At 72.3% G+C, this 57,230-nt stretch carries 52 protein-coding genes, 1 tRNA gene, 1 pseudogene and 1 riboswitch (2 of these 55 cut by a window edge); of the genes and pseudogenes, 23 read left to right on the plus strand and 31 right to left on the minus strand.

The genetic code is table 11. The features are described from left to right. Window positions 1-662 carry the 3' portion of an N-acetylneuraminate synthase family protein gene (locus tag WFH25_RS08480; protein ID WP_071295915.1) on the plus strand. Its footprint begins 211 nt before the window's first position, so the window shows 662 of its 873 coding nt (coding positions 212-873); its start codon lies off the left edge, out of view; the stop codon is at window positions 660-662. A 95-nt stretch (window positions 663-757) separates the two neighbouring features. After that, window positions 758-2,185 carry a DUF6716 putative glycosyltransferase gene (locus WFH25_RS08485; protein WP_336697401.1) on the plus strand — a complete coding sequence of 476 codons (1,428 nt, stop codon included), beginning with the start codon at window positions 758-760 and terminating at the stop codon, window positions 2,183-2,185. Here WFH25_RS08485 and WFH25_RS08490 read toward each other — a convergent pair. Both WFH25_RS08490 and WFH25_RS08495 read right to left on the minus strand, forming a co-directional pair. After that, a complete protein-coding gene (locus WFH25_RS08490; RefSeq protein ID WP_022907438.1) occupies window positions 2,129-2,389 on the minus strand; it encodes a thioredoxin family protein in 261 nt (86 codons plus the stop codon). The genes WFH25_RS08485 and WFH25_RS08490 overlap by 57 nt on opposite strands. A gap of 82 nt (window positions 2,390-2,471) precedes the next feature. Continuing rightward, window positions 2,472-2,762 carry a hypothetical protein gene (locus WFH25_RS08495; protein ID WP_071295918.1) on the minus strand — a complete coding sequence of 97 codons (291 nt, stop codon included), beginning with the start codon at window positions 2,760-2,762 and terminating at the stop codon, window positions 2,472-2,474. A 61-nt stretch (window positions 2,763-2,823) separates the two neighbouring features. On the opposite strand from WFH25_RS08495, the gene WFH25_RS08500 reads away from it, so the two are divergent. The 5 genes from WFH25_RS08500 to WFH25_RS08520 all read left to right on the plus strand — a co-directional run bounded on the left by WFH25_RS08500 (window position 2,824) and on the right by WFH25_RS08520 (window position 6,622). Next, entirely contained in the window at window positions 2,824-3,270 is a 447-nt protein-coding gene (locus tag WFH25_RS08500; protein WP_070416616.1) for a MarR family winged helix-turn-helix transcriptional regulator, read from the plus strand. Then, window positions 3,267-4,508 (plus strand): MFS transporter, encoded by a 1,242-nt coding sequence (locus WFH25_RS08505; RefSeq protein WP_336697402.1) that lies wholly within the window; start codon window positions 3,267-3,269, stop codon window positions 4,506-4,508. The genes WFH25_RS08500 and WFH25_RS08505 overlap by 4 nt, the downstream gene beginning before the upstream one ends. An 830-nt stretch (window positions 4,509-5,338) precedes the next feature. Further along, window positions 5,339-5,965 (plus strand): oligoribonuclease, encoded by a 627-nt coding sequence (orn, locus tag WFH25_RS08510; RefSeq protein ID WP_336697403.1) that lies wholly within the window; start codon window positions 5,339-5,341, stop codon window positions 5,963-5,965. A 111-nt stretch (window positions 5,966-6,076) separates the two neighbouring features. After that, a tRNA-His gene (locus tag WFH25_RS08515) sits at window positions 6,077-6,152 on the plus strand. 125 nt (window positions 6,153-6,277) lie between these two features. Next, window positions 6,278-6,622, plus strand: a complete 345-nt coding sequence (locus WFH25_RS08520) for a metallopeptidase family protein (RefSeq protein WP_070416619.1) — start codon at window positions 6,278-6,280, stop codon at window positions 6,620-6,622. Window positions 6,623-6,702: 80 nt separating this feature from the next. Here the strand turns inward: WFH25_RS08520 and WFH25_RS08525 are convergent, their stop codons facing one another. Together WFH25_RS08525 and WFH25_RS08530 are read right to left on the minus strand one after the other, a co-directional pair. Beyond that, window positions 6,703-7,983, minus strand: coding sequence for an acyl-CoA dehydrogenase family protein (locus tag WFH25_RS08525; protein ID WP_336697404.1), 1,281 nt, complete (start codon window positions 7,981-7,983; stop codon window positions 6,703-6,705). After that, window positions 7,980-9,407, minus strand: coding sequence for an LLM class flavin-dependent oxidoreductase (locus WFH25_RS08530; protein WP_336697405.1), 1,428 nt, complete (start codon window positions 9,405-9,407; stop codon window positions 7,980-7,982). The genes WFH25_RS08525 and WFH25_RS08530 overlap by 4 nt, the downstream gene beginning before the upstream one ends. A 101-nt stretch (window positions 9,408-9,508) precedes the next feature. Between WFH25_RS08530 and WFH25_RS08535 the strand changes: the two genes are divergently transcribed. Next, window positions 9,509-10,933 (plus strand): MFS transporter, encoded by a 1,425-nt coding sequence (locus WFH25_RS08535; RefSeq protein WP_336697406.1) that lies wholly within the window; start codon window positions 9,509-9,511, stop codon window positions 10,931-10,933. On the opposite strand, the gene WFH25_RS08540 is transcribed toward WFH25_RS08535, so the two are convergent. From WFH25_RS08540 to WFH25_RS08560, 6 genes and pseudogenes are all read right to left on the minus strand, one after another. Beyond that, window positions 10,881-11,456 carry an ATP-binding protein gene (locus WFH25_RS08540; RefSeq protein WP_336697407.1) on the minus strand — a complete coding sequence of 192 codons (576 nt, stop codon included), beginning with the start codon at window positions 11,454-11,456 and terminating at the stop codon, window positions 10,881-10,883. The two genes, WFH25_RS08535 and WFH25_RS08540, sit on opposite strands and share 53 nt — an antisense overlap. Beyond that, entirely contained in the window at window positions 11,449-12,270 is an 822-nt protein-coding gene (locus WFH25_RS08545) for an energy-coupling factor transporter transmembrane component T family protein (RefSeq protein WP_336697408.1), read from the minus strand. Before WFH25_RS08545 ends, WFH25_RS08540 begins: the two co-directional genes overlap by 8 nt. Continuing rightward, window positions 12,267-13,469, minus strand: coding sequence for an ATP-binding cassette domain-containing protein (locus tag WFH25_RS08550; protein ID WP_442892406.1), 1,203 nt, complete (start codon window positions 13,467-13,469; stop codon window positions 12,267-12,269). Before WFH25_RS08550 ends, WFH25_RS08545 begins: the two co-directional genes overlap by 4 nt. A gap of 21 nt (window positions 13,470-13,490) precedes the next feature. After that, a pseudogene (locus tag WFH25_RS19365) lies at window positions 13,491-13,874 on the minus strand (ABC transporter ATP-binding protein); the annotation flags it as partial. Between the two features lie 83 nt (window positions 13,875-13,957). Then, window positions 13,958-14,599, minus strand: a complete 642-nt coding sequence (locus WFH25_RS08555) for an ECF transporter S component (RefSeq protein ID WP_070416623.1) — start codon at window positions 14,597-14,599, stop codon at window positions 13,958-13,960. Then, a riboswitch (TPP riboswitch) is annotated at window positions 14,596-14,705 on the minus strand. (Overlaps the previous gene by 4 nt.) 101 nt (window positions 14,706-14,806) lie before the next feature. Then, entirely contained in the window at window positions 14,807-15,130 is a 324-nt protein-coding gene (locus WFH25_RS08560) for a hypothetical protein (protein ID WP_070416624.1), read from the minus strand. Between the two features lie 129 nt (window positions 15,131-15,259). On the opposite strand from WFH25_RS08560, the gene glgX reads away from it, so the two are divergent. From glgX to treZ, 3 genes are read left to right on the plus strand one after another with little or no spacing between them, the layout of a single operon-like run. Then, a complete protein-coding gene (gene glgX, locus WFH25_RS08565; RefSeq protein WP_336697410.1) occupies window positions 15,260-17,497 on the plus strand; it encodes a glycogen debranching protein GlgX in 2,238 nt (745 codons plus the stop codon). Continuing rightward, complete coding sequence (gene treY / locus WFH25_RS08570) at window positions 17,494-19,956, plus strand: malto-oligosyltrehalose synthase (protein ID WP_336697411.1); 2,463 nt, start codon at window positions 17,494-17,496, stop codon at window positions 19,954-19,956. The genes glgX and treY overlap by 4 nt, the downstream gene beginning before the upstream one ends. Beyond that, window positions 19,953-21,707 (plus strand): malto-oligosyltrehalose trehalohydrolase, encoded by a 1,755-nt coding sequence (treZ, locus tag WFH25_RS08575; RefSeq protein ID WP_336697412.1) that lies wholly within the window; start codon window positions 19,953-19,955, stop codon window positions 21,705-21,707. The genes treY and treZ overlap by 4 nt, the downstream gene beginning before the upstream one ends. A gap of 350 nt (window positions 21,708-22,057) precedes the next feature. Here treZ and WFH25_RS08580 read toward each other — a convergent pair whose 3' ends face one another. The 8 genes from WFH25_RS08580 to WFH25_RS08615 all read right to left on the minus strand — a co-directional run bounded on the left by WFH25_RS08580 (window position 22,058) and on the right by WFH25_RS08615 (window position 31,072). After that, window positions 22,058-22,852 carry a polyprenol monophosphomannose synthase gene (locus tag WFH25_RS08580; RefSeq protein ID WP_071295927.1) on the minus strand — a complete coding sequence of 265 codons (795 nt, stop codon included), beginning with the start codon at window positions 22,850-22,852 and terminating at the stop codon, window positions 22,058-22,060. A gap of 45 nt (window positions 22,853-22,897) precedes the next feature. After that, window positions 22,898-23,527 carry a class F sortase gene (locus WFH25_RS08585; protein WP_336697413.1) on the minus strand — a complete coding sequence of 210 codons (630 nt, stop codon included), beginning with the start codon at window positions 23,525-23,527 and terminating at the stop codon, window positions 22,898-22,900. A gap of 149 nt (window positions 23,528-23,676) precedes the next feature. Beyond that, window positions 23,677-24,828 carry a glycosyl hydrolase family 8 gene (locus tag WFH25_RS08590; protein WP_336697414.1) on the minus strand — a complete coding sequence of 384 codons (1,152 nt, stop codon included), beginning with the start codon at window positions 24,826-24,828 and terminating at the stop codon, window positions 23,677-23,679. Window positions 24,829-24,921: 93 nt separating this feature from the next. Next, window positions 24,922-25,743: a DUF4397 domain-containing protein gene (locus WFH25_RS08595; protein WP_083295008.1), complete on the minus strand. Its 822-nt coding sequence runs from the start codon at window positions 25,741-25,743 to the stop codon at window positions 24,922-24,924. A gap of 53 nt (window positions 25,744-25,796) precedes the next feature. After that, on the minus strand, window positions 25,797-27,791 hold the full coding sequence (locus WFH25_RS08600; RefSeq protein WP_336697415.1) for an ArnT family glycosyltransferase: 1,995 nt from the start codon (window positions 27,789-27,791) through the stop codon (window positions 25,797-25,799). Continuing rightward, on the minus strand, window positions 27,788-29,290 hold the full coding sequence (locus WFH25_RS08605; protein WP_336697416.1) for a glycosyltransferase family 2 protein: 1,503 nt from the start codon (window positions 29,288-29,290) through the stop codon (window positions 27,788-27,790). The genes WFH25_RS08600 and WFH25_RS08605 overlap by 4 nt, the downstream gene beginning before the upstream one ends. Next, window positions 29,287-29,784, minus strand: a complete 498-nt coding sequence (locus WFH25_RS08610) for a GtrA family protein (protein WP_071295941.1) — start codon at window positions 29,782-29,784, stop codon at window positions 29,287-29,289. The genes WFH25_RS08605 and WFH25_RS08610 overlap by 4 nt, the downstream gene beginning before the upstream one ends. A 283-nt stretch (window positions 29,785-30,067) precedes the next feature. Next, complete coding sequence (locus tag WFH25_RS08615) at window positions 30,068-31,072, minus strand: aldo/keto reductase family protein (protein WP_336697417.1); 1,005 nt, start codon at window positions 31,070-31,072, stop codon at window positions 30,068-30,070. A 105-nt stretch (window positions 31,073-31,177) separates the two neighbouring features. On the opposite strand from WFH25_RS08615, the gene WFH25_RS08620 reads away from it, so the two are divergent. From WFH25_RS08620 to WFH25_RS08635, 4 genes are all read left to right on the plus strand, one after another. Beyond that, window positions 31,178-32,071, plus strand: coding sequence for a hypothetical protein (locus WFH25_RS08620; protein ID WP_336697418.1), 894 nt, complete (start codon window positions 31,178-31,180; stop codon window positions 32,069-32,071). A gap of 129 nt (window positions 32,072-32,200) precedes the next feature. After that, window positions 32,201-32,761 (plus strand): YceI family protein, encoded by a 561-nt coding sequence (locus WFH25_RS08625; protein WP_336697419.1) that lies wholly within the window; start codon window positions 32,201-32,203, stop codon window positions 32,759-32,761. Between the two features lie 649 nt (window positions 32,762-33,410). Further along, window positions 33,411-33,977 (plus strand): TIGR03086 family metal-binding protein, encoded by a 567-nt coding sequence (locus WFH25_RS08630; protein WP_070416636.1) that lies wholly within the window; start codon window positions 33,411-33,413, stop codon window positions 33,975-33,977. Window positions 33,978-34,135: 158 nt separating this feature from the next. Further along, the gene (locus tag WFH25_RS08635) at window positions 34,136-35,062 is read left to right on the plus strand and encodes an aldo/keto reductase (protein ID WP_336697502.1); all 927 of its coding nucleotides are present in this window, start codon (window positions 34,136-34,138) and stop codon (window positions 35,060-35,062) included. A 57-nt stretch (window positions 35,063-35,119) separates the two neighbouring features. Here the strand turns inward: WFH25_RS08635 and WFH25_RS08640 are convergent, their stop codons facing one another. Then, entirely contained in the window at window positions 35,120-36,052 is a 933-nt protein-coding gene (locus WFH25_RS08640) for an oxygenase MpaB family protein (RefSeq protein ID WP_071295024.1), read from the minus strand. Between the two features lie 60 nt (window positions 36,053-36,112). Between WFH25_RS08640 and WFH25_RS08645 the strand changes: the two genes are divergently transcribed. Further along, window positions 36,113-37,798, plus strand: a complete 1,686-nt coding sequence (locus WFH25_RS08645; protein WP_336697420.1) for a long-chain-fatty-acid--CoA ligase — start codon at window positions 36,113-36,115, stop codon at window positions 37,796-37,798. A gap of 50 nt (window positions 37,799-37,848) precedes the next feature. On the opposite strand, the gene WFH25_RS08650 is transcribed toward WFH25_RS08645, so the two are convergent. The 5 genes from WFH25_RS08650 to WFH25_RS08670 form a co-directional block, all read right to left on the minus strand. Beyond that, a complete protein-coding gene (locus WFH25_RS08650) occupies window positions 37,849-38,925 on the minus strand; it encodes an EamA family transporter (protein ID WP_336697421.1) in 1,077 nt (358 codons plus the stop codon). After that, window positions 38,922-40,823: an amino acid transporter gene (locus WFH25_RS08655; RefSeq protein ID WP_374115171.1), complete on the minus strand. Its 1,902-nt coding sequence runs from the start codon at window positions 40,821-40,823 to the stop codon at window positions 38,922-38,924. Before WFH25_RS08655 ends, WFH25_RS08650 begins: the two co-directional genes overlap by 4 nt. A gap of 104 nt (window positions 40,824-40,927) precedes the next feature. Then, window positions 40,928-41,230, minus strand: a complete 303-nt coding sequence (locus WFH25_RS08660; RefSeq protein WP_336697422.1) for a hypothetical protein — start codon at window positions 41,228-41,230, stop codon at window positions 40,928-40,930. A gap of 11 nt (window positions 41,231-41,241) precedes the next feature. Next, complete coding sequence (locus WFH25_RS08665; protein WP_336697423.1) at window positions 41,242-42,417, minus strand: hypothetical protein; 1,176 nt, start codon at window positions 42,415-42,417, stop codon at window positions 41,242-41,244. Continuing rightward, window positions 42,315-42,629 (minus strand): PspC domain-containing protein, encoded by a 315-nt coding sequence (locus WFH25_RS08670; protein ID WP_336697424.1) that lies wholly within the window; start codon window positions 42,627-42,629, stop codon window positions 42,315-42,317. Before WFH25_RS08670 ends, WFH25_RS08665 begins: the two co-directional genes overlap by 103 nt. A gap of 114 nt (window positions 42,630-42,743) precedes the next feature. On the opposite strand from WFH25_RS08670, the gene WFH25_RS08675 reads away from it, so the two are divergent. After that, on the plus strand, window positions 42,744-43,973 hold the full coding sequence (locus tag WFH25_RS08675) for an ATP-binding protein (RefSeq protein ID WP_336697425.1): 1,230 nt from the start codon (window positions 42,744-42,746) through the stop codon (window positions 43,971-43,973). Beyond that, the gene (locus tag WFH25_RS08680; RefSeq protein WP_070416644.1) at window positions 43,970-44,653 is read left to right on the plus strand and encodes a LuxR C-terminal-related transcriptional regulator; all 684 of its coding nucleotides are present in this window, start codon (window positions 43,970-43,972) and stop codon (window positions 44,651-44,653) included. Before WFH25_RS08675 ends, WFH25_RS08680 begins: the two co-directional genes overlap by 4 nt. Window positions 44,654-44,656: 3 nt before the next feature. Here WFH25_RS08680 and WFH25_RS08685 read toward each other — a convergent pair whose 3' ends face one another. The 5 genes from WFH25_RS08685 to WFH25_RS08705 form a co-directional block, all read right to left on the minus strand. After that, window positions 44,657-45,511 (minus strand): ABC transporter permease, encoded by an 855-nt coding sequence (locus tag WFH25_RS08685; protein WP_070416645.1) that lies wholly within the window; start codon window positions 45,509-45,511, stop codon window positions 44,657-44,659. Next, window positions 45,508-46,509, minus strand: a complete 1,002-nt coding sequence (locus WFH25_RS08690; RefSeq protein ID WP_229086745.1) for an ATP-binding cassette domain-containing protein — start codon at window positions 46,507-46,509, stop codon at window positions 45,508-45,510. Before WFH25_RS08690 ends, WFH25_RS08685 begins: the two co-directional genes overlap by 4 nt. Before the next feature lie 56 nt (window positions 46,510-46,565). Next, a complete protein-coding gene (locus WFH25_RS08695) occupies window positions 46,566-47,378 on the minus strand; it encodes a hypothetical protein (protein WP_336697426.1) in 813 nt (270 codons plus the stop codon). A 216-nt stretch (window positions 47,379-47,594) separates the two neighbouring features. Next, window positions 47,595-49,187, minus strand: a complete 1,593-nt coding sequence (locus WFH25_RS08700; RefSeq protein ID WP_336697427.1) for an inositol monophosphatase family protein — start codon at window positions 49,185-49,187, stop codon at window positions 47,595-47,597. A 177-nt stretch (window positions 49,188-49,364) separates the two neighbouring features. Further along, window positions 49,365-50,315 carry a hypothetical protein gene (locus WFH25_RS08705; RefSeq protein ID WP_336697428.1) on the minus strand — a complete coding sequence of 317 codons (951 nt, stop codon included), beginning with the start codon at window positions 50,313-50,315 and terminating at the stop codon, window positions 49,365-49,367. A 122-nt stretch (window positions 50,316-50,437) separates the two neighbouring features. Between WFH25_RS08705 and WFH25_RS08710 the strand changes: the two genes are divergently transcribed. After that, window positions 50,438-50,860, plus strand: coding sequence for a DUF3054 domain-containing protein (locus tag WFH25_RS08710; RefSeq protein ID WP_336697429.1), 423 nt, complete (start codon window positions 50,438-50,440; stop codon window positions 50,858-50,860). Between the two features lie 33 nt (window positions 50,861-50,893). Here the strand turns inward: WFH25_RS08710 and WFH25_RS08715 are convergent, their stop codons facing one another. Both WFH25_RS08715 and WFH25_RS08720 read right to left on the minus strand, forming a co-directional pair. Further along, window positions 50,894-51,544, minus strand: coding sequence for a spermidine/putrescine ABC transporter substrate-binding protein (locus tag WFH25_RS08715; RefSeq protein WP_070416650.1), 651 nt, complete (start codon window positions 51,542-51,544; stop codon window positions 50,894-50,896). A gap of 194 nt (window positions 51,545-51,738) precedes the next feature. Beyond that, a complete protein-coding gene (locus tag WFH25_RS08720; RefSeq protein WP_229086739.1) occupies window positions 51,739-52,653 on the minus strand; it encodes a DUF3097 domain-containing protein in 915 nt (304 codons plus the stop codon). Window positions 52,654-52,733: 80 nt separating this feature from the next. On the opposite strand from WFH25_RS08720, the gene WFH25_RS08725 reads away from it, so the two are divergent. From WFH25_RS08725 to WFH25_RS08740, 4 genes are all read left to right on the plus strand, one after another. After that, the gene (locus tag WFH25_RS08725; protein WP_261647436.1) at window positions 52,734-53,783 is read left to right on the plus strand and encodes a zinc-binding dehydrogenase; all 1,050 of its coding nucleotides are present in this window, start codon (window positions 52,734-52,736) and stop codon (window positions 53,781-53,783) included. A gap of 142 nt (window positions 53,784-53,925) precedes the next feature. Next, on the plus strand, window positions 53,926-55,167 hold the full coding sequence (locus WFH25_RS08730; RefSeq protein WP_071295013.1) for an ROK family transcriptional regulator: 1,242 nt from the start codon (window positions 53,926-53,928) through the stop codon (window positions 55,165-55,167). 158 nt (window positions 55,168-55,325) lie between these two features. Further along, window positions 55,326-56,684 (plus strand): extracellular solute-binding protein, encoded by a 1,359-nt coding sequence (locus WFH25_RS08735; RefSeq protein ID WP_083403239.1) that lies wholly within the window; start codon window positions 55,326-55,328, stop codon window positions 56,682-56,684. Window positions 56,685-56,686: 2 nt separating this feature from the next. Continuing rightward, window positions 56,687-57,230: the 5' portion of a carbohydrate ABC transporter permease gene (locus tag WFH25_RS08740; protein WP_217637349.1), read on the plus strand. Its footprint extends 503 nt past the window's final position; the window shows 544 of its 1,047 coding nt (coding positions 1-544); it begins with the start codon at window positions 56,687-56,689; its stop codon lies off the right edge, out of view.

Consider the following 57,230-nt stretch of genomic DNA (forward strand, 5'->3'; position numbering starts at 1 on the left):
CGTGGGGCGAGATGACCTACCTCGAGTACCGGTACCGCGTCGAGTTCGACCGCGACCAGTACATCGAGATCGGCGACCACGCCACGCTCCGCGGGCTCGACTGGTTCGCCTCGCCGTGGGACGAGCCGTCGGTCGCCTTCCTCGAGGACCTCAACGTGGTGGCGTACAAGATCGCCTCGGCGTCGGTGACGGACCTCGGACTCCTGGCCGAGGTCGCCGCGACCGGCAAGCCCGTGATCCTCTCGACGGGGATGTCGACGCTCGAGCAGATCGACCGCGCCGTGGAGGCCCTCGGCACTGAGCGGCTCGTGCTCATGCACGCCACGTCGACGTACCCGCTCCCCGCCGAGGAGGCGAACCTGCGGATGATCGACACCCTCGCGAACCGCTACGCAGGCGTCCCGGTCGGGTACTCCGGCCACGAGCCCGGGCTGCAGATCTCCATCGCCGCCGTGGCACTCGGCGCGACGGCCGTCGAGCGCCACATCACGCTCGACCGCACGATGTGGGGCTCCGACCACGCCGCGTCGCTCGAACCGCACGGGCTGCAGACGCTCGCGCGCGACGTCCGGATCATCGAGACCGCGCTCGGCGACGGCGTGAAGCGGGTCATGCCCGGCGAGCGGGCACCGCTCGCGAAGCTGCGCCGCGTCGGAGCGTGACGGGCGGCGACCTGGACGCGGCCGGCGGCGGGGGCGAGTCGAGGGACGGACGGGAGGCGCGCCTCCCGTCCGATGCCCTGCCACGCGTCCGACGCGTGGTCGGTCTGGTCGACACCGACTCGTTCGCGAAGTGGGGCGCCCACCTGCTCGCCACGGCACCCGCGCACTGGGACCTCGAACTGCTCACGGTGGCGACGCCGCGATCCGCGAGCCGCGCGCAGCTGCGGTCCGCGTTCCGGGGGCTCGACGACCGGCTCGCGCACCTGGCCGCGGCGCCGCCTGAGGCGCTCGAGGTCGACGCCATCGTCGAACGACTCCGGCAGGACCCACCGGACGCCGTGCTGGTGTCCCTGATCGGACCGGTGGCGGAGCTCGTCATCGAGGAGGTCCACCGTCGTGTGCCACGGCGACCCGTCCTCGTGACGGGGCTGCCCGGGATCTCCTACCCGGCGAAGTGGAAGGGCGTGTTCTTCCGGGCGCGCGCCGACCTGTTCGTGCTGCACAGCCACCGCGAGGTCCGCGCCTACGAGGAGCTCGCGACCGAGGGCGGCGTCGAGCCGCACTTCGCGCTCGCGACGCTGCCGTTCGCGCGGCCGTCCGGAGCCGCTGCGAGCCGTGAAGGGGTTTCGCCGCGCGACTCCGTCGTCTTCGCCGCACAGCCGAGCGTCCCCGCGGAACGTGCCGAGCGGGAGCGTGTCGTCGGGTGGCTCGCCGAGACCGCCCGTCGGCACCCGGAGTGGCGCGTGGTGATCAAGGTCCGTGCTGCCGCCGGAGAGCACCAGACGCACCGCGAACAGGACCCGTACCCGGACCTCGTGCCGCCGGACGCGCCGGCGAACCTCGTGGTCGAGAGCGGGCCGATGTCCGCGCACCTCGACCAGGCGGTCGCCCTCGTCACGATCAGCTCGACGGCCGTGCTCGAAGCGGCGGCCCGGGGCATCCCCGCGCTCACCCTGACCGACTTCGGCATCGGGCGACACCTCATCAACGAGGTGTTCGTGGGCAGCGGGCTCGAGGGCGACGCCGTCGACCTGGTGGACGGCCGGTTCGGGACGGTCCGAGGCGAGTGGATGCACGACAACCACTTCCACCCGGAGTCCGAGGACGACTGGGCCGAGCGGACCGAGCAGCTCATGGCGTCGCGCGACGCCGGCGTCCTGCGCGACCGACCGGCGGCACGCCGGAGTCGCGGTGGCGTGCTGCGTCGGGCCTGGGAGCGGAAGAACGCCCTCGGGCCGGACGACCGGAGTGTCCTCGGGGCCGTCGCGCTGGTGATCGGGGCGCCGGTGCGGGCGCTGAAGCGGGTCGTCCGGCGGGTGCGGCGGGTGGTGCGACCGGCGGAGGTGCCGGTGTTGCTCGCGCCGACGAGTCAGCGTGTCAGTGGGTCCGGGTCGGGCAGGGCCGCGTCCGGAGGGGCCGCGTCCGGAGGGGCCGCGTCCGGAGGAGCCGCGTCCGGTGGTGGCCCGTCAGATCGCCTTGGCGATCGCGAGGAGCAGTTGGTCCCGGGTCGGGACGCCGGGTGACCGGAAGACCTCGGCACCGTCGTCCCGCCGCACGATGATCGTGGGGGTCGACCGGATGCCGAGGTCCTCCGCCTGGTCGGGGTGGTTCGCCACGTCGCGCTCGGTCACGTGCAGCCCGGGGACGAGTTCGGACGCCTCGGCCGACACCCGGCGGGCGGCGGCGCACGGGGCGCAGAACGAGGACGTCCAGAGGTCGAGCTGCATGTGGTCCTGCAACGCGGGCGCGGCCGGATCTACTCCCGGTGCGTGTGGTGCGGCGCGGGGTGGCGCGGTGCGGCGCTGTTGCTTACTCGCGGTCGAACTCGCCGCTGCGGTCCCCGCGGTCCGCGAGGTCGTCCACCGGGTCGGACTCCCCCGGCACGTACTCGAACTCGGCCGAGGTCTGGTCGAGCACCTGGCGGGACTTCGTCATTCGGTAGGTGAACGCGGTCTGGAGTCCCTCGACGTCGGCGAACACCGTGACCTCGTCGTCCAGCGCGTCGCTCGTGGCCGTGCGGGTGTCGGTCGTGCCGTCGAAGGGTCCGCCGTGGAAGATCGCGGTGTACTCGTCGCCTTCGTGGATGGTGATGTCGCTCATGCATCCCTTCTACCAGGGACCGCCTGTTGACACATTCATAGCCTCGCTATATAGTTTTGCTATGGAATCACCGCGTGAACAGACGATCGAGACGCTCCTCGTCTCCGTCAACCGCCTGATCCGCACCGCAGCGCAAGCGACGGGGAACACCACGTCCTCCGCCGTCTGGCGCACGCTCGGCATCCTCGAGACCGACCAGCCGCTCCGCCTCGGCGAGCTCGCTGCCGCCTCCCGCGTCGCGCAGCCCACGATGACCCGATTGGTCGCGGGCATGCTCGCCGACGGGCTCGTGTCCCGCAGTGTCGACCCCGACGACTCCCGCGGGCAGCTCATCGAGCTCACCGACGCCGGCCGTGAACGCCTGGCGTCCTGGCGGGTCACCCTCACCCGGACGGTCGGCCCGCTCTTCGCCGACCTGTCCGACGACGAGTGGGACACCCTGCACGACGCCGTCGAGGTCATCGCCGCCCGAACCTCCACCGCCACCAGAACGGAGACCCACGCGTGAACGCCCACGCACCCGCCGCACAGTCCGGCAGCATCCTCAAGCAGTCATCGGCGGTCTGGGCGATCGCCTTCGCCTGCGTCGTCGCCTTCATGGGCATCGGCCTCGTCGACCCGATCCTCCCCGCGATCGCCTCGTCCCTCAAGGCCACCGCGGCGCAGACCGAGCTCCTCTTCACGAGCTACCTCGCCGTCACCGGTGTCGCGATGTTCTTCACCAGCTGGGTGTCCAGCCGCATCGGCGCGAAGAACACCCTGCTCATCGGCCTCGCCCTCATTGTGCTCTTCTCGGTGCTCGCGGCGACGTCGAACAGCGTGTGGACGATCATCGACTTCCGCGCGGGCTGGGGTCTCGGCAACGCGCTCTTCATCTCCACCGCACTCGCGACGATCGTCGGGGCTGCCTCCGGTGGCACCGCGTCCGCGATCATCCTGTACGAGGCGGCGCTCGGCCTCGGCATCGCCGTCGGCCCGCTCGTCGGCGGCCTGCTCGGCTCCGTCAGCTGGCGCGGCCCGTTCTTCGGCGTCACGACGCTCATGGCCATCGCGTTCATCGCCATCGTCACGCTCCTCAAGACGAAGAACCTCGAGAAGCCCACGCCGACCAAGCTCTCCGCACCGTTCCGCGCGCTCGGTCGTCCGGCACTCGCCGCGCTCGCCGTCACCGCGCTCTTCTACAACATCGGCTTCTTCGTCCTGCTCGCCTACACGCCCTTCCCGCTCGGCTTCGGCGCCCTCGGCATCGGCTTCACCTTCTTCGGCTGGGGCGTCGGCCTCGCGATCACGTCGGTCTGGATCGCCCCGATGCTCACCGCACGGCTCCGCCGCACCACCGTGCTGAAGATCGCGCTCCCGCTGCTCGCGCTCGACCTGTTCGCCGCCGCCGTGGTCGTGCAGTCGCAGGTGGGCCTGATCATCTGCGTCATCATCGGCGGCCTCGTGCTCGGTGTCCTCAACACCGTCCTCACCGAGTGCGTCATGGAGGCCACCGACCTCCCCCGCTCCGTCGCCTCGAGCGCCTACTCAGCGGTGCGCTTCATCGGCGGTGCGATCGCCCCGCCCGTGGCCACCCTGCTCGCCGACCAGTTCGCCCCGTCGGCCGCGTACGTGTTCGCCGGGCTGTCCGTCGCCGTCGCGTTCGTCGTGGTGGTGTGCACCACGCGCGTGCTGCGCCGGGTCGACGACGGCGCCGAGCCCGAGCCCGTCGAGGCCGAGGCCATCGCCGCCGGCGAGATGGCGTAGCCCGCGCGGCGGCTCAGCGCCGGCGCCGGCCCCGGCGCCCACGGCCGCCGGGCTCCGCGAGCGGGCGAAGTACGTCCCGCTCACCCGCCGCCCCCAGCACCTTCCGCCCGCTCGCGCGCTCACTCGCGCGAGCGGGCGTTTTCCGTCCCGGTCGCACCCCGAACCCCGCGCATTCCGCCCGCTCGCGGATCCCGGGGTGACCGCCTGGAGGCGCGGGTCGACCCCCGAGACCGGCACCGCGCCTCCAGACCCTCGCGCCCACTCACGAGCGGGCGAAACACGCCCCCGTCCCCAAGCCCTCCCCGCACCTTTCGCCCGCTCGCCGCACCGGCCCCGCGAGCGGGCGAAATCGGGCTCGGTCGCGCCCCGCAGCCGTCGCATACCGCCCGCTCGCCGCGCCGCACCGCGAGCGGGCGAATCCTGCGCGGCCCACGCCCCGCACCCCGCGCATTCCGCCCGCTCGCGCAGATGGCACGGGCGCCGCCTGGAGGCGCGGGTCGCCCCCGAGACCGGCGCCGCGCCTCCAGGCACTCGCGCTCACCCCTCGCCACGAGCGGGCGAAGAACGTCCGGACCGCACCCCGCAACGCGCACATACCGCCCGCTCGCGCACCCCGCGCCACGAGCGGGCGAAGAACGTCCGGACCGCACCCCGCAACCCGCACATACCGCCCGCTCGCGCGCCCCGCGCCACGAGCGGGCGGAAAACGTCCCAGCTGCACCCCGCAGCGCGCGCATACCGCCCGCACGCGGGCCGGGCGGGCCGCGGGCGCGGGCGCGAGCGAGCGAGCGGAAAGCGACCCCGCCCTGCCGCGGAATAGGATCGACACCATGGCAACTGCGAACGACCGCCTCGTCTGGATCGACTGCGAGATGACGGGCCTCGACCTCGAGGTCGACGAACTCGTCGAGGTGGCCGTGGTCGTCACCGACTTCGACCTCGTCCCCGTGCACCCCGGCTTCGACATCGTGATCAAGCCCGACCAGTCGGCACTCGACAACATGAACGAGTTCGTCACGAACATGCACACCACCTCGGGCCTGCTCGAGGAGATCCCGAACGGTGTGAGCCTCGCGGACGCCGAGTACCAGGTCCTCGAGTACATCCTCGAGCACGTCCCCGCCGAGGGCTCCGCTCCCCTCGCGGGCAACACCATCGGCACCGACCGATCGTTCCTGTCGAAGTACATGCCCCGTGTCGACGGACACCTGCACTACCGCAGCGTCGACGTGTCGAGCATCAAGGAGCTCTGCCGCCGCTGGTTCCCGCGCGTGTACTTCAACGCGCCGGAGAAGCACGGTGGGCACCGTGCCCTCGCGGACATCCTCGAGTCCATCCGCGAGCTCGAGTACTACCGCCGCGCGGGCTTCGTGGCCGAGCCCGGCCCCTCCTCGGACGACGTCAAGGCCGTCGCGAACGAGGTCGTCGCGAAGTGGGAGCCGCGGCTCGCGCAGTAGGACACACCGCCTGCGGCGCCTCCAGGAGGCGCGGCTCAACCCTCGTGTTCTGACCCGCCTCCGGCATGTACTACTATTGAGTGGTCGCGCCGGTCGCCCGGTGTGCACATGGTGGATATAGCTCAGTTGGTAGAGCGCCTGGTTGTGGTCTAGGAGGTCGCGGGTTCGAGACCCGTTATTCACCCCAGTCGAGGGAGAGTCCTGTTGCGTGAAACGCAACCGGGGCTCTCCCTCAGTGTTTGTCCGGGCGCCTCCGGCGCCGCGCGGCTTCGCCGCGGGCAGTCAGCACGGTGTGGCACGATCGGCGGCGTGATGGAGATGTCCGCCGATGCGTTCGAACAGCTCGTGACCGACGAACTCGACCTGCTGCCGGACGAGATGGTCGACGGCCTCGACAACGTGGTGTTCGTCGTCGAGGACGAACCGGAGAACGGCGAAGAGCTGTTCGGCGTGTACGACGGCATCGCCGCGACCGAGCGTGGGCAGTACGGCTTCGGCGAGCTCCCGGACCGCATCGTGGTGTTCCGGAAGCAGCACCTCGCCGAGTGCGACACGCTCGAGGAGCTCAAGGACGAGGTCCACACCACGCTCGTGCACGAGATCGGGCACTTCTACGGCATCGACGACGAGCGCCTCCACGAGCTCGGCTGGGCGTAGCCGAGGCCACAGCGCCCGCGCGGTTGCCGGGGCCTCGGCACCCGCGCGGGTGCCGAGGCGCCGGCGCCCGCGCCAGCGCCTCAGAACCGCGTCGGCCCCACCTCGTGGTACTTCTCCCATGCGTCCACCGGCCCCCGCCCGTGCAGCGCGTACTCCCCCACGAGCCGCTCCTTGTAGACCGCCGGGTTGTGCGACGCCACGACCCGGGCGTTCCGCCAGTGCCGGTCCAACGCCCGCGTGCGATCGGCCGCCGAGGCCCCACCGACCTCGAACAGCTCCGACGCCGCCCGGAGCACCCGCGGCCCGACCTCGATCTGCGCCTGGTAGACCGCGTTCTCGGCGGCGTCCAGCAGGGCACGGTCGACACCGGCCCCGGGCTCGTTCGTCCCCACGACCCCGTCGAGCAGCCCCGCCGCGGCGACGACGAGCGACCGGGCCGTGAACGCCCCGGCCGACAACCGACCGAGCACGGCCAACACCTGCGGGTCGTCCCCGGGCCGCGCGGCGTTCGCGTGGATGTACGTCCGGGTCCGCGGTCGCACGAACGCGACGGCGTCGTCGGACACCGCCTGCCCGATCCCGGCGAGGACCGCCAGCAGGTACAGCTGGTAGAAGGCCTGGATGTGCGACAGCGGGGCGTCCTTGTACGCCGAGACCACCGAGGGGTCGATCGACACCCCGTCGAACACCGTGGTGCCGGACGCGGTCAACCGCTGCCCGAACCCGTCCCAGTCGTCGACCGACGTCACGCCGATCGCATCGGTCGGGACCGCGAACGTGACCCGGTCGCCGTCCCGGTCCGCCGCGAGGTAGATCCAGTCCGAGTAGAGCGTCCCGGTCGAGTAGAACTTCCGGCCGTCGAGACGGACGGACCCGTCCTCGGCGACGCGCACCGTGGTGGAGATGTCGGCGAGCGTCGTCCCGGTCCGCTCCGACGTCGCGTTCCCGATGATCGCCCCGTCGACGATCCGCTGCAGCCACTCGTCCCGCCCGGCCGACGACGGCCGGAGGAGCACGAGTTCGGTGTACCCGAAGTGCCCGCGCCACAGGTGCGCGATGTTCGAGTCGGCAGCGGCGAGGTCGGCGACGAGGTGCACGAGTTCGACGAGCGTCACGCCGAACCCGCCACGGTCCTCCGGCACGCGGAGCCGTCCGAACCCCGCGTCGGCGAGCGCACGGACCTCGTCCTGCGGCAGCGCTCGGTCCCCCGGCGTCCCCGACGCCAGCTCGCGGTCGACGGCCCCCTCGCGGATGCGGTCGAACAGCGGCTGGAACCGAGCGCGCAGCTCCGTCAGACGGCTGGTCCCGGTGCCGCCCTGGAGGGACGGCTCGCCCCCGGTGGTCGTCGTCGCGTCGGTCATGCGGTCACCTCCACGGCGTCGCGCGCGGCGTCCGCGCCGGTTCCGGCAGCTCCGCCCGTGAACGCTCCCCGCCACCGCCGCGCCGGGTGGCTGTCGGGCAGCTGCGGGTGGCCGAAGAGCTTCTCGCGCAACGTCCCCTCGCGGTACTCGGACTGCATCAGTCCGCGCTCCTGCAGGGTCGGGGCGATGTGGTCCACGAACTCCTCGTAGGAGCCGGGCAGCGTCCAGTTGATGACATTGACCCCGTCGACGCCGGCGCGCTGCCAGTCGGCGAGCTCGTCGGCGATCTGCTCGGGCGTCCCGACCACGCGGGCACGGAGCTTCGCGGACAGCCGGGCGAGGTCGGCGATCGTCGGCTCCCGGTCGCCGGCGGCCTCCCGGAGCCACTGCAGGTGCGACTGGCCGGCGTGCGTGCGGACCTCGGACAGCGGCGTCTCGGGGTCGAGGGCCTCGCCGGTGTCGGGGTCGAACCCGAGGTTCGAGTGCACGAGGAAGCCGTCGGCCGCGAGGTACTCGTCGATCTCCGCTTCCTTCGCCTTCGCCTCGGCCTCGGTGGCCCCGGTGACGAACGTCAGCCCGAGGAAGAAGGCGATGTCGTCCCGCTGCCGCCCCGCTGCCGAAGCGAGGTCACGGGTCTCGCGGATGAGCTGCTCGGTGGCGTCGCGGTTCGACGTCAGGATGAACTGGGCCTCGGCGTTCCGCGCGGCGAAGGCACGGCCGGCCGGCGAGGACCCCGCCTGGAAGAGCACGGGCGTCCGCTGCGGCGACGGTGCCGACAGGTGCGGGCCCTGCACGTCGTAGCGCTTCCCGTGGTGGTCGATGCGGTGCACCTTGTCGGGGTCGGCGTAGCCGCGCACCGGGTCCTTGAGCACGGCGCCGTCCTCCCACGACCCCTCCCAGAGCTTCGCGCAGACCTCGAGGTACTCCTCGGCCCACACGTAGCGCTCGTCGTGCTCCTCGAGACGATCGGCGCCGAAGTTCCGCGCGGCGCTGTCGAGGGCGCTCGTGACGACGTTCCAGCCGATCCGACCCCGGGTGATGTGGTCGAGGGTGGAGACCTTGCGGGCGAAGTCGAACGGGTGCGACTGGATGACGCTCGACGTGAAGGCGAGCCCGAGGTGCTCCGTCGACACGGCGAGCGCCGAGAGCAGGACGGACGGGTCGTTCGAGGGGATCTGCAGCCCCTCGCGCAGGTTCGTCGAGTAATCGCCGCGTCCGGGGCCGTACGTCCCGACGACGTCCGCGAAGAACATCGCGTCGAACTTCCCGCGCTCGAGGGTCTTCGCGAGGTCGGTCCACAGCGTCACGTCGTCGAAGTCGGCCTGGCGGGCGCCCGGGTGCCGCCAGAGGCCGTGCTGGATGTGCGACGTCGTGTTCATGACGAAGGCCGCGAAGCGCAGCGGGCGGTTCGGTACATCGCTCATGCGGTCCATGTTCCCCGCCGTCGTGTCGCGGGAGGGCGTGACGTGACCTCCCGTTACGCGGGGTGTTCCCCGAGGTGCGCGACGCGACCATGCTCCTGAGGGTGCCGAACTCGACCACCGCAGCCGCGCCTCCAGTCCGTTCCACCCCACCGTCGACCACCGCGACCCGCCGTCGCGTCGCCCTGGCGTCCTTCGTCGGGACGACCGTGGAGTACTACGACTTCTACCTGTACGCGACCGCGTCCGCGCTCGTGTTCGCGCCCACGTTCTTCCCCTCCGTGACCCCCGCGGTCGGCGTCATCGCGTCGTTCGCGACCTACGGTGTCGGGTTCGTCGCCCGCCCGCTCGGCGGGATCATCGCCGGCCACCTCGGTGACCGGATCGGGCGGAAGAAGCTGCTCGTCGCGTCGCTCGTGCTGATGGGGATCGCGTCGACGCTGATCGGGGTCATCCCCTCGGCCGCGACCATCGGCGTCGGTGCCGTCGTCGCGCTCGTGGTCCTGCGGCTGCTGCAGGGTGTCGCGGCCGGGGCCGAGTGGGGCGGCTCGGCGCTGCTGTCCGTCGAGCACGCACCCGAGCGGCACCGCGGACTGTTCGGGGCGTTCACGCAGATGGGGTCGGCGGGCGGCATGCTCCTCGCGACCGGTGTCTTCACGCTGGTCCGGGGGTTGCTCGGCACCGAGGCGTTCCTGGCGTGGGGCTGGCGGCTGCCGTTCCTGTTCTCGGCGGTGATCGTGGCCGTCGGGCTCGTCATCCGGCTCGGCGTGCAGGACGCGCCGGTCTTCCAGGAGCTGCGCGCCTCCGGGAACGTCGAGCGGTTCCCGGTGTGGCAGGCGATCCGGCGGCACCCGCGGGCGATCCTCGTCACCGCGGGGCTGCGGCTCGTGCAGCCGGCGCTGTACTCGATCCTCACGACCTACTCGCTGACGTACCTCGGGTCGGTGCGGGGGCCGTCCGGCGCTTCGGCCGGGCTCCAGGCCGTGCTGGTCATCTCCGCGGTGTCGCTCGTGTCGACGCCGTTCTGGGGCTGGCTGTCCGACCGGGTCGGCCGCCGGGTGCTGACGATCTGGTCGGCGGTGGGGATCGCGGTGCTCATCTGGCCGTTCTTCGCGTTCCTCGACGCGGGGCCGCTCGTGCTGCTGCCGCTCGTGGCGCTGATCGGGATGTGCGTGTTCCACGACAGCATCTACGGGCCCCAGGCGGCGTGGTTCGCGGAGCAGTTCCCGACCGGTCGGCGCTACTCGGGGATGTCGCTCGGGTACCAGATCGGGTCGATCTTCTCGGTGGGGCTCACGCCGTTGCTCGCGGCCGTGTTCGTCGAGCTCGGTGGGGGCTCGCCGTGGATCCTGTGCGGGTACCTCGGGGTGTACGCGGTGCTCTCGATCGTCGCGGCGGTCTTCGCGGTGGACCCGGTGGCGGCGGCCCGGCGGGGTGCGCGGGGAGCGGCGGGTCGGGCGCCGGCCGCGGAGCGCCCTACGTCCGCAGCACCACGTCCGCCAGCTCCGCCGGCCGCTCGGCAGCGATGAACGCCACCTCCTGCGCCGCCCACCGGTCCCACTCCCGCGCGAAGGACTCGCCGTCACGCCCGATCGCCCGCTCCCACCGGGTGTCGTCGTCGGCCTCGAGCCACACCCGCAACGACGCGAGCGGCGCCGAGCCCCGGGACAGCGCACCGCACCCCTCGACCACGATCGGCCGCCCGGGGTCGACGGCGACCCACCCCGCCGGGCGCGAGGTCGCCCAGTCCCACCGTCGGTAGCCGGAGCGTTCCCCGAGGACGTCGGTCACCACGGCCTCCGCGGCGGCCCGCAACCCGTCCCATCCCGGGTAGACGTCGTCGAGGTGGACGACCTGCGCGCCGAGCCGGTCCGCCAGGGAATCGCCGAGCGTCGTCTTGCCCGTGCCCGACCTGCCGTCGACGAGCACGACGAGTCGCGTTCCGGAGGCGGCCGCGACCCCGGCGGCCGCGGCGGCGAGGCCCTCGACGAGCGAGTCCCCGGGACCGACCGTGCCGTCCGCGCCACCCACGTCGGATTCCGCCTCAGGCACGCCACGTCCCCGCGCCCACGGCCACCGCGATCGACACGACACCGATCCCGACGAGCACGCCGACCATCGCCCACTCCGGCCCCGCGAACCGCACACTCCGCGCCCACGTCCGCCGCCCGGGAGCGCCGAACCCCCGCGACTCCATCGCCACCGCCAGGGTCGTCGCCCGCCGCAGCGCCAGCACGAGCAGCGCGAACGCCATCGACGCGCCACGACGCAGCCGTCCGGTGTCCGCGACGCCGCGGGCCCGACGAGCCATGCCGAGCTGTCGCCAGTCGTCCCCGAGGAGCGTCATCATCCGGATCGCCGCGAGCGCCCCGAGCACGAACCGTGCCGGCAGCCGCAGGAACTGCGCGAGCCCGTCCGCGAGGTCGGTCGGGTCCACCCGCACGAACAACGCCACCGCCGGCAGCCCGATCGCCAGGACACGGAGCGCCGTCGCCAGCGCGAGTGCGAGCGACCCGTCGGTGACGTGCGCGAACCCGAGGTCGAACCAGGACCGACCGGACGGCCGCCCGTACAACGCGATGCTCAGCGCGGTCAGCGGCACCGCGACCAGGACCGGCGAGGTCCGCAGCAGCAGGGTGCGGGGCGGGATCCGCAGGAGCGGCAGGAGCAGGAGTTCGAGACCGAGCGCGACCGCCGCGGACACGACGTCGAGGCTGAGCACCAGGCACACGCCGAGCGCGAGGACGCCCAGCAGCGAGGCCACCGGCTGGACGCCGCGGACGCCGCGTGCACGCGTGGTGCCGTCGGGTGGTCCAGGAGGCGCGGCTCGTCCGGGCAGACCGGCCGCGGCCTGGTGCGCGGTCACGGTTGCACCTCCGTGGCCGGGTCGCGCAGGTCGGCGGCCGGCCCGACGGCGGTCGCCCCCGTCGCCCCTGTCGCCCTCGTCGTCCCTGTCGCCCCGAGCACGATCTCGTCCGCGTCGAGCGCGCGGACGAGGTCCTGGTCGTGCGTCACGGCGACGATCGCCGTGCCGGAGTCGGCGAGTTCGCCGAGCCGGTCCACCACGGCCTGCCAGGTCGCCCGGTCCTGACCGGAGGTCGGCTCGTCGAGCACGACGACGGGCGGCCGGGAGGCGATGACCGTCCCGATCGCCAACCGCCGCTGCTCACCGCCGGACAGCGTGAAGGGGTTGGCGTCGGCGAGGTGCGCGAGGCCGAACGCGTCGAGGAGCTCGTCGACCCGGGCATCGACGTCCGCCGCTCCGAGGGCGCGGGGGCCGACGGCCAGCTCCTCGCGCACGGTGCGGGCGACGAACTGGTGCTCGGGGTCCTGGAAGACCGTGCCGATCCGACCGGCCAGCTGCCTGCTCGTCCACGCGGCGGGGGCGTCACCGATGCCGTCGGCGAGTGCCGTGCCCGCGCGGAGCGACCCCGCGGCGGGGTGCAGGAGCCCGGCGAGCGTGAGGCCGAGCGTCGACTTGCCGATGCCGTTCGGCCCGGTGACCGCGAGGACCCGTCCGGCCCGGACGTCGAGGTCGATCCCGCTCCCGACCGGCTGCCGCCTTCCCCTGGCGGTCCCGAGCCCCCGCGCCGCGAGCAGCACCGGGTCCCGATCGCCGAGCGGGCTGATTCCGTCCGGTCCCCCGTTGTCGGCCCCGTGCATTCCGCCCACTCGCGGTCCCGCGTCGCCGAGCGGGCGGATTCCGTCCGGTCCCCCGCCCGCAACCCCGCGCATTTCGCCCACTCGCGGAGACGTGCGGGTACCCCGACGCGCGGAACCCTGTTCGGGCTCGGACCCCGGCACCCACACGCCCGCCGCGGTCAACGCCGGACCGTGTTCGGCGAGCACGTCCGCAGGCGCACCGTCCGCGACGACACCCCCGGCCGGCTCCAGCAGCACGAGTCGGTCGACCAGGTCCAGCCAGGTCCCGATGCGGTGCTCGACGACGAGCAGTGAACACCCGGTCTCGTCGAGCAGCGCCCGCACGGCGTCGTGCACCTGCACCACCCCGGAGGGGTCGAGGTTCGCGCAGGGCTCGTCGAGCACGAGGACACCCGGGCGCATGGCGAGCACGCCCGCGAGCGCCAACCGCTGCCGCTGCCCGCCGGAGAGCATCGTGGTGGACCGGTCGAGCGGCAGGTCGAGCCCGACGACGTCGAGGGCCGACCGGACGCGCTGCCAGATCTCGTCCCGCGGGACGCCGGCGTTCTCGCAGCCGAACGCCACGTCGTCGCCGACGCGGGACATCACCGTGTGCGCCTCGGGGTCCTGCATGACGAGGCCGACGCGCCCGCGGACCGCGCGCGGTTCCGCACCGTCGACGAGGACCGAACCCTGGACGGAGGCCGCGGTGTCGTCGGTGGCGTCCGGCTCGTCCGGGAGCACGCCCGCGACCGCCCGCAACAGCGTCGACTTACCGGCGCCCGAGGGGCCGACGATCGCGACCCGCTCCCCCGGCTCGACGGTCAGGTCGACGCCCCGGACGGCCCAGGCGTCACGTTCCGCGTACCGCCAGCCCCAGTCGGAGAAGGTGACCCGCGCGGCTGCCACGGTCACGCGACGGTGCGAGGACCGCGTCTGGAGTGCTCACGGCCAGCCGCGAACGACGACAGGACGCCGGTCGCGGCGAGCGCTCGGACGAGGAACCACGAGCCGACGCCCGCGATCAGCGCACCGGAGACGATCGCCGAGACGACGTAGACGACCTTGAAGGCCAGGTCGAGTCCGGGGTACCAGAGCACCGTGTCGTTCAGCCCGAGCGCCAGCCCGGCCGCGGCACCGGCGAGCACGACCACCGGCAGGCGGTACACGCGGTACAGGAAGAGCGCGAGCACCAGCTCGGCGCCGAGGCCCTGCACGAGGCCGGCCTCGAGCGTCAGCCAGCCCCACTGCGTGCCGAGGAGGGCCTCGACCGAGGCGGCCACCATCTCGGCGTAGAGGGCCGCTCCGGGCTTCCGGACGATGATCGCGACGACGGGCCCGGCGAGCAGCCACACCCCGCCGAAGAGCGCCTGCGTGCCGGGGAGCACGAGCGCGGCGACGGCGCTGATCGGCTCGTAGCCGAACTCCCAGAGCTTGAAGACGACACCGATCGCGACGGCGAGCACGCTCGCCACGACGATGTCGACGACCCGCCAGCGCAGCGAGCGCCTGACGGGGGTGGACGGAACAGCAGTGTGCGTGCTCGTGGACATGGCCCTGGACTCCTCCCTGCGCCGGCATGATCCGGATCAGGTTCGACGGTCGGAGCGCCACTCGCTCCCTCTCAGCCCGGCGATCCCGGACTCCCGTGTGTGTCCCGCCATTGTAGACGTGGTCGCGACCCGGTGACGGATCGCGACCACGGGACGTCCTGGAGGCGCGGGGCGGGCCCGCACCGCGCCTCCAGGTCCGTCAGTGGGTCACTTCTTCAGGACGCGGACCAGCTTGCGCAGGACGGTCCCGGTCACCCAGATGACCGGGACGCTCACCGCGAGGAGGGAGATCAGGTTCGGCTCGAACTCGAGGTCCTTGCCGGGGCGTCGGACGTAGGCGCCGATCGGGATGGAGACGGCACCGCCGCCTCCGCCACCGTTGTCGTCGCCGTCCCCGCCCCCACCGAAGCCGAACCAGCCGAGGGACACCGGGATGAGGGTCTGGTCGCCGACCTCGACCGGCTCCCCGTAGTTCGTGGACACGCCGACGGGGCGTACCTTCTCTGCGATCTGCGTGACGATGTTGGCCATGCGCGCGACGCTACTCGCCCGTTCCTCCACAGGCAGAGCTGCCCGCGCATCCGTCCACGGCCGGAGCTTGTCTGCGGACGCGGTCGGCTCCCGCCGATATGTTGGCGGGACCCACACCTGGAGGACCGTTTGCACACCTGGCCCGGCAACCCGTACCCGCTCGGGGCGACCTACGACGGGAGCGGCACGAACTTCGCCCTCTTCAGCGAGGTCGCCGAACGCGTGGAACTCTGTCTCTTCGACGACGACGGGAACGAACAGCGCATCGACCTCGTCGAGGTCGATGCGTACGTCTGGCACGCCTACCTCCCGAACGTCGGCCCCGGGCAGCAGTACGGCTTCCGGGTGCACGGCGAGTACGCCCCCGAGAAGGGGCTCCGCGCCAACGCGAACAAGCTGCTCCTCGACCCGTACGCCAAGGCGACCAGCGGCGACATCGACTGGGACCAGGCACTCTTCTCGTACACGTTCGGCGACCCGGACTCGACCGACGACCAGGACTCGGCGCCCCACATGATGAAGGGCGTCGTCATCAACCCGTTCTTCGACTGGCAGGGCGACCGGGCTCCTCGGATCCCCTACGGCGAGACGGTGATCTACGAGGCACACGTCAAGGGCCTCACCGAGACGCACCCCGACGTGCCCGAGGAACAGCGCGGGACGTACGCGGGGGTCGCGCACCCGGCCGTGATCGCGCACCTGCAGCGGCTCGGCGTCACCACGCTCGAACTCATGCCCGTGCACCAGTTCGTCAACGACTCGACCCTGCAGGACAAGGGGCTGTCGAACTACTGGGGCTACAACACGATCGGGTTCTTCGCGCCGCACTCGCACTACTCGTCCTCGGGCGACCACGGACAGCAGGTGCAGGAGTTCAAGGCGATGGTCCGCGAACTGCACCGTGCCGGCATCGAGGTCGTCCTCGACGTGGTGTACAACCACACGGCCGAGGGGAACCACCTCGGCCCGACGCTGTCCTTCCGCGGGATCGACAACGCCGCCTACTACCGCCTCGTCGAGGACGACAAGCGGTACTACATGGACACCACGGGCACGGGCAACTCGCTCAACGTCGGGCACCCGCACTCGCTGCAGCTCATCATGGACTCGCTGCGGTACTGGGTCACCGAGATGCACGTGGACGGCTTCCGCTTCGACCTCGCGGCCGCCCTGGCGCGTGAGTTCTACGAGGTGGACCGGCTGGCGGCGTTCTTCGAACTGGTCCAGCAGGACCCGATCGTGTCCCAGGTGAAGCTCATCGCCGAGCCGTGGGACGTCGGCCCCGGTGGCTACCAGGTCGGTAACTTCCCGCCGCAGTGGTCCGAGTGGAACGGCAAGTACCGCGACACCGTCCGCGACTTCTGGCGGGGAGAGCCCTCCACCCTCGGCGAGTTCGCGTCGCGGATCTCCGGCTCGGCCGACCTCTACGAGCACGACGGCCGCACGCCGAAGGCGAGCATCAACTTCATCACGGCGCACGACGGCTTCACGCTGTACGACCTCGTCGCCTACAACGAGAAGCACAACGAGGCCAACGGCGAGGACAACAACGACGGCGAGAGCCACAACCGGTCGTGGAACTCCGGCGCCGAGGGCCCGACCGACGACGAGTCGATCACCGCCCTGCGGCTGCAGCGCCGACGGAACTTCCTCGCGACGCTGCTGCTCAGCCAGGGTGTCCCGATGATCGCCCACGGTGACGAGCTCGGGCGCACGCAGTCCGGCAACAACAACGTGTACGCCCAGGACTCCGCGCTGAGCTGGATCGACTGGGACGCCGCCGACGACGACCTCATCCAGTTCACGGCCGACGTCGTGAAGCTCCGGCACGACCACCCGACGTTCCGCCGCACGCGGTACTTCAACGGGCGTCCGGTCCGCCGCGGGCAGGACGAGCCGCTGCCGGACGTCGTGTGGCTCACGCCCTCCGGCGACGCCATGGAACCCGAGGACTGGGACTCCGGCTTCGGCAAGAGCGTCGGCATGTACCTGAACGGCAACGGGATCCGCGGGCGCGACTCCCGCGGCGAGCGTGTCACCGACGTCGCCTTCATCACGTACTTCAACGCGCACGACGACACCGTGACGTTCACACTGCCCCCCGAGGAGTACTCGCCGGGCTGGACGGTGCGGATCGACACCGCCGAACCGGGTGCGCGTGACGAGGTCCTCGACGCCGGCACGCCGCTCGACGTTCCGGCACGCTCGATGATCGTGCTCCGGGCCGAGCCCGACCACGAGGTCACGGTGACCCCGGTGGACACCGACTCGTCACGACCGGCCACGGCGGCACCGCAGGACGCCGTCACACCGGTGAACCCCGCCGGCGCCACGGCTCCCTCCGCCACGAGCGGCGGCCAGCAGTGACCGCCCGGCGCGTCCCGACCTCGACGTACCGGCTGCAGGTCACGCCGGACTTCGACCTGTCGGCCGCACGCGACGTCGTCGACTACGTGCGCGACCTCGGCGCGGACTGGCTCTACCTCTCCCCGGTGCTGCAGGCCGAGCCCGGGTCCCAGCACGGCTACGACGTCGTCGACCACGGCCACGTCGACACCGAGCGGGGCGGTGACGACGCGCTCCGTGCGCTCGCCGACGCCGCGCACGCCGTGGGACTCGGAGTCCTGGTGGACGTCGTGCCGAACCACGTCGGTGTGGCCACGCCCGAGGTGAACCCGTGGTGGTGGTCCCTGCTCGAGCACGGCCAGGGGTCCCCCGTGGCCTGGGCCTTCGACGTCGACTGGGACGCCGGGGACGGCAAGCTCCGCGTCCCGGTGCTCGACGATCGGCTGCTCGACGCGGTCGACCTGCGCGACGGCAAGCTGTACCTGGGCGACACGGCCTACCCGACCGCTGCGGGCACGGTGCACGACGGCGACTCGGTGGCCGACGTCCACGCCCGGCAGCACTACGAGTTCGTGCACTGGAAGCGGGCCGACCACGAGCTGAACTACCGGCGGTTCTTCGCGGTGAACACGCTCGCGGCGATCCGGGTCGAGGAACCCGAGGTCTTCGCGGCCTCCCACGGCACGATCGGCGCGTGGTTCCGCGACGGCCTCGTCGACGGACTCCGCATCGACCACCCCGACGGGCTGTACGACCCCGCCGGCTACCTGCAGGACCTCGCGGCGCTCACCGACGGCGCCTACACGCTCGTCGAGAAGATCCTCGAGCCGGGCGAGGAACTCCCCGCGAGCTGGCCGGTCGACGGCACCACCGGCTACGACGCCCTCGGCGTGCTCGACCGGGTGTTCGTCGACCCCGCCGGCGAGGACTCGCTGACCGCGGCGTCCGGGGCCGAACCGACCGACTGGCAGCAGCTGACGCACGACACCCGTCGCGGCATCGCGGACGGCATCCTCGGCAGCGAGGTCGAGCGGCTCGCGCGGCTGCTCGGCCCCGGCACCGGCAGCGCCGCGTCCGCACCGCTCCCCCACGAGCGGATCGTCGACGCGGTCGCCGAGATCGTCGCCTCGTTCGACGTGTACCGGACGTACCTGCCCGAGGGCGCGCACCACCTCATCGACGCCCTCGAAGGTGCGGCCTCGGCGCGGCCGGACCTCGACGACGTCATCGACAGGATCGCCCCGGCGCTGGTCGTCCCCGCGAACGCCGCCGCGATCCGCCTCCAGCAGACGAGCGGCATGGTGATGGCGAAGGGCGTCGAGGACACCGCGTTCTACCGGACCTCCCGCCTGACGTCCCTGAGCGAGGTCGGCGGCGACCCGAGCGTGTTCTCGGTGTCGGTCCGTGCCTTCCACCAGGCGCAGCGCGACCGGCTCGGCAGCTGGCCGCACACGATGACGACCCTCACGACGCACGACACCAAGCGCAGCGAGGACACCCGCGCGCGCATCGCCGTGCTCGCCGAGCTCGGGCACGAGTGGGCGTCGACGCTCGAACGCCTGCAGTCCCTCGCCCCGCTCGAGGACGCCGTGCTGGCCGACCTGCTCTGGCAGGCGATCGTCGGCGCGCGCCCGGCCAGCCGGGAACGCCTGCACGCCTACGCCGAGAAGGCCTCGCGCGAAGCCGGCGACAGCACCACGTGGACGGCTCCGGACGAGGACTTCGAACGGCGCATGCACGCGCTCGTCGACGCCGCGTTCGACGACCCGGCCGTGGTCGCCGTGCTCGATGCGCTCGACGAACGGATCGACGCCGCCGGGTGGTCGAACGGGCTCGGACAGAAGCTCGTGCAGCTCACCGCGCCCGGGGTGCCGGACGTCTACCAGGGCACCGAGTTCTGGGACCGCTCGCTCGTCGACCCGGACAACCGTCGCCCGGTGGACTACACCGAGCGTCGGCACGTCCTGGCCGAACTCGACGGCCCGGACGACGACGGCCCCGAACGGCTCCCCGACGTCGGGCTCGACGGTGCGGCGAAGCTCCTGGTGACGAGTCGTGCGCTCCGTGTGCGGCGCGACCACCCGGAGCTCTTCACCCGGTACCTCGCGCTCGAGGCGACCGGCAGCGCGGCGGACCACGTGATCGCGTTCGACCGTGGGGGCGCGGTCACGATCGCGACGCGCCTGCCGATCGGGCTCGAGCGGGTCGGCGGATGGGGCGACACCCTCGTGCACGCCGTGCCCCAGGACCGCGTGGACCTGCTCACCGGCCGCAGCGTGCCGGCCGGCCGGGGCATCGCCCTCGCCGAACTGCTCACCGACTACCCCGTCGCGCTGCTCGTGCCGGCGCACGTGGCCGAGGCGACGGACCACGGCACGGAGACCCCCGCCGACAGCGGGGCGCCCGCCGACAGCGGCTCCGGCTCTGCCGGTGAGTCCGACGCGCAGGCCGAGATCGACATCCTGGAGGGTCACGCATGACCGCACCCGACCGCTACGCCGTCTGGGCGCCGACACCGGAGCGCGTGCGCCTCGTGGTCGACGGCACCGAGTACCCGCTGACCCGCGGCACCGACGACTGGTGGACGACCGACGCGATCGTCCCCGTCGTCGGAGCCCGCTACGGCTTCCGCGTCGGCGACGACGACGCGGTGCGGCCCGATCCGCGCAGCCGCTTCCAGCCCGAGGGGGTGCACGGCCCGTCCGAGGTCGTCGACCCCGCACGGTTCTCGTGGACGGACGACGCGTGGACCGGGCGTCCGGCACGCGGCGGCGTGATCTACGAGATGCACGTCGGCACCTACACGCCCGAGGGCACGCTCGACGCCGCGGCCGCGAAGCTCGACCACCTCGTCGAGCTCGGCGTGGAGTTCGTCGAGCTCCTGCCCGTCAACGCGGTGAACGGCGAGTGGAACTGGGGCTACGACGGCGTCGGCTGGTTCGCGGTGCACGCTCCCTACGGCGGCCCGGACGCGTACGACCGCTTCGTCGACCGTGCCCACGCACTCGGCCTCGGGGTCATCCAGGACGTCGTGTACAACCACCTCGGGCCGAGCGGCAACTACCTGCCGCTGTACGGGCCGTACCTGCTGCAGGGGCTCGGCAACACCTGGGGCGACTCGGTGAACGTCGAACACCCCGAGGTCCGTCGGTACGTGCTCGACAACGTCCGGATGTGGTTCCGCGACCACCACGTCGACGGGCTCCGGCTCGACGCCGTGCACGCCCTGCGGGACACCACCCGCCCGCACGTGCTGCAGGCGATGGCCTCCGAGACGGACGCGTACTCCGCCTTCGTCGGGCGGCCGCTCTCGCTCATCGCGGAGTCCGACCTCAACGACCCGATCATGTTCCGCCCGCAGGAGGCCTCGGGCTACGGCCTTCCGGGGCAGTGGTCGGACGACTTCCACCACGCGGTCCACGTCGCGCTGACGGGTGAGACGAACGGCTACTACGCCGACTTCGCACCGCTCTCCGCGCTGGCGAAGGTGCTCGAGCACGGGTTCTTCCACGACGGCACGTGGTCGTCGTTCCGGGGGAAGCGGCACGGGCGACCGATCGACCGCGGGACCTCGCCGACGACGGCCCTCGTCGTCGCGAACCAGAACCACGACCAGATCGGCAACCGTGCCGCGGGCGACCGTCTCGCGGCGACCGTGAGCGACGAGGGTCTCGTGATCGCCGCGGCCCTGACGCTGCTCGGCCCGTTCACGCCGATGCTCTTCATGGGCGAGGAGTTCGCCGCCTCGACCCCGTGGCAGTTCTTCACGTCGCACCCCGAACCGGAGCTCGGCAAGGCCACGGCCGAGGGTCGCATCAAGGAGTTCGCCGAGCACGGCTGGGACGAGTCCGCCGTGCCGGACCCACAGGACCCGACGACGTTCACGAACTCGAAGCTCCAGTGGTCGGACGTCGATTCCGAGCGGGGTGCGGCGATCCTCCGGGCCTACCGCGTGCTCGTCGCCCTGCGGCGGACCGACCAGGCCTTCGTCGACCAGCGGTACGAGGCGAACGCCGTGCGCTGCAGCGAGGACCGGCGCTGGCTCGTGCTCACGCGCGGGTTGCTCGGCCCGGACGCCCGGCCGGTGCACGTCGTGGTGAACTTCCTCGACGACGCGGCCGAGGTGCCCGTCCCCGGCGCCACCGGCGAGGAGCTCTACCGTTTCGGCGAGGCCGACGTCGCGACGGACTGCGTCCGCTTCACCGGGCGGGGTGTCGTCGTCCTGCGCTGACCAGCGCGAAGCTGGTCAGCCCGAAGCCGACCAGCGCGAACCGAACGGCCCGTGGTGACTCCGCCGCGGGCCGTTCGTCTGCCCGCCCGCGCTCCTCGCCGGGCCCGCCTCGCCCCTCGCCGGGCGCCCCCGCGAAAGCGACAGGCAACCGCCGTCGTCGTCCGGGAACCGGTCGCTGTGCCGCCACGGACGGCGGACGGATCCGCACGGAGTCGCTTTCGCGCCCCGCGGACGCGCCCCGCGGACGCGACGCGACCGCGACCGCGACCCCGCACGCCCCGCGACCACGGACGGACCGGAGGCGCGGGGCCAGCCGCCACCGCGCCTCCGGGAAGCCCGTCAGCAGCCCGTCAGGCCGCGTGGTCGGCGACCGCGTGCGCGTTCGCCCGCACCGACGGGAGTCGGCGGTGGTCCTTGACGAGGGACCGGGCCTCACGGATGCGACGGTCGATGCCCCACTTCGTGACGAGGGTGAGGCTCTCGCGGACGATGTTGCCGCTCATCTTCGAGACGCCGAACTCCCGCTCGGTGAACGTGATCGGGGTCTCGACGACGCGCAGGCCGGCCTCGAGCGCGCGCCAGCAGAGGTCCACCTGGAAGCAGTAGCCCTTCGAGGCCACGCCGGCGAGGTCGATGCGCTCGAACGCCCGCGAGGTGAACACCCGGAACCCGCCGGTCGCGTCACGCACGGCGATGCCGAGGGCGAGGCGCGTGTAGAGGTTGCCGCCGCGGGAGAGGAGTTCGCGGTACCAGGGCCAGTTCTCCACGGCGCCGCCCTTGATCCAGCGCGAGCCGAGGACGAGGTCGTTCGTGTCGGCGAGCTCGATCATCCAGGGCAGGTACTCGGGGTGGTGGGAGCCGTCCGCGTCCATCTCGACGAGCTTGTCGTACCCGTGCTCGAGGCCCCAGGCGAACCCGGCGAGGTACGCACCGCCGAGGCCGTCCTTCACGGTGCGGTGCATCACGTGCACCCGGTCGGTCTCGCGCGCGATCTGGTCGGCGATGTCGCCGGTGCCGTCCGGGGAGTTGTCGTCCACGACGAGCACGTGCACGTCGGCGTCGGTGGCCGCCAGGGTGCGCTCGACGATGGGGCGGACGTTCTCCGCCTCGTCGTAGGTCGGGATGATGACCAGTGTCGTACTCATGGTGCTCCTTGCGCTTGACATCGAAGATATCGGCCGGTCGCTGCGTCAGTCCGACGAGCGGTCTGCGAACACGATCAGATTGTCCGTGTAATGACCTGTGGCCGTGTCGAACGTGCCGTCACACGTGATGAGGCGCAGCTGGGGTGTGGGGGCGGTGCCGTAGACGTCGCTCGTGGGGAACGCCGACTTCGCCGCCCGTTCGGACCGGTCCACCGTGAAGGTGCGGGTGGAGCCGTCGGACATGGCGACGTGGACCTCGTCACCGGGGACCAGTTCGTCGAGCCGGAAGAAGACGGCTGCGGCGGTGGGGCTGTCGACGTGCCCGGCGATGACGGCGGGGCCGACCTCACCCGGGACGATGCCGTCGCTGAACCACCCGGCGCTGTCCCAGTCCTTCGGCGGGTCGAGTTCGCCGGCGGCGCCGCGGTGGAGGTCCTCGAGCGACGAGGACACCCCGATGGCGGGGATGGTCACACGGACCGGGGTGGCGTCGGACCGGGCGGCGGGGGCTGCCGGGTCCTGGAAGCCGTCGGTCGCGCTCCCGGCCGCGGGTGCCGCAGTGCCCGACGATCCGGCGGTCGGCGCGGCCGACCCGGCCACCGTCGGTCCCCCGGTCCCGTTGGTGGCCGCGACCGCGACGCCGGTGACCCCGCCCACCACGAGCACCCCGGCCACGACGGCCCCGACGAGAACGCCGCGCCGCCGCGATCCGCGCGCGCCGAGTCTCGGCTCGCCGGACACACCGCGGCCTCCGGCAGCGCGAACTCGTCCGCCCCGCCGAGTCTCGGGCGCGTCCCCGCGCGCACCGGCCCGCCGCCGCCCGCTCACGAGGCACCCCCGGCCCGCGTCGCGCACCCGCCGAGCACGTCGGACGTGAGCATCGTCGCGCCGAGCGCTGCCCACGCGTCCCCGTAGTACGTCGGCGTCGTCGCAGCCGTCCGGTCCGCCCGGCGCAGGTCCGTCGCCGCCGCTGCCGACTGCCCGGATGCCTGCTCCGCCGCGGCCCGCGCCACGTACGCCAGCGCGTTCGTGTCGCCCGTCACGGCCGTGCCGCCGAGGTCGAGCTGTGCCGCCAACTGCGTCTGCCGCCGGAGCGTCGGCGCGATCGACCCGGCCAGGGACCGGTCCTGCGCGGCGCAGGCCTCGGCGTACCGGAGCGGCAGCCGCATCGCGTCGTACCCGTACAGCACCCGGTCGTCCCCGCCGGTCGCGGGCATCGGGTCGACCGTGCCGTCGGCGTGCACCTGGGACCAGTCACTCGGCAGGTCGGACCCGGCGAGCACGGCCCGCGTGACCGCTCGCGACCCGGAGCCGAGCGCCTCCCACCGGTCGTCGCCGGTCGCCTTCGCCAGGACGTCGTACGCCGCCGGCGACGCGTACGAGGCGTCGTACCGGTACGGCTCGGAGTCGGCCCACGGCCCGGGCAGCAGGATCGTCCCGAGCTCGGTCGTGGCGGTCTCGTGCTCGAGGATCGCGGACGCCATGGTCTTCCCCGCCGTGGTGTACCGGGGCTCGTCCCACGAGGACCCGGCGAGCACGAGTGCCCTGGCGGCGTCGAGGTCGGCGTCGCTCGCGGATTGCCCGTCGGCGATGCCGTCGTCCGGCGTCCACCGCCACGCGAGCAGGTGGTCGTCGGTGAGCAGGTGCCGCTTCGTCCACGTCCAGATCTCGCCGAAGCGCCGGCGGTCGCCGTTCGCGTAGGCGATCAGGAGCCCGTAGGCCTGCCCCTCGCTGACGGTGTCGCCGCCCTGGTCGGTGCGGACGACGCGGCCGTCCTGCACGTACCGGTCGAGGAAGTCCGTCCGCAGCTGCTCCGGCGAGCGCGCTGCGTCCGGCGCCGCCGAGGACGTCGGGGTCGACGCCCCTCCGGCCTCCGGCTGCGGGGCGCCCCACGGGCGCACCGCGACGAGCGCGATGCCGAGCGCGACGAGCACCGCGGCTGCGGCGGTCACGGGGATCCAGGTCCTGCGGGTCATGCGGCCTGCCTTCCTGACTGGGTGCGGTGTGGGACGGGAGGCGCGGATCACGCGGGCGGATCCGCTGGGGTGATCCGCGCCTCCGGTCCGGCGTCAGCGGAACAGCGAGCGGAGCGTCGCGATCAGCTCGTGGGTGGCCTGCTCGACCGGGTCGGCGGCCGCGCCGCCACCGCCGGTCTGCACCCCGCCGGACGGCGTGGACGCCGTGGCTGCCGCGTCCGTGACGGGCACGACCGTGAGGTCGCCCTTGCTGTCGTCGAGCACGAACAGCGTCGAGACGGTGTTGCCCGCGAGGTCGACCTTCGCCGTGCCCCGCTGCCCGCTGCCGGAGACGTCGAGCGTCCACTTGCCGGCGTCGACGGTGGCGTACTTCGTGGCGGTGCCGAAGGCGGCGTCCTCGGCGACGGCGGTCCCCTCGGAGGTGCTCACGTCGACCGACTTCGCGGTGGTCGCGGCCTGCACGAGCCGGAGCTTCGCCTTGCCGTCGCCGGGCTGCTGGAGGTCGTCGGTGAACGCGGTCGTCTTGAGCCCCGAGTTCTTGCCGTAGGCGACGACGGTGCTCGCGTCGCCCTTGTCGACCGTGACGTCGGTGGAGATCACCGGGGTCGAGTCGGGGGCGTCGGCGGCGCGCATCGACAGGACGTAGGTGCCGACCGGGAGCTCCTGGTACGGGCTGACCTGGCCGTAGGTGACGTCGTCGAGCTCGAAGACCGTCTTGCCGCCGGCCAGGCTCGACAGCTCGACGTCGACGCCCTTCGTGTCCGGGGAGAGGTGGCCGACGCGGAGCCAGCCCTGGTCGCTCGAGGTGGCGGCGGGTGTGGCGGCGGTCGCTGCTTGCGGCGCGAGGCCGACGGCTGCAGCGACGAGGCTCGTGGCGAGGGCGCCGACGAGGAGGGTGCGACGAGGTGCGGGCATGGTGGTGCTCCTTCTGGTCGTGGTTCGGGTCTGGTGCGTGGGTGCGGCGGCGCTCACGAGGCGCTCGTCGCGGTCGTGGTCGGGTCGGCGGGGGTGTAGACGACGGTCAGGCGCGACCCGTCCCGCTCGACCGAGTCGGGTCGGAACCCGCTGGCCATGGCGTCGAGGGTGGCCTCGACGCGGGACGCCTCGGCGTTCCCCGGGGCATGCAGGACGACCCGGCGGAAGGGCTGCCCGGTCTCGCCGGACACCGGCGTGAACCGGTCGACCTCGACGAACCCGTCGGCGAGGACCTGCCCGAGCGCGATCATCGCCCGCGAGTCGACCTGCCCGGCGCGGAACTGCGACTTGGTGCCCTCGTCGGCGAAGAGCGCCGGGTTCGAGGCGAGCTCGGTCCCCATCGTCTTCCGGAGGTCGGTCGCGCGGGTGATGGCGGCCTCGGCGGCCGTCGACCCCTCGGCGTGGATGCGTCGGACGTCGACCCGCTGGTTGCCGGTGCCGAACGCGGCGACGGTCGTCGAGTTCTCGATCGCCTGGCGGATGTCCGACGACGAGTTGCCGCCGGTGCGCATGGAGTCCGTCGTGACGACGTAGTCCGAGTCCTTCCAGCCGTTCGGCGACTGGCGTTCGACCGCAGCGTCGGTGTCGAGCTTGTAGTACCAGATGACGTTGTTCCGGGCGAAGCCGTCCTGCACGAGGTCGACCCACATGGCGTCGTCCACGAGCAGCCGCGAGGACTTCGGGACGTTGTCACCGACCCACTGCTCGGCCTGCTGCATCGGCAGGTCGAGGTTGCCGAGCACGAACCCGCGCAGCTGCGTCCCCCAGAGCGGGAGTGCGACGAGGAGTGCCGCGGACGTCACGACCGCCCACGTGGTGCCGAGGCCCCGGCGGACGACGGCCCGCGCATCGGTCCCCGAGGTCCCGCGCAAGCGGCCGAGCACGGCGAGGACGGCACGTTCGGCGGTGTAGGCGACGAGGAGCGCGGCGAACGGGATGAGCATGATCACGTACGGCACGGGCAGGTACCCGTTCGGGCGGAACATCATGAGCAGCAGGAACACGAGCATCGCCGCGATCGGGCGTACCCGGCGGAGGAACAGCCCGACGAACGCTGCGGCCGAGCCGAGCACGATGAACACTGGGTCGAGTGCCCACCACTGCGCGGCGGCCTCGTTCGCGAGGCTCCCCGCGTCGAACACCGATCCGCTGGCCGCCCGGGAACCGAGCTGGTAGGTGATGCCCTCGAAGAGGCTGACCCGGCCGGTGCCGGGCAGGAGCTCGCCCTTCACCGCGGCGAGCAGCAGGTAGCCGCCACCGATCACGGCGAGCACGGCCCCGGCGACGCTGAGCGTGTACCGGCGGGTGCTCCGGTCGGCCCGGCGCACCGCGATCCAGATGAGGAACGGCAGGGCGAGCAGGTACGTCTCCTTCGAGAGCACCGCGATGCCGAGGCACGCAGCGGCACCCGCGAAGCCGGCGAGCTGCTGGCGACGGCTGAGCACGAGGACGAACGCGGCGAGGAGCCACGGCGTCGCGACGTTGTCGATGTAGACCGTGCGGTGGTACTGCAGGGCCAGGGGCGACAGGGCGAACACGAGGCCCGCGACCGCCGCGGTGGCACGGCCGGCACCGAGTCGGCGGGCGAGGACGAACAGCAGGATGCTCGACACGGCGGCGAAGAACACCATCGCCTCGCGCCCGGCCTCGACGGCGAACGGGTAGCGCGCGAACGCCCCGGTCAGCGAGGTGTACCCGGCGATCTGGATCCAGCCCAGCGGCGGGTGGTCGTACCAGTACGTGTAGTGGGTGATCTCGCCGAGGTGCGTGATCGCCCACGCCTGGGCGGTGTACGTTCCCTCGTCGTCGATCCGCTGCGGCGTGCCGGACATGTTCCACGACTGCACGACGACGGTCACGGCGAGGACGGGGAGGAGCCAGCCGAGGCTCGCGGCGTGCCGGCGGAACCAGGCGCCGACGCCGGAGCGCTGGCGGGCGACGGCGCCCCGGATCGGGATGCCGGTGGTGTCGGTGATGCTGGCGGTCATCGGGTCCCTCCGGTGGTCGACGCGACGAGTTCACGGTCGTCCGAGCGGTCGTCCGCCAGGTCGGTGGTCACGGCGTTCGCGAAGCCGACGACCTCGGCCGACTGCCCGGCCGTGCGGTGCTGCCCGGTGTGCTCGGTCTTCTCCCACCCGTTCTGCCCCTTGGCGTGCCGGACCACGGCCCGGACCGCCGCTGCGGCGAGGAAGATCTGGTACGGCACGAGGCCGAGCACGAGCTTCACGTAGTCGCGGATCCGGACCTTCTCCTTGTAGAGCCGACCGAACTCGTTGAGGCCGACGACCTCGACGGCGAGCAGCATGAGCGTCGGGGCGACGGGCACGAACGACACGAGGGCGATCGCCGTCGGCACCTTGACGAACAGGATCATCAGGACGCTGAGCGGGATGAGCAGCCCGGTGGCCGCCTGGATGAACGGCATCGTCAGCATGTAGCGGGCGAAGAACCGCTGGCGGAACGACGGGAGCTTCTTCCACTCCCCCTTGCCGAGCACCTGCAGGAAGCCCTGGTTCCACCGGGTCCGCTGCTTGAGCAGGGAGGCGAAGGTGGGCGGGGTCTCCTCGCGGGTGACGGCCTCGGGGCTGTAGGCGACGACGACCTTGGCACCGTCGGCGGAGAGCCGGACGCCGAGCTCGCAGTCCTCGGCGAGGCAGTGCGCGTCCCAGCCGTTCGACCAGTCCAGGCGTTCCTTCGTCACGAAGACGGTGTTGCCGCCGAGCGGGATGAACTTCGACCCGGCGTGGAAGTGCAGGCGCGAGCGGAACCAGAAGTAGTACTCGAGCACGTTCCGGAGCGACCACCAGCTCGACTTGAAGTTCATCAGCTGCACGCCGCCCTGCACGACGTCGGCGTCGGTCTCCTGGAAGCGCGAGTCGACCAGGGAGAGCAGCCGCGGGTAGACCTCGTCCTCGGCGTCGAACACGCCGACGATGTCGCCCGTCGCGTACTGGAGCGCGAGGTTCATCGCCTTCGGCTTGTTCTTCGGCGCGGTGTCGTCGACGACCACCTTGATGAGTTCGGGGTGCCGGGCCGCGGCGGCACGCACGACGGCGTCCGTCTCGGGGTCGTCCTCGCCGACGATCGCGATGATCTCGAAGTCCGGGTGGTCCTGCTTCGCGAGCATGTCGAGCGTCTCCCCCATGACGTCCTGCTCGTGGCGGCCGGGGACCAGCAGCGTGAACCGGTGCGCCGCCGGGCGCGGGGTCTGGCTGAAGCTCGTCGACTTGAGCGCGTCGCGCGAGCGCCAGGCGTGCAGCATCCACCACAGCGTGGTGAGCGCGATGATCGTGAGCAGCACGGAGATCGCGATGAGGGCCGAGTACCCGACCCACTCGCCGACCGACCAGGCGGCCTGCGGGAGCTGCCCCGAGCCTCCTGTCGGGACGTCGGTCGTGCCGCGGTTCGGGACGCTCGACGGAGCCGTCCCCTCGTTCGGCTGGAGCAGCGGCCCTGCGGCCGTCCACAGCGTGGCGGAGATGGTCATTCGGCGAGCTCCTTCGCGTGAGCGTCGGTGGAACGGAAGACGAGGGCCTTGTACGCGGCGAACCGGAACGCGGTGCCGAGCACGAGACCCACCCCGTTGCCGGCGACGTTGTCGGCGAGGGTGGAGGTGAAACCGAGGACGTAGTGCGAGACGAAGAGGCACGCGGCGGCGATGCCGAGGCCGATGAGGTTGGTGACCGCGAACAGGAGGCCCTCCCGGAGGGTCTCGCGGCGGCCGGTCTGCCGCTCGGCCCGGAACGTGATGAACCGGTTGCCGATCCAGGCGACGGCCGTGGACACGACGGCGGAGACGATCTTCGCGGCGATGGGCCCGTCGGGCATCACGGTCGCGCGGAGGAGGTTGTAGACGCCGAGGTCGATGACGAAGCAGACGGCGCCGATGCTGCCGAAGGAGACGAGTTGCCGCGCGAGCACCACCAGGCGCGCGACGGCCGCGCGCGGAGGGACGGGTACCGCGCCGGTTGCGGATGGCACCACAACGGGGGTATCGGTTCGGGTCATGCCCCCGATTCGGGGGGCTTCTCGGAGTGGTTTGGGTGGGGTACAGACTTACGGATGGTTCTGCCAGTTTCGCGACACCCGCTGTTCACATGCGGGTCGCGGTGGACGCGCCCCCACGACGGACTGGAGGCGGGGGGGGGCCCGGGGCCCCCCCCCCCCCGCGCGCGGGGGGGGGGGGGCGACGCGGGGGGGGCGCCCGGGGGGCGGGGGGGGGCCCCGGGGGCACCGCGCCTCCAGGTCGGAAGGGTGGTCGCGTCTACGCGGGGCGCGACGCCGGGCTGACGGTCTTCGACGCGTCGCGCTCCGGGATGTCCCCCAGGGCTGCGTCGATCGCCGCGAGGGCGTCGGCGTCCAGGCGCACGCCCGCGGCCTTGACGTTGTCGGTGACCTGCTCCGGACGGGACGCGCCGACGATCGCACTCGCGACGTTCTCGTTCTGGAGCGTCCACGCGATGGCGAGCTGCGCCAGGGTCAGGCCGGCCTGGTCGGCGACGGGCTGGAGGCGCTGGACGGCCTCGAGGACCTCGTCGCGCATGAACCGCTTGATCATGTCGGCGCCGCCCTTCTCGTCGGTGGCGCGGGAGCCCTCGGGGAGGGGCTGACCGGGCTTGTACTTGCCGGTGAGCACGCCCTGGGCGATCGGCGACCAGACGATCTGGCTGAGGCCGAGCTGCTTCGACGCGGGGACGACCTCGCCCTCGATGACCCGCCACAGCATCGAGTACTGCGGCTGGTTCGAGATGAGCTGGAAGCCGAGCTCCTTCGCGAGCGCGGCACCGGCGCGGATCTGCTCGGCGTTCCACTCGCTGACGCCGATGTACAGCGCCTTGCCCTGGCGGACGACGTCGGCGAAGGCCTGCATCGTCTCCTCGAGGGGGGTCTCGTGGTCGTACCGGTGCGCCTGGTAGAGGTCGACGTAATCGGTCTGGAGGCGCTCGAGCGACCCGTCGATCGACTCCATGATGTGCTTGCGGCTGAGGCCGACGTCGTTGTGCCCCTTCGGCCCGGTCGGCCAGTAGACCTTCGTGAAGATCTCCAGCGACTGACGGCGCTCGGCCTTCAGTGCTTCGCCGAGGACGGTCTCGGCGGCGGTGTTGGCGTACGTGTCCGCGGTGTCGAACGTGGTGATGCCGGCGTCGAGCGCTGCCCGCACGCACTGGGCGGCGACGTCGTTCTCGACCTGCGAGCCGTGCGTCAGCCAGTTGCCGTAGGTGATCTCGGAGATCTTGAGTCCGGAGTTGCCCAGGTACCTGAATTCCATGCTCCCGACGCTAGCGGGCTTCCCCGCGCCGTGAGGGGCCGTGCGAGTACCTGGGTGCGGGGGGCGCGCTGCGCGGGCTGGCGGCTGGGCGGCCGGCCGTTCCGCGTGCGCGAAGCCCTGCACCGCGGCGTCAGCGCCGGCCGGCTCCGATCACGAGCGTTCCTCCGCCCGTTCCACGGCATCCGCGCCTGGACCCGTCCGCAGACGCACGACGAGCGCGCACGAGCGGTGCAGCCGCGCCTGCGCCCGGACCAGGCGTTCAGCCACACGACCGCCGCAGCGATCCTCGGGTTCCCGCTCCCGCGCCGGCTCGAGCGCGATCCCCGCGTCCACGTGACGACGATCGGGACGGACCAGGCGCTCCGTGTCCGCGGGACGATCGGGCACCGCGCCCGCCGCGGCAGACTCCAGGTGGTCCACTCGGGCACCGCGGCGCTGACCCACCCAGCCGACACGTTCGTGGCGCTCGCGACCCTCCTGAGCCGCGACGAACTCATCGTGGTCGGCGACGCGATCATCGGCTGGCTCGGCTGGTGCGACCACGCCGAACTGGTCGCCGCAGCTCGCCGCTACCGCGGAGCGAGGGGCATCCGTCGCGTCCGAGCAGCCCTCGCCGAGATGCGCCCAGGGTCACGTTCGCCCGGCGAGACCCGGCTCCGACTCGCCCTCACGCGGCGCGGTCTGCCGCAACCCGCCCTGAACCACGACGTCGTGGTGGACGGCCGGTGGGTCGCGTGCGTCGATCTCGCCTACCCGGACGCCCGGGTCGCGATCGAGTACGAGAGCGACCTCCACCGCACCGACGATCGCACGTTCCGCAAGGACATCACGCGGGGTGAACACCTGAAGGACGCCGGCTGGTGGCTGCTGCGCGCCACCGCGGACGACGTGGGACCGGCGACCGAGGCGCTCGTGGCGCGCGTCCGTCGCCTCCTCGACGGCGTCTCGACCGGGAGGCACGACCCACGTCCGACACGCCGTCCAGCGTCACCGAGATGAACATTGGTTGACGCTTCAACCAAACACGTGCAGAATGGGCTAGCATCAACTTCGATGCAGGCGCATGGAATCGTGGTTCCGCCCGACGCCTGCTCGGGAACGCAGTCCACACGCTTCGAAGGAGTCACCATGACGCTCACCGCCTCGACCATCCCCGGCTACCAGACCGGTACCTGGAAGATCGACCCCACCCACTCCGAGGTCACGTTCTCGGTCCGCCACCTCGCGATCAGCAAGGTCAAGGGCAAGTTCGAGACCTTCGACGCCACCGTCGTCACCGCCGAGAACCCGCTCGAGTCGACCGTCGAGGCGAACATCGACGTCGCGTCGATCAACACCGGCCAGGAGCAGCGCGACCAGCACCTCAAGACGAGCGACTTCTTCCTCACCGAGGAGCACCCGCAGCTCACCTTCCGCTCGACGAGCATCGAGGCCAAGGGCGACGACCTGCACATCGCCGGCGACCTGACCCTGCGTGGCGTCACCAAGCCGGTCGTCCTCAAGGCCGAGTTCGGCGGCTTCACGACCGACGGCTACGGCCAGGTCAAGTTCGGCGCCGAGGCCACGACCAAGATCGACCGCACCGAGTTCGGCGTGAACTGGAACGCTGCGCTCGAGGCCGGTGGCTTCACGCTCGGCAACGACGTGACGATCAACCTCGACGTGCAGTTCGTCCTCCAGGCGGCCTGACACCTCGTCCCTCCTGACCCGAAGGTCATCGCGTTGCGCGTGACCTGAGGGACATCGAACCGCAGGACACTGCAGTACCCGAAGCGAACGGCCCGGCTCCTCCCCCACGGAGTCGGGCCGTTCGTCGTTGCTGGGGGGGGGCTCGGGGGCAGGCGGGCCGCAGGCAGCGGGCGGCGGGGCGCGCGTGGTCTTCTCGCTGGGACGGTCGCCGGCGCGTCCCACCGTCGAGCGGGCGAAGTACGCGCGGTTCGCGGCAAGCGCCCGCCGTCTTCCGCCCGCTCGCCACGACGGCGATGCGATCGGCTCCGTGGCGCGCGCCGGCGTCTCTGGTGGCGCGCGCCGGTGTCCCTGATGGCGCGCGCCGGCGTCCCTGGTCGCGCGCACCACACGCGCCGATCGGGCGGATTCGGCACCGATGGACGTGGCACCCCCGCACATTTCGCCCGCTCGCCCGGCGACCGCGCGCAGTAGCGTGAGACCGCAGCGTCCGCCGACCGGCACCGGGCGACCGCCGCGGGGAATCGGAACCCGAGCCGGAAGGTTGCAGGGGAACACACGGGAACCCGCCTCCGGGCCGGTCGTCGAACGCCCACCAACACGCAGCACCCCGCACCCCGCACCCGCAGGACCCACGAACAGGAGCACCACCATGGCCACCGACTGGATCGCGCTGCAGGCACTCGCGGCAGCCGAGTTCGGCCGCCGCGTCGCCGCCGTCACGGACTGGGACGCGTCGACCCCCGACTCCGAATGGACCACCCGAGACCTCGTCCGACACGTCGTCGAGGAGCAGCGGTGGATCCCGAAGCTCCTGACGGGGTGCGACTACGCCCAGGCCGAAGCGGATCTCGAAGCGGTCGGCTCCGACCTCGCGGCCGAGTGGGCGAAGTTCGCGGCCGAAGCCATCGAGGCGTGGCAGAGAACGCCCGCTGACACGCCGGTGCACCTCGCCACGGACGTCGTCCCGGCCGGGCAGTACCTCACCGAGCAGACGAGCGACATCACGATCCACACGTGGGACCTCGCGCGGGCGACCGGCAGCGACGAGACCCTGCCGGACGAACTCGTGCAGGCCGTGTGGGAGCACTTCGAGCCGCAGATCGAGGACCTCGCCGCGACCGGGCTCTACGCCGCACCGGTCGACGTCGACGAGGACGCGCCGCTGCAGGTCCGCCTCCTCGCGGTCACAGGGCGCGATGCCAGGGTGGCGGCATGACCGAAACCGCCCGCTCGGCAACCCCCGAAACCGCCCGTTCGACAAGCCCGGCAACCCCCGAAACCGCCCGCTCGGCAGCCCCCGAAACCGCCCGCCCGGCGACCCCGACCACCCGCCTCGGCGTCTCCGGCCTCCAGATCAGCTCCGTCATCCTCGGCATGATGTCCTACGGCGACCCCGACAAGGGCGCCCACGAGTGGAGCGTCGGCATCGACGAGGCCCGCCCCTTCGTCCGCCGCGCCTACGACCAGGGCATCACCACGTTCGACACCGCGAACGTCTACTCCGCGGGCAGCTCCGAGGAGATCACCGGCACCCTCCTCGAGGAACTCGCCCCGCGCGAGGAGGTCCAGGTCTTCACCAAGGTCTTCAACCGCATGCGCCCGGGCCCCAACGGCGCCGGACTCTCGCGGGCGGCGATCATGCACGAGATCGACGCCTCGCTGACCCGCCTCGGCACGGACTACGTCGACCTGTACCAGATCCACCGCTTCGACCCGCACACCCCGGTCGAGGAGACGATGGAGGCCCTCCACGACGTCGTGAAGTCGGGCAAGGCGCGCTACATCGGCGCGAGCAGCATGTGGGCGTGGCAGTTCGCCGAGATGCAGCACATAGCGGAACGGAACGGCTGGACGCGGTTCGTCAGCATGCAGGACCAGTACAACCTCCTCGAACGCGAGGAGGAGCGCGAGATGCACCCCTTCTGCGCCCACACCGGCGTCGGCGTGATCCCGTGGAGCCCGCTCGCCCGCGGCAAGCTCACCCGCCCCTGGGATGCGCAGGGGTCCGGCAGCAGGGCCGACACCGACGAGTTCGGCAAGACCCTGTACCGACAGGACGAGGACGCCAACCGCGCGATCGTCGACGCGGTGCAGCAGGTGGCCGAGGCGCACGACGCGAGCATGGCGCAGATCGCCCTCGCGTGGGTGATGCGGCAGCCCGCGGTCTCCGCCCCGATCGTCGGCGCGACGAAGGAGCACCACATCGACGACGCGGTCGCTGCGACGACGATCGAGCTCACGGACGACGAGGTCACCTGTCTCGAATCCGCGTACACACCCCGGGTGCCGTCCGGTTTCTGACGCACCCACCGGACGGACGGGAGGCGCGGGGCCCGCGGGCCCCCCGCCTCCTGGCCGTCAGACGGTCGCGTCCGGAATCCGCCGCTCGCCGCCCAGCCGCGCGATCCGCACGAGCGCCGCGCGCTCCGTCCCCGGCTGGTGTCCGAGCACGGCACCGATCCCGTCGAGCACCACGCCCGCCGTCCGCCGGACCGGGAACTCCACCGGCCCGACCGCAGGCGTCCGCAGCCCGAGCATCGAGCGGTGCCGCGGATCGAGGGAGACGACCGCGCCGTCGAAGAGCGCCCGGTACCCGGGGCGCAGCAGGCGTGCGAGGGGCGGGTCCTTGATGAACCGGACGACGTCGAGCGTCCGTGCGGTCGCGACGAGTTCCCCGCGGTCGAGGTACCCGTTCATCTGGGCGCGGAGCTCGGCGTCGGACTCGGGGGCGTCCTCGACGCCCATCAGCCGGCCGGCGATCGCCCACTCGCGGACGTAGGCGTCGGCGCCGCCGGGGATGGGTTCGCCCCACAGCTGCGCACTGCGGAGGAAGGCGTCGGTGAACGCGAGGTGCACCCACCGGGCGAGGTCCGGGTCGTTCGCGGCGTACGGCTTCGTGACCCCGTGGCCGTCGACGTACTCGCCACGGACGCGCTCGTGGAGCTTCCGGACCCAGGCGCTCGCGGACCGGGCCGCCGTGGTGTCGCCGTGCGAGACCGTGTAGATCCAGCGGATGGTGCCGGCGAGGCGGCCGAACGGGTCCTCACGGTAGCGGGAGTGGTCGGCGACGCCGGCGAGCGCCCCCGGGTGGAGCGCCTGGACGAGCAGGGCGCGGACACCCGCGAGGATCGTCTGCTTCCCGCCGTGCACCGACCAGGTGGCGGAGCCGGGCCCGAAGAACCCGGCGTCGGTGCCCTGTTCGAGCTCGTCGATCCAGGCCGGGCGCTCCGTCGCACCACCGGTGAACGTGTCGTTGAGACGGGATCGGAAGGCATCGGCGACAGAGGGCATGACGCCATCGTCCGTCGTGCCCCTGACAACGCGCTCGGGTGGCCCGCTAGGTTGGTCGGCGTGAGCATCGACACGCCTCGTCCCTGGCTTGCCTCGTACGCCCCGGGGGTCCCGCACGACATCGACGAGCCGACCGGCTCCCTGTACGACATCGTGGAGGGGTCCGCCAGGCGCTTCCCGAAGAAGGTCGCACTCGAGTTCTTCAAGCGGACGACGACGTACGCCGAGCTCGAGGAGCAGATCCTCCGGGCGGCGAACGGCCTCCGCAAGCTCGGGGTGACCGCCGGCGACCGGGTGGCGATCGTGCTGCCGAACTGTCCGCAGCACATCGTGGCCTTCTACGCCGTGCTCCGCCTCGGCGCCGTGGTCGTCGAGCACAACCCGCTGTACACGCCGCGCGAGCTCCGCCACCAGTTCGAGGACCACGGCGCGAAGGTCGCGATCGCGTGGGACAAGTCGGTGGCGACGTTGCAGGACTTCCCCTCGGACGTGAAGCTCGACGCGATCGTGTCGGTCGACCTCACCCGCGCGATGCCGCGCGGGACCCGGATCGCGCTGTCGCTGCCGGTCGCGAAGGCCCGCGAGTCCCGGGCGAAGCTGACCACCACGGTGCGCGGCACGACGCCGTGGGACGACCTCGTGTCGAACCGGAAGCTGTCGAAGCGCCACCCCCGACCCGCCACCGACGACGTCGCCCTGATCCAGTACACGTCCGGCACGACGGGCGTGCCGAAGGGTGCGGTGCTGTCGCACGGCAACCTCATCGCGAACGCCGCACAGGCCCGGGCCTGGGTCCCGCAGATCCAGCCCGGTGACGGCAGCGTGGTCTACGCGGTCCTGCCGATGTTCCACGCCTACGGCCTGACGCTCTGCCTGACCTTCGCGATGAGCATGGCCTCGCGGCTCGTGCTGTTCCCGACGTTCGACCCGGCACTCGTGCTCGCCGCGATGAAGAAGCACCCGCCGACGTTCCTGCCGGCCGTGCCCCCGATCTACGCGCGGCTGCAGCACGCGGCGGACTCCGCGAAGATCTCGCTCGAGGGGATCGAGATCGGCATCTCCGGGGCGATGGCGCTCTCGAAGGAGGTCGTCGAGCCGTGGGAGGCCCGCACCGGCGGCTACCTCGTCGAGGGCTACGGCCTGTCCGAGTGCTCCCCCGTCCTGCTCGCGAACCCGGTGTCCCCGGCCCGGCGCCTCGGGTCGATCGGCCTGCCGCTGTCCTCGACCGAGGCGCGGGTTGCCGACCCGGACGACCCGACGAAGGTCCTCGGGACCGACGAGCCGGGCGAGCTCCAGGTCCGCGGACCCCAGGTGTTCCGCGGGTACTGGGGCAAGGCCGAGGCCACCGACGAGGTCTTCACGCCGGACGGCTGGTTCCGGACCGGTGACATCGTGGCGATCGACGCCGACGGGTACGTCCGGATCGTCGACCGCCTCAAGGAGCTGATCATCACCGGCGGGTTCAACGTCTCCCCGACCGAGGTCGAGGACGCCCTGCTCAAGCACCCGAGCGTGCGCGAGGTCGCGGTCGTCGGGATCACCCAGGGCGGCAACGAGCAGGTCGTCGCGGCCGTCGTGCCGAAGGACCCCGCGACGTTCGACGCCGATGCCTTGCGGGCGTGGTCGCGCGAACACCTCGCCGCGTACAAGGTGCCCCGCCGGGTGGTCGTGGTCGAGGACCTGCCGCGCTCGATGATCGGCAAGGTGCTGCGGCGGAAGGTGCGCGACCAGATCCTCGGCGAGTAGCGGCGCACCCGCGCCCCCGGCGGCGCGTCCCTGGCGGCGCACCCGCACCGCTAGGCGCGCGTGCGCTCCGGCACGGCCAGGACCGCCAGCCCGACGACCACCAGCCCGATGCCGACCCAGCCGCCGGCACCGAGGTGCTCCCCGACCACGAGCACGGCGAGCACCGCGGCCACGACTGGCTCGAACAACGACAGCAGCGTCGCGACCGAGGCGCTCACGGACCGCAGCCCGACGGCGTACAGCGAGTGGCCGAGCACCGTCGGCACGAGCGCGAGGTACAGGAACACCGGCCAGTTCGCCGCGACCCCGAGCGACGCCTGCCCGCCCACGACGGCGAGCACCACGAGCGGGACCGCCGCGAGCCCGAACACCGCACCGACGAGTCCACGCTCACCCGGCAGGGACGCGCGAGCCGGCGGGGAAGCGCGACCCGGCAGCGACGCACGAGCCGGCAGGGACGCGCGAGCCGGCAAGGACCCGCGACCCGGCAGGGACGCGCGAGCCGGCAGGGACACACCGCCGGGCAGCGCGACGGGAACGGACACCGCACGCATGCCCCGCGCGACCGCCCACGAGTACAGCGCGTACGTCAGACCGGCGAGCAGCGCACTCCCGAGCCCGAGCACGAGCGACCCGTCCCGATCGGAACCACCCGACGCGCCCGCATGCTCGGAGGACCGCGCGAGCGTCACGACGACCATCCCGACCACGCTCACCAGGGTGGCGACGACCCACTTGCGCGTGACGCGCCTCCCGTCCGCCACCCACTCGACGAGCCCCGCGAACACGGGCGACGACCCGATGGCCACCGTCGTGCCCAGCGCGACGCCCGCGTCGGCGAGGGCCGCGTAGAACGCGACCGCGTAGACGACGAGCGACGCCGCGCCGAGCAGCGCCCAGCGACGGCTCGCCGGGTCGGCGACCGCGCGGAGCGTGCCGCGACCGGCGCCGAGGGCGAGGACGATCCCGCCGAGGCCGAACGTCACGGCCCCGAACACGAACGCGGGGACCCCGGGCGCGAAGTGCGTCGCGGTGCCGGTGGTCCCCCACACGCCCGCGGCGACGAGGACCGCCGCGAGTCCGCCCACGGGCCTGGAGGCGCGGCTCGCGTCCGCCCCGCCCGTCACGACACGTGGACGCTCGGTCGGCGGTTCACGTCGGGCTCCGCCTCGCGCAGCACCTCGCGCGTCACGGGCGCGACGTCACCGACGCCGGTGAACACGAAGCGGATGGCGTTGCGGATCGGGCTGCCCTCGTTCCACTCGAAGTAGATGCTCGGGACGACGCCGGCGATGTCCCGGATCGCGAGGAGCGTCGACGCGATCGTGTTCGGCACGTTGCCCGACCGGACCTTGAGCACGCGGTGCCCGTGGATGACGTGGCCCTCGACGACGAGGTCCTCCTCGAAGTCGGAGGAGTCGGCGGGCAGGACCTCGAGGAACATCGTCGGCACGCGGGCGGGGATGCCGGAGTCGCGGCGTTCCTCGCGCCCCTTCGACCGGTACGCCTCGGCCGTGCCGGCACCCGGTTCGTTCGCGATGATGCAGACCGAGCTGAACTGGTCGGCGTCGGCCTCGATGAACTGCCGGGCCGTGGCGTCGAGCTCGATCGACGACGCGCGGAGCTCGAACGACCGGCGGACGCGGGAGACCAGCGAGACCACCACGATCGCGATGATGAAGATCGCGGCGATCCGGACGCCGTCCGGCCGCTCGATGACGTTCGCGACGGTCGTGTACACGAAGACCACGGCGATGATGCCGAACCCGATCGTGCGCTTCTTCTGCTGCTTGCGTCGGGCCGACAGGGTCACCGCGACCGCGGCGCTCGTGATGAGGACGAGCACGCCCGTGGCGTAGGCGCCGCCCTGCGCGTCGACGTTCGCCTGGAAGATGATCGTGATCACGAAGGCGATGAGCGTGAAGATGATCACGAGCGGCCGGGTCGCCCGCGCCCACTGCGGTGCCATGCCGTAGCGGGGCAGGAACCGGGGCACGAGGTTGAGCAGACCCGCCATCGCGCTCGCACCGGCGAACCAGAGGATCGCGACCGTCGAGAAGTCGTACACGGAGCCGAACACGCCACCGAGGTACTCGTGCGCCAGGTACGCCAGCGCCCGCCCGTTCGCGCCGCCGCCCGGCTGGAACTCCTGCTGCGGGATGAGGAACGTCGTGACGATCGACGAGGTGATGAGGAACGAGCTCATGATGACCGCGGCGACGGTGAGCAGGCGCTTCGTCCCGCGGATCCGCCCCTCGGGTCGGGCGCTGGTGTCGTCGGACGCGTCGCCGCGCACCTGCGGCATCACCGCGACGCCGGTCTCGAAGCCGGACAGGCCCAGCGCGAGCTTCGGGAAGACGATGAGGGCGATGCCGATCATCACGAGCGGGTTGCTGTGCTGCGCCGTGAGGCCGCTCCACCAGTCGCTCGCCACCATCGGGTTCTCGAACACGTGCCACAGGGACACCCCGACGACGACCGCGTTGAGCAACAGGTACACCGCGACGAGCGCGACCGCGATGCCGATCGCCTCCTTGAAGCCGCGGAGGAACACCACCCCGAGCAGGAGCAGCAGCGCGAGCGTGAGCGGCACCGGGATCTCGGTGAACCAGTGCGGCGTGAAGGGGTTCTCGGCGATGTGCGCCGTCGCGTCCGCCGCGGACAGCGTCATCGTGATCATGAAGTCCGTCACCGCGAACCCGAGCAGCACGAGCACGAAGAGCTTGCCGGCCCACCAGGGCAGGAGCTTCTCGAGCATCATGATCGAGCCGGCGCCCCGGAAGCTGTCCTGCGCGACCCGGCGGTACACCGGCAGCGCGCCGAACAGCGTGACGAGCACGAGCACGATCGTCGCGATCGGCGACAGGAGCCCGGCGGCGAGCGCGGCGATCGCGGGCTGGTACCCGAGCGTCGAGAAGTAGTCGACGCCCGTGAGGCACATGACGCGCCACCACGAGTGGGTCTTCTCCACCTCGACCTGGTGCGGGCCCTGGTGCGAGGCGCCCTGGTCGGCCCCGTGCAGCATCCAGCGACGCACACGGGTGCTTCGGTCGAGGGGAGGCTCGGTCGCGTCGCGTTCCGCGGCCCGCTCGGCGTCTGTCGCGGTCACGGACACGATCGTAGGCCGTCCTAGCGCCGTGGTCTCGCGATCACCGCCGCGACACCGGCCACCACGAGCAGGACCCCGGCGGTCAGGCAGGCCCCGAGCAGGAGCGTCATCGGGTCGACGGTGAACCACGGCAGGGCGCTCACGGCCATCGCGGCGGCGAACACGAGGAGGACGACCCCCCAGAAGACCGTGCCGAAGCGGGGTGCACGGCGCGGGCGGCGAGCGGGTGCCGGGGCCCCGTCGAACGGGGTGGTCGGGGTGGTCGGGGTGGTCCGGTCGTCGGGGGTGGTCCGGTCGTCGGGGGTGGTCTCGTCGTTCGTCATCGTCTCGTTCCTCACTGGTCGACGGTCACGGCGCGCGGCACGTCGACGCCACCGCCGATGACCCACACGTGCACGGTCGTGGTCTCGGCGGCGTCCGCCGATCGCGCTGCCCGGTTCTCGACGGTCGTCGTGCCGAGCGCGCCACCGAGGCTGTCGTCCGCGTCGTCGTCCGGACGGAGCTCGACGCCGTACCCGATGCCGCTCACCCGGACCCGGACGGGAGCGTCGGTCGGCAGCTGGACCTCGGCTCCCCCGGCTCCGAGCCAGAGGTTCACCGTCCCGCCGCCGTCGGCCTCGTCAAGCCCGCGGAGGTCCAGCGTCGGCCCACCGACCACCATCGCGTAGTTCCGCTCGGTGCCCGGCCGCACGTCGTCCACCCGCCAGGTGGTCCCGCCGACGACCGTGACCTGTGTGCCGGTCGGCAGCACCCCCGTCACGACGAGCGCGACGACCCCGATGGTCGAGAACAGCCCGAGGCCACCGCTCTCCCGTCCGCGCACGCCGGCCACGACGGTCGCCACGGCGAGCACGGCGACCGCGGCGGCGATCCCGAGCACCGGCACGGGCAGGTCGGTCTGCTGCGCCCACACCGCGACGCCGGCTGCGACGACGAGGGCGAGGCCCAGGCTCACGGCGACGTACCCGGCACCGGGGAGCCGGTCGGCTCGCTCCGCACGCCGTCCCGCCTGACGCTGCCGTTCCGCGCGCATCCGCTCGGTGTGCTGACGGTGTCGGTCCGCCGCGGAGGTCGTGTCCCACTGCCAGGAGGCGCTGCTCGCCCCCGCCGCGGACCCACCGGGAGCGACGTGGTCGGGTCCACCCGCCGTCGTCGCGCCCGTCGCCGCCCACGGCGTCGGCGCGGGGTCGTCGGCACTCGTCCAGAAGTCGCGCCGCGTGCCCGGCTCCGCCTGCTCGCCGGCTGCCGGCCGCGAGCCCCGGCGCCCCAGCACCACCACGAGCCACACCGCGCACCCCACGAGGGCGATCGTCCACGCGGTCCCGAGCGTGGCCGAGAGCCATCCCGGCATCCCCCACGCCACCGGGACGCCCTGCCACCAGATGCCCTGGACGGCGGGGACGAAGGTCAGCACCACGAGGACGCCGATGGCGATGAGCGCCGGGTCGAGCACCCCGCGGACCATCCGCTCGACGTGGATGGTCCGGATGAGTCCGGCAGCAGCGCCCATCCCGCCGCGTAGGCGAGGAACACCGGGCCGCCGAGGAGCGCCACGACGATCGCGACGCCCCGCACCACGAGCGGGTCGAGCCCGGTGCGCTCGGCGACGGCGCCGCACACGCCGGCGAGCCAGCGGTCGTCGGACCGGGTGACGTGGATGCCCCGGATCCAGTCGAAGAACCGTGTCGCCGACGCGGGGCCGCCGGTGTCCTGTTGTGTCATGGCCACCAGCATCGTGGCCGCCGACGGTCGGCACCATCGGGGTTCACCCTGATCGTCCCCTGATCCCCGCCCCGGAGCCCGCGATCGGCGGACCCGGGGTGCCAGGATTGGCCCATGCCGACCGCCACGATGTCCCGCCCGGCCCTCCGGGTCGTCGGTGGCGTGTGCGGTGGGTTCGCTGCCCACACCGGGCTGCCCGTCGGCGCGGTGCGGCTCGCGACCGCGGTGCTGGCTGTGTGCGGCGGGGCCGGTGTCCTGCTCTACGCCTGGCTCTGGGCGACGACGCCGAGCCAGGGTCCGGCGGCGCCGACGTCCCTGCGGGCGGTGCTGACCCGTCCCGCAGCGGAGGCCGAGGCCGCGCCGGACGAGCACGCGCGCCGGGCGCCGGTCGTGGAGATCCTGCTCGGCATCGCCCTGCTGACGGCGGGCGGCGCGATGGTCGCCTCACGCCTGGGCGCCGACGTCCCGCTCGCGTTCATCGTGCCGGCGATCGTCGTCGCCACCGGAGCGGCACTCGCGTGGCGGCAACTCGACGCCCTCCGGAACGTCCGCGCCGCGGGGTCCTCCGCCCTCGTCGTCCGGGCCCTCGGCGCGCTCGTGCTCGTCGTGCTCGGCATCCTGCTGTTCTTCACCTCGAGCACACACCCGAACGTCTGGACGGTCCTCACCGCCGCGACCGCGGTGCTGCTCGGCGTCGCCGTCGTGGTCGCGCCCTGGGTGGTCCGGCTCGTCCGCGACCTCGCCGAGGAGCGCGCCGCCCGCGTGCGGGACGTCGAGCGGGCCGAGATCGCGGCGCACCTGCACGACTCCGTCCTGCAGACCCTGGCGCTCATCCAGCAGCGGGCCGAGCCGGGCTCCGACGCCGCACGGCTCGCGCGGGCCCAGGAGCGCGAACTCCGGTCGTGGCTGTTCGCCGAGCAGGCCGAGCCGACCGCCGACCTCGGGGCCCAGCTCCGGGCGACCGCGGTCGAGATCGAGACCGAGTACCCGGCGCAGGTCGAGGTGATCGCGATCGGTCCGGCGCGGGCCGACCTGCCCGAGGGCATCGTCGCGGCCGCCCGCGAGGCGATGCTCAACGCCGCTCGGCACGCCGGCGGGACCGTCCGGGTGTACGCCGAGACCGCCCACGACCGCGTGGAGGTCGCCATCGGCGACCGCGGGCCGGGCTTCGACCCCGCGGCCGTCCCGGAGGGCCGCTACGGCGTCCGCGAATCGATCGTCGGCCGGATGCAGCGCATCGGTGGCACCGCGACGATCGCGCCGGGGCCGGGACGCACCGGCACCGAGGTCCGTCTGGTCCTCCCCCTGACCGCCCCCGACCGGCCGACCGAGGAGCACCCGTGACCGACGACCCCACCGCGCAGCCGCAGGCCGCACCGCTCACCGTCGCCATCGTGGACGACCACTCCATCTTCCGGGCCGGCGTGCGCGCCGGGCTGCCGCCGCGCCTCCTGGTCGTCGGTGAGGCCGCGACCGTCGACGAGGCCGTCGACCTCGTCGCCGCGACCCGACCGCGCGTCGTCCTGCTCGACGTCCACCTGCCCGGCGGTGCGGGCGGTGGTGGCGCCGAGGTGATCGCACGCGCCGCCCCGGGCCACCCGGACACCCGGTTCCTCGCGCTGAGCGTCTCGGACGCGGCGGACGACGTGGTGCGGGTGATCCGGGCGGGAGCGCGCGGGTACATCACCAAGAGCTCGTCGGAGGCCGACGTCGCCGAGGCGATCGACCGCGTGGCCGAGGGTGACGCGGTGTTCTCGCCGCGGCTGGCCGGTTTCGTGCTCGACGCGTTCGGCGCGGTGAGCGGCGAGACCGCGCAGGTCGACACGGAACTCGACCGCCTGTCCGCGCGCGAGCAGGAGGTGATGCGGCTCATCGCCCGCGGGTACGCCTACAAGGAGGTCGCCGCGGACCTGTTCATCTCGGTGAAGACCGTCGAGACGCACGTGTCGAAGGTCCTGCGGAAGCTGCAGCTGTCGAACCGGCACGAACTCACGGCGTGGGCACTCCAGCGGAAGCTCCTCTGAGCGCTACTTCGAACTGATCCGGGTGTACTTGTTCACCGACCACGGCACGAACACCACCAGCATCACCGCGATCCCGATCAGCACCGTCACGATCGGGTGCTGCATCGTCCAGATGTCCGGCACCGGTGCCGAGCCGACGTTGCCGAACAGCTCGCGGGCGGCCTGCACGAGCGACGACACCGGGTTCCACTCCGCGAAGACCCGCAGCACGAGCGGCAGCGTGTCGCTCGGGACGAAGGCGTTCGAGATGAACGTCAACGGGAACAGGATCATGAACGAGGCGTTGTTGATGACCTCGGGCGTCTTGACGCTCATGCCCAGCAGCGCCATCACCCAGCTGAACGCGTAGCTGAAGAGCAGCAGCAGCGCGATGCCGGCGAGGAACTCCAGCGGCGACGAGTTCACCCGCCACCCGACCGCGAGCCCGGTGAGCATCATGATCGCCATCGAGATCCCGTTCAGCACCAGGTCGGAGTTCGTCCGGCCGACGAGCACCGCGGATGCCGACATCGGGAGCGTTCGGAACCGGTCGATCAGCCCTTCCTTGAGGTCCTGCGCCATCGCCGAGCCGGAGAACGTCGCGCCGAACACGACCGTCTGGGCGAAGATCCCCGCCATCAGGAACTGCGTGTAGTCGGTCCCCTGCACCTGGATCGCGCCGCCGTAGACCTGGCTGAAGAGCAGGACGAACATGATCGGCTGCAGCACCGCGAACACGAGCATGTCCGGCGACCGCTTGATCTTGATGAGGTTCCGCTTCGTGACCGTCCAGCCGTCCTCGAACCAGACCGCCGCGGGCGAGGTGACGACGACGGGCAGCTGCCGGCCGAGTGCCGTGGCGGGTGTGGTGGCGGTCATCGTGCCGCCTCCTTCTGCTTCGTGGCAGCCGGGTCGACCGCATCGTCGTCCGTCGCCGCGTGGCCGGTGAGCCGGAGGAACACGTCGTCGAGGGTGGGGCGTCGCATGCCGGCGTCGTGCAGCTCGATGCCGGCGTCACCGAGGTCGGCGAGCACCCGCTGGAGTGCCGAGGGTCCGGCCTCGACCGCGATGGCGTGGGTCCGGCCGTCGCCGGAGGCCTCGACCTCGCCGACGCCGTAGCGACGGAGGACGGTCGTGGCGGCGTCCGCATCGGTCTGGTCGACCAGCGTGACGACGACCCGGTGGCCACCGACCTGGGCCTTGAGGTGGTCGGAGGTGCCCTCGGCGATGACGGTCCCACCGTCGATCACCGCGATGTCGTCCGCCAACTGGTCGGCTTCTTCGAGGTACTGCGTGGTGAGCAACACCGTCGTGCCCTCGGCCACGAGCCCCTCGATGATGCCCCAGAGCGCGAGCCGACTGCGCGGGTCGAGCCCGGTGGTCGGCTCGTCGAGGAACAGCACGCGGGGGTTCATCACGAGCGCGCCGGCGAGGTCGATCCGCCGCCGCATGCCGCCGGAGAAGCCCTTCACGGGGCGGTCCCCGGCCTCGGCCAGGTCGAAGACGTCGATCAGCTCGCGCGCCCGTTCCCGCGCCGTCCGACGACCGAGGTGGTAGAGCCGCCCGATCATCTCGAGGTTCTCGAACCCGGTCAGGTTCTCGTCGACCGCGGCGTACTGGCCGGAGACCCCGATGGAACGCCGGGTGGCCTGCGGGTCGGCGATGACGTCGATGCCGTCGATCGTCGCCGTGCCGCTGTCCGGCGTGATGAGCGTGGTCAGCACCTTCACCGTGGTGGTTTTGCCGGCACCGTTCGGCCCGAGCAGCGCCTTGACGGTGCCCTGCGGCACCACCAGGTCGAGCCCGGCCAGTGCGTGCACGGGACCGGACTTCGATCGGTACGTCTTGGTCAGCCCGGAGGCTTCGATGATGGCCATGTCGCTCCCTTGTCGAGCATGGAACATATCAGATGGTCGGTGCCGACCGTGACGCGCTACACGTCGAAGTCACCACCGAAGTCGCTGAAGCCACCGCCGAAGTCGGATCCGCTGTCGCCCCAGCCCGCACTCTCGAACCCGCCGCCGTCGGACGCGCCGCTGTCGGACGCGCCTCCGTCACCGGAGTCGGCACCAGTGTCCTCCGAACCACCGTCACCCGCAGCATCGGTACCGCCGTCGAACGATCCGGGGTCCGGCAGGAAGGCGCTCATGATGGCCGAACCGATCACGTAGCCGGCGACCGTCCCGAGGATCGAGGCGCCGATCATGCTGCCGAACGAAGGACCGGAGCGCTGCCCGGCACCGCCGAACATCCCGCCGCGACCGTTCCCGACACCGCCGAGCGAGCGCTCCATGAACCCGGGCTGCCGGATCTCCGAGCGCGTCGCGGCCTGGGCCAGGGAGCGCGGGTCGTCGCCGCGCGGGGCCTCGCCGGCCGGCGCGGACCGGGTGAACTCGTCGTAGACCATCCGGCGCTGCTCGTCCGTGAGCTTCGCGAAGGCCTCGGCGTGGACCTCCTCGATGCGCTCCGGCGGGGCCGTGCGGAGCAGGTAGCGGTAGCGCTCGACCGCACGCTCGTCGTCGGTCGACGCCTGCTGACCACCGGTCGGGTCGCCGCCGCCCCACTGCGGCGTGCCGTACTGGCCGCCGGCCGCCGGCGCTCCCGTGGGCGCGGGCTGGTGGTAGGACTGCTGGCCGTAGCGGTACCCCTGCTGCTGCGGCTGCTGCGCCTGTCCCCACTGGTTCTGCTGCGCGGTGCCGTTCTGGTCGCGCTCCGGACGTCCGAGCAGGCGGTCGAGGAATCCCATGGTCGATGCTCCTTCGGGTGCGCCCCGCCGGCGGCGGAGCAGTGCGGCCCGCCGTGGAGCGGTGCCGTGGACTGCCACCCTAGGGAGCGCCGGCGACCACTGACTGAACGCCCGCACAGAGTCACCCGAGAGCCGGCGGTCCGTCACGCGCCCACCTGTGGGCCGGGAGGCGCGGGTCGGGCCCGCACCGCGCCTCCAGGCCCACAGGGGTGACGATCAGACGGCGGCGAGCGCTGCCGTCCACACGGCGTGCAGTTCGTCAGCCGCACCCGGGTGCGCCACCAGGAACGGCTCCCCCGCCGGCGGGAACCCGTCTACGGGGCCCTCCCGGGTGAGCACGACGCCGCCGGCCTCGTGCACGAGCAGCACCGCAGCACCGTGGTCGATCGGGTCGAACGCCGACACGCACCCGCCGATCCCCCGCCCGGCCGCGACCTGCGCGATCGTCAGCGTGCCGGACCCCTGCACCCGCAGCGTGCACGACCGGGCCGCGAGGGCGTCGAGGAACGCACCGAACCCGGGCCACGGCCGGTGTCCGTCGAGCTCGGTGCCGACGACGGCTCCGGCGAGTGCCCGCGGGACGTCGTCGAGGCGCAGCGTCCGGTCACGGAGGGTGGCTCCGCGCCCGCTCCGGGCCTCGAGCACCTCACCGCGCCACGGATCGGCGACGACGCCGACGAGCGGACGACCGCCGCGGGTGAGACAGAGCGACATCGAGGTCCACGGCACCCCGTTCGCGAGGTTCGTCGTGCCGTCGACCGGGTCGAGGTACCAGCGGTGCCGGTCGCCGGGCGCGTCGCCGTACTCCTCGCCGGTGAACCCGTGGGTCGGGAACACCGTCCGGACGCGGGAGCGCACGTGCTGTTCGACGAGCCGGTCGACGTCGGTGACGAGGTCGGCCGGGTGCGCCTTCGTGGTGACCTCGCCGACCGGGTGCTCACGGGTGAAGGCGATCACCTCGTGGGCGATCCGGTGCGCCAGTGCCTCGGCGCGGGAGGCCACCTCGGTCTCGGTCGGCTCGCGGTCGCGCTCGGGCCAGCCGTCGCGTTCCGCCTCGGCGAGCGCTGCTCGGACCGTCGCGACGTCGTTCGTGGTGATCGAGTCGACGCCGGACATCGCTGCCCACACGGCCGGCTCGGGGTCGTCCACGGTCCACACCGAGACGACGAGGCCGAGTTCGTGCGCGGCCCGGACGGTGCGCGGGGTGAGGAACGCGACGTCGAGGTTCAGCGTCGAGGACGCGAGCGGCGCGAGGTCCTCCGCGGTCGGCGCCTCGAGCGACTCCCACGCGAGCCAGACGTCGGCGTCCGGGAGGACCTCGCGGACCGCCGCCATCGCCTCGGGCGCGCCGCACCACGCGACGCCGGTGCTCCCCCGGTGCGCCGCGACGGTCCGTGCGGCGACGAGGGCGTCCTCCGGGTCGGTCAGGTCGACGAGCAGCGAGGTCCGGCAGCCGTCGAGCCGTTCGAGTGCGGCGTCGAGTCGCGGGATCCGGTCGAGGCCGTTGCCGAGCCGGGCGACGTCGCACCAGTCCACGTCGCGGACGCGTCGGGCGTCGCCCCACATCCGGCCGAGGGTCTCGTCGTGGAGCAGCACGGCGACGCCGTCGGCGGTGCGGCGGACGTCGACCTCGATGGTGTCCGCGCCGAGGGCCTCGGCGACGGCGATGGCCGGCAGGGTGTTCTCGCGCCGGACGCGCGGCGCACCCCGGTGGGCGACGAGGCGGGGCCGGCGGACGACGCGCCCGGCGTCCGGGGCAGCGTCGGTGGCGACCATCCGGCCCGTCGGTGCCTGCGCGGTCGACGTCATCCGCCGATCGTGCCGGACGCCGGCGAACCGGAGGTGACGAGCGCGTGAACGCGGCGTGCGCGTGGGCGGCGTGCGCTGGCCGCAGTGTGCGAGGTTCCGCGCGCTGTGGGATGCGCGCGCCCTCGCACACTGCGCGGAACCTCGCGCCGTCCGTCCGACACCCTCGCACGGTGCGTGTCAGTGGCGCATCGGGACGTGCGCCCGACGGAGCTTGCCACGGAACGACGCCTCGTTCCAGAGGTCACGCCAGTCCAGACGGATGACCTGGCGGACCTCGTCGAACGCACGCAGGCGGTCCTCGCGGTACTTCTCCGCGATCACGACGTCCTCGGCGGAGGCCCCGGCGCGCATGCCGCGGTCCCGGTACTTGACCTCCCCGTCGAACTCGATCACGACCCCGATGTCCGGCAACCAGAGGTCGACGACGATGTCGGGGTGCCCGCGCTCCCGGAAACGGTGCTGCGTGACCGGAGTGGGCGCTCCGTACTCGTCGAGCCGGACCCGCGCGACGGACTCCCCCGGTGTGTCCGCTCCCGTGTCCGCGAACTCCAGCGAGCGCAGTGCACGCCGACGTCCTCGGACGGAACGGCGCTCGATGCCGTCCTGCACCGCCCGCGCATCGGCGCCGAGTCGCAGGAGCCGGTCGAGCGCCACCACACCGTCGAGGAACGGCAAGGACACGGCGAGGTCGACGGCGGTCCGATCGTGGTCCGTCACTCGGAGGTCGTCCCTCCAGAACTGCCAGGTGCCGAGCATCTCGGGGTCGAAGTCGGCGTGCACGACGAAGGTGGCGCTGGTCGTGCGTGCGTCCGTGCCCGGCCGGATGAGATGGACGCGTCCGGGCCAGGGTCCGAGGAACGGTACGCCGAGCACGGCGGCGGCGGACAGGTGCGACACCACGAAGCGCGGTCGGATGCGGTCGACCAGCGATCGGACCAGGACGTGGTGCCGCTGCTCCGGTCGGAGCAGATCCCACGTGTCGGCGGGGACGTACCGACCGTGCGCGATCCGTCGGAGCTCACCGGCGCGGGCTCGCGCACGGATGACCCTGGCGGTGTCGGGGTGGCCGTCGTTGACCACGGTCCAGGGACAGTCGGGGATGGCAGGGAACGAAGGCGATCCGGTCATCGGTCGATCGTGTCGGTGCGCTCGCACGGTGAGGTGGAGTGGCGGAGACCTGTGGACGACGTGTCCTGTCCACAAGTCCGGCGACGGCCACGGGCGGCCATCGCCGACTGCGAGAATGGGGTGTGACCGAACGCACCTGGGGCTGGCTCGCAGCCGTGATCGACGTCGTGCTCATCGTCCTGTTCGCCCTGATCGGGCGCTCCTCGCACGGTGAGGCGAACTCCGCACTCGCGATGTGGACCACCGCGTACCCGTTCCTCGCCGGGTGGGCGATCGCCTACGTGACGAGCGGAGCGTGGGCTCGCCCGCTGCGCTTCTGGCCCACGGGTGTCGTCGTGTGGGTCCTCACGGTGTTCGTCGGGTTGGCGATCCGGGTGGCGACGGGCCAGGGCGACGTGGACGGCAACCCCCTGCCGATCTCGTTCGTGATCGTCGCGACGATCGTGCTCGGGGTCTTCCTGCTCGGGTGGCGCGGGGTCGCTCGACTCGTCATCGGTGCCGTCGGGCGGCGACGGGAGCGCGGGGCGGTGTCGGCCGAGCGCTGACCGTCAGGTGCGCCCGGCTCGACCGCACACCGGTCAGAACAGCCCGGCGCGCGGTGCCTCCGGCCCGTCGAACCCGCGGAACATGTCCGACACCAGGGCCTCGATCTGCGGCTCGACGAGTCGTTCGACCGCCTCGGCGATCCGCGGCCGGTGGTCGATGAGCGCCAGGCAGACCGCCGTGCCCGTGGAACGGGCGCACTCGTCGGAGAGGGCGATCTCGTGACGGAGCGCCGACTTCGCCTCGTCCGACAAGGGTTCGCGTGGCGCCTGCTCGTGCGCGCCCGTACCGGTCAGCTCGCCGAGCGTGAAGAGGAACGGCTCCCCCGGTGACGGCTCCGGGTCGACGTCGAGGCCCTGGAACTCCGGCTGCAGGCCCTCGGTCGGCTGGTACCCGGCGTGACGCTTGCGTGCCGCGGCCCGCTCGAGTTCGCGCTGCAGCAGGGGCAGGTTCTTGGCGGTGTAGTCGTCGACGGCGTCCTCGATGATCGTCGAGATGCGGCCGATCAACGCGTGCTGGACGGCGTGCGGCACGTCCGGTCCGAAGCCCGCGGCGGTGGCGATCGGCGAACCGGTGCACTTGCGGCAGATGCGTGTCCGCGGCCGCGCGGTGCCGATCTGCCAGCGGGGCAGCCAGCGCAGCCAGACCTCGACAGCGCTGCGCACGCGTCCGTCGATGCCGTCCATGCTCCAAGGGTATGCGCCGCGCCCGGGATCGCCGCGGATTTCCGGGCCGGGGCCGATCGCGCGGCTCGCACCGTGCGAGGTGCGCGCCGCACTGTGCAAGGTTCCGCGCAGCGTGCGGGGCCGCGGGCATGCCACCGTGCGGGGAACCTCGCACACTGCCGAACGGCGGCGCGGCGCAGGGCGACGCCGGGTGGTCAGTCCTTCGGCTCGGTCACGAAGTCGATGAGCTCCTCGACACGACCGAGCAACTGCGGCTCGAGGTCGGCGAAGGTGCGCACCTGCCCGAGGATCCGCTGCCAGGCCCGGGCGATGTCGGCCTGCTCGGCGGCGGGCCATCCGAGCGCCTGGCAGATGCCCTTCTTCCACTCGATCGAGCGCGGGATCGTCGGCCACGCCTGGAGTCCGACACGGGCGGGCTTCACCGACTGCCAGACGTCGACGAACGGGTGCCCGACGACGAGCACGTGCGCGCCCCACTTCCCCCGCATCACGGCGTCGGCGAAGCGGGACTCCTTCGAGCCCGGCACGAGGTGGTCCACGAGCACGCCGACACGACGGTCGCGCGACGGCCGGAAGTCGTCGAGCACGTCGGCCAGGTTGTCGACGCCGGAGAGCTCCTCGACGACGACGCCCTCGACCCGGAGGTCGGCTCCCCAGACCTTCTCGACGAGTTCGGCGTCGTGCTTGCCCTCCACCATGATCCGGGAGGGCAGTGCCACCCGGGCGCGCTGCGACTCCACGGCGAACGATCCGGACGCGGTGCGGAGGCGACCACCGTCGGACGCGTGTCGGACCGCCGGGGCCGAGCCGCGCCTCCCGACCGGCGGTGCAGCGGCGGCAGACCGCCCCACCGGCGCCTGCGGGCGGCCCAGCGTGACGAGCTCGCCCTCGAGCAGGAACTGCCCGCTGAAGGGGAACGACCGGGTGCGTCCCTTCCAGTCCTCGAGCTCCACGTTGCCGGCCTCGAGCCGCACCACGGCGCCGGCCCAGCCGGTCGTCGGGTCTTCGAGGACCATGTCCCGCTCGAGCGGCACCTGCCGCACCTTCTGCACCCCGCGCGAGCGCCAGTCGCCCGAGAGCACGTCACTGCCGTACCGGTCGTCGTCCACCCGTACGAGGGTACTGTCGTCCCGGGTCCGGACGACGTCGACCGGCCGCACACCCCACCATCTCGACGGAAGGCACACCCTTGCGCGCTGCGATCATCCACGCCCCGAACGACATCCGTGTCGAGGACCGCGACCAGCCCGACCTCATCACGCCGAAGGACGTCGTGGTCAAGGTCGTCGCGGCGTGCGTGTGCGGGTCGGACCTCTGGCCGTACCGGGGCGTCACGCCGACGAAGCAGCCGCGTCCGATCGGCCACGAGCTCGTCGGCGAGGTCGTCGCGGTGGGCGACGCCGTCACGGACCTGCACGTCGGCGACTTCGTCATCTCCCCCTTCACCATGAACGACGGCACGTGCCAGGCCTGCCGCCACGGCATGACGACCGGCTGCGACCACCTGTCCGGCTTCGGCGGGAAGGACGCGTACGGCGACCCGGTCGGCGGCGCCCAGGCCGAGTACGTCCGCATCCCGGACGCCTCCGCGACCCTCGTCGCGGTGCCGGGCCCGGTCGACCCGGCGCTCGTCCCCTCGCTCCTCACCCTGTCGGACGTCTTCTCCACCGGGCACCACGCCGCGGTGTCCGCAGCCGTGGGCCCCGGCAAGACGGTCGTCGTGGTGGGCGACGGCGCGGTCGGGCTGTCCGCCGTCCTCGCCTCGAAGCGGCTCGGTGCCGAGCGGATCATCGCGATGAGCCGGCACGCCGACCGACAGGCGCTCGCGCGCGAGTTCGGCGCGACGGACGTCGTCGAGGCGCGTGGCGAGGAGGGCGTCGCGGCGATCCGCGAGCTGCTCGACGGCGACCTGGCCGACTGCGCGGTCGAGGCCGTCGGCACCGAGGAGAGCATGGACCAGGCACTGCACTCGGTCCGCCCGGGTGGCAACCTCGGCTTCGTCGGGGTCCCGCACGGGGTGCCGACGATCGGCACGCGGTACCTCTTCGACACGAACATCACCGTCGCGGGCGGCATGGCCCCGGCGCGCAAGTACATCCCCGAGCTGCTGCCGGACGTGCTCTCGGGTGCGATCGAGCCGGGCCGCGTCTTCGACCTCGAGCTCCCGCTCGACGAGGCGGCGGAGGCGTACCGCGCGATGGACGAGCGTCGCGCGATCAAGGTGCTGCTGCGCCCGTAGCGCTCAGCCGCGACGTCAGACGTCCCGCGCCGCACGTTTCGCTCCGCTCGTTCCGCTCCGCACGTTTCGCGGAGCGGAACGCGTGTTTCGAATCGGTAAACAAACCTTTCAGTAAAGAAGGTTGTCCGTTACAGTCCTCGACATGACCACTCGAGGACGCACCCCCGGCCAGCCCGGCCTCCTGCGTGTCCTCAACGACCGGGCCGCGCTCGAGCTCCTGCTCGACGACGGGCCGCTCACCCGCAACGAGATCGCCCAGCGCACCGGGCTCAGCAAGCCGACCGCGGCCGAGATCATCCGGCGGCTCGAGGCGGCGGCCCTCATCCGCGAAGCCGGCACCGCATCACAGGCCGGTCGCCGGGGCCCGAGCGCGGTGGTGTACGAAGCGATCACCGACCGCGACCTCGGCGTGGCGGTCGACGTCCAGCTCGTCGACGTCCGCAGCACCGTGGTGGACGCCGCGGGCCGGACCTTCCCGGTCGCGACCCACACGATGTCCCCGGCCGAGATGCGCGCGCCCGGTGCCGACATCGTCGCCGCCGCGATCTCCCGGGCCGCAGCGGCCGCGGGCGTCGACCCGGACCTCGTCACCGCGGTGGGCATCGGGGTCCAGGCGAGCGTCGACCACGCGACCGACACCCTCATCTTCACCGACGGCCTGCCCGGCTGGCCCCGTGACCGGGTCGCCGCGACGCTCTCCGCCGCACTCGGGGTCCGCGTCGTCATCGAGAACGACGCCAACCTCGCGGCGATCGCCGAACGGAACATGGGCGCCGGACGGACCCCCGGGTCGTTCGCCCTGTTCTGGATGGCCGAGGGCCTCGGCATGGCGCTCGACCTCGGCGGCCACCTGCACACCGGCGCGTCCGGTGCCGCCGGTGAGATCGGCTACCTCGGCGTGCCCGCAGACGCACGCTCCATCGACCCGACGGCCACGATCGTCGCGGACCTCATCTCCGAGTCCGCGATCATCGCACTCGCCGCCGAACACGGGATCACGGCACCGGACGGCACCGCTGCCGACTGGCGCCAGGTGCTCCCGCAGCTGCCCGGGCTCCCCGAGCAGCACCCGTTCACCACCGCCCTCGGCGAGCGCGTCGGGCACAACGTGCTCCCCGCCCTCGCCGTCGCCGATCCCGAGACGGTCGTGCTGCACGGCCCGACCGGGATCGCGGGCGGCCCCGCCCTGGCCGCCGCCGTGACCGCCTGGCTCCGGACCCGCACGCGCTGGTCCACCGCCGTCGTGGCCCCCGGCGTCCCCGACACCCCCGTCCTGCACGGTGCGCGGCACGTCCTCATCGACGTCGTCCGCACCGCGCTCGCGGACCGGCTCGAGCGCATCAGCGACGATGTGCCCGCACCGGACCCGGCCGAGCGCCCCTGACCAGCACCACCCCACCCGCACCACTCGAGGCACCATCACCCGGCCCTGTCCCAGGGCTCTTCGGCGCGCCCGGAAACGACGTCGCACGCCCGGATCCGTCCGGCGTGCGGCACCGCGACCGCACCGCGTCGGAGCGAGACCAGAGAGCGAGTACCGCAGTGTCCCTCCCCCAACCGAACGTCCCGCACCGCCGGACGTTCCGCCGCATCGTCACCGCCACGGCCGTCGCCGCCGTGGGCGCCCTCGTCGTCGCGGGCTGCAGCTCCGGCAGCAGCGCCGACTCGATCGAGAAGAGCGCACCGAAGGAGCTCAAGGGCACCGTGTCCCTGTGGCACTTCTTCACCGGGCGCGAAGCCGGCGTCGTGAAGAGCGCCGTCGCCGGCTTCGAGAAGGAGAACCCCGGCGTCACGGTCGACATCCACGCCGGCCAGGACGACGAGAAGCTCCAGAAGGCGATCTCGTCCGGCCAGAACATCGACGTGGGCCTGTCGTACTCGACCGCCATCGTGGGCAGCTTCTGCTCCTCGGGCGCCTTCCGCGACCTGTCGCCGTACATCAAGCGTGACAAGGTCGATCTGTCGGACATCCCGAAGGCCGTGCAGTCGTACACGCAGTACAAGGGCACGCGCTGCACCCTGCCGGCCCTCGCCGACGTCAGTGCGCTCATGTACAACAAGCCGCTGCTCGCGAAGGCGGGCATCACGACCCCGCCGAAGACGCTCGACGAGCTCAAGGCCGACGCCCTGAAGCTCACCACGTACAACGCCGACGGGTCGATCAAGCAGCTCGGGTTCAACCCGCTCATCGACTTCTACGAGAACTCCCCCGAGCACTGGGCTCCGATGGTCGACGGCTCGTGGCTCGATGCGAAGGGCAACAGCGTGATCGGCACGTCCGACGCCTGGAAGAAGCTCATCACCTGGCAGAAGGGCTTCGTCGACGAGATCGGCTACGACAAGCTCAAGGCCTTCACCTCGGGGCTCGGCCAGGAGTTCGCGGCCGACAACGCGTTCCAGACCGGTCAGGTCGCGATGCAGATCGACGGCGAGTACCGCACCGCCTTCATCAAGGACCAGAAGCCGGACCTCGACTACGGCACCGCACCGACCCCGGTGATGGACGGCCTCGGCAACTACGGATCGACCTACATCGCGGGCAACGTGGCGGGCATCGCGAAGGGGTCGAAGCACCCCGAGCTGGCCTGGGCGCTGCTGAAGTACCTCTCCACGAACACCGACGCGCAGGTCACGATGGGCAACGGGCTCAAGAACATCCCGACGCTCACCTCGGCCCTCGAGTCACCGAAGCTCGAGGTCGACGAGAACTACAAGACCTTCGTCGACGTCGCGGGCGACAAGGACACGATGACCTCGCCGGGTACCGCGGACGGCGCCGCCTACATCGGCACCTTCACGAAGTTCTGGCAGGCGTACCAGCAGAACGGCGGCGACCTCGACGCGAAGCTCAAGAAGCTCGACTCGGACATCGACAACGCCAACCAGCTGGCTGGTCCGTGACCATGACCGACGTCACCACCCCTGAGACCGGCAGCCTGGAGGCGCGGCCCACCCGCGCCTCCCGGCCGCCGGCCAGCGCCGGGTCGCGTTCGACGGCCCCCGGGAGCCGGCCACGTCGGCGCCGCTCCGCCGAGTCCCGCCGTCGCCTGGTCGCGCTGACGATGCTCGCCCCGGCCCTGGCGGGCCTCGTGATCTTCTTCGCGTACCCGCTCGTCGCGTCGATCTTCTACTCGTTCACGCGCTACAACCAGCTGCAGGAACCCGAGTTCGTCGGGCTGCTGAACTACCGGTTCCTCTTCACCCAGGACCCGCAGATTGGCCCCGCGGTCGTGAACACGCTGTGGTTCGTGGTCATCCTCGTGCCGGTCCGGATCGTCTGCGGGCTGCTCGTGGCGGGACTGCTCAGCCGCGCGAAGACGGCGACCGGGTTCTGGCGGACGCTGTTCTACCTGCCCGCCCTGGTGCCTCCCGTCGCGAGCGTCGTCGCGTTCGTCTTCCTGTTCAACCCCGGCACCGGCCCCGTGAACCAGATCCTGCGGGTGTTCG

Source organism: Curtobacterium sp. USHLN213 (genome assembly GCF_037144815.1).
In the GTDB taxonomy this organism is placed as follows: Bacteria; Actinomycetota; Actinomycetes; order Actinomycetales; family Microbacteriaceae; genus Curtobacterium.

Coding starts and splice junctions, on each gene's coding strand:
- WFH25_RS08695 (WP_336697426.1), bottom strand. CDS start 47,378: ATGGGATTCCTCGACCGCCTGCTCGGACGTCCGGAGCGCGACCAGAAC.
- WFH25_RS08530 (WP_336697405.1), bottom strand. CDS start 9,407: ATGAGCGATGTACCGAACCGCCCGCTGCGCTTCGCGGCCTTCGTCATG.
- WFH25_RS08665 (WP_336697423.1), bottom strand. CDS start 42,417: ATGGGCGCTGCTGCCGGACTCATCCGGACCATCCACGTCGAGCGGATG.
- WFH25_RS08490 (WP_022907438.1), bottom strand. CDS start 2,389: ATGCAGCTCGACCTCTGGACGTCCTCGTTCTGCGCCCCGTGCGCCGCC.
- WFH25_RS08590 (WP_336697414.1), bottom strand. CDS start 24,828: ATGACCCGCAGGACCTGGATCCCCGTGACCGCCGCAGCCGCGGTGCTC.
- WFH25_RS08595 (WP_083295008.1), bottom strand. CDS start 25,743: ATGCCCGCACCTCGTCGCACCCTCCTCGTCGGCGCCCTCGCCACGAGC.
- WFH25_RS08560 (WP_070416624.1), bottom strand. CDS start 15,130: ATGGCCAACATCGTCACGCAGATCGCAGAGAAGGTACGCCCCGTCGGC.
- treZ (WP_336697412.1), top strand. CDS start 19,953: ATGACCGCACCCGACCGCTACGCCGTCTGGGCGCCGACACCGGAGCGC.
- WFH25_RS08690 (WP_229086745.1), bottom strand. CDS start 46,509: ATGGCCATCATCGAAGCCTCCGGGCTGACCAAGACGTACCGATCGAAG.
- WFH25_RS08670 (WP_336697424.1), bottom strand. CDS start 42,629: ATGACACAACAGGACACCGGCGGCCCCGCGTCGGCGACACGGTTCTTC.
- WFH25_RS08580 (WP_071295927.1), bottom strand. CDS start 22,852: ATGAGTACGACACTGGTCATCATCCCGACCTACGACGAGGCGGAGAAC.
- WFH25_RS08715 (WP_070416650.1), bottom strand. CDS start 51,544: ATGGACGGCATCGACGGACGCGTGCGCAGCGCTGTCGAGGTCTGGCTG.
- WFH25_RS08625 (WP_336697419.1), top strand. CDS start 32,201: ATGACGCTCACCGCCTCGACCATCCCCGGCTACCAGACCGGTACCTGG.
- WFH25_RS08655 (WP_374115171.1), bottom strand. CDS start 40,823: ATGCTGCACGGGGCCGACCAGGGCGCCTCGCACCAGGGCCCGCACCAG.
- orn (WP_336697403.1), top strand. CDS start 5,339: ATGGCAACTGCGAACGACCGCCTCGTCTGGATCGACTGCGAGATGACG.
- WFH25_RS08495 (WP_071295918.1), bottom strand. CDS start 2,762: ATGAGCGACATCACCATCCACGAAGGCGACGAGTACACCGCGATCTTC.
- WFH25_RS08555 (WP_070416623.1), bottom strand. CDS start 14,599: ATGTCCACGAGCACGCACACTGCTGTTCCGTCCACCCCCGTCAGGCGC.
- WFH25_RS08685 (WP_070416645.1), bottom strand. CDS start 45,511: ATGACCGCCACCACACCCGCCACGGCACTCGGCCGGCAGCTGCCCGTC.
- WFH25_RS08525 (WP_336697404.1), bottom strand. CDS start 7,983: ATGACCGACGCGACGACGACCACCGGGGGCGAGCCGTCCCTCCAGGGC.
- WFH25_RS08660 (WP_336697422.1), bottom strand. CDS start 41,230: ATGACGAACGACGAGACCACCCCCGACGACCGGACCACCCCCGACGAC.
- WFH25_RS08500 (WP_070416616.1), top strand. CDS start 2,824: ATGGAATCACCGCGTGAACAGACGATCGAGACGCTCCTCGTCTCCGTC.
- WFH25_RS08705 (WP_336697428.1), bottom strand. CDS start 50,315: ATGACCGGATCGCCTTCGTTCCCTGCCATCCCCGACTGTCCCTGGACC.
- WFH25_RS08605 (WP_336697416.1), bottom strand. CDS start 29,290: ATGACCATCTCCGCCACGCTGTGGACGGCCGCAGGGCCGCTGCTCCAG.
- WFH25_RS08630 (WP_070416636.1), top strand. CDS start 33,411: ATGGCCACCGACTGGATCGCGCTGCAGGCACTCGCGGCAGCCGAGTTC.
- WFH25_RS08600 (WP_336697415.1), bottom strand. CDS start 27,791: ATGACCGCCAGCATCACCGACACCACCGGCATCCCGATCCGGGGCGCC.
- WFH25_RS08615 (WP_336697417.1), bottom strand. CDS start 31,072: ATGGAATTCAGGTACCTGGGCAACTCCGGACTCAAGATCTCCGAGATC.
- WFH25_RS08550 (WP_442892406.1), bottom strand. CDS start 13,469: ATGCGCCCGGGTGTCCTCGTGCTCGACGAGCCCTGCGCGAACCTCGAC.
- WFH25_RS08640 (WP_071295024.1), bottom strand. CDS start 36,052: ATGCCCTCTGTCGCCGATGCCTTCCGATCCCGTCTCAACGACACGTTC.
- WFH25_RS08700 (WP_336697427.1), bottom strand. CDS start 49,187: ATGACGTCGACCGCGCAGGCACCGACGGGCCGGATGGTCGCCACCGAC.
- WFH25_RS08730 (WP_071295013.1), top strand. CDS start 53,926: ATGACCACTCGAGGACGCACCCCCGGCCAGCCCGGCCTCCTGCGTGTC.
- WFH25_RS08635 (WP_336697502.1), top strand. CDS start 34,136: ATGATGTCCTACGGCGACCCCGACAAGGGCGCCCACGAGTGGAGCGTC.
- WFH25_RS08520 (WP_070416619.1), top strand. CDS start 6,278: ATGGAGATGTCCGCCGATGCGTTCGAACAGCTCGTGACCGACGAACTC.
- WFH25_RS08675 (WP_336697425.1), top strand. CDS start 42,744: ATGCCGACCGCCACGATGTCCCGCCCGGCCCTCCGGGTCGTCGGTGGC.